Origin of the sequence: Megasphaera micronuciformis F0359 (assembly GCF_000165735.1) — a bacterium.
In the GTDB taxonomy this organism is placed as follows: Bacteria; Bacillota; Negativicutes; order Veillonellales; family Megasphaeraceae; genus Megasphaera; species Megasphaera micronuciformis.
In genome coordinates this window covers 403,368-461,038 of the sequence record NZ_GL538208.1, presented here as the reverse complement: position 1 = coordinate 461,038, position 57,671 = coordinate 403,368, and the positions used below count along the sequence as shown (strand labels likewise).

The window sequence follows — 57,671 nt, the reverse complement described above, 5'->3', positions numbered from 1 at the left end:
CCGAGTTCGATAAGGTCACAACGGTAGAAAAGCCGAAATATCCGGTGTTCTTCACGAAATCCGCTACATCTCTTATCGGTCCGGACGATACCATTGATCTTCACGAAAACGTAACTTCCGAAGTGGACTACGAAGGCGAATTGGCTGTCATTATCGGCAAGACCGGCACGGACATTCCCGAGCATGAGGCCATGGATTATGTTTACGGCTTTACAATTTTGAATGATGTGACTGCCCGCGACTTGCAACGCCGACACCAACAATGGTTTCACGGCAAAAGTTTGAACACCTTCTGCCCCGTAGGCCCGTATATCTTATTACGTGACGCCGCTCCCGACATATTTAATATTGTTACGAAGGTAAACGGCGAGGTGCGTCAAGATGCGAGTACGGACGATTTAATTTTTACCGTCCCCACGCTCATTTCTCAACTCTCCTCGGGTACAACATTATCGTGCGGCGACATTATAGCTACCGGTACACCGGCCGGCGTAGGGGTAGGATTTAATCCGCCTCGTTATTTAAAGTCGGGAGATAGTATTGAAATAACAATCTCTTCCATCGGTACATTAAAAAATACTGTCAAATAAAGGAAACGAAAAAAGAACCCTTAACGGAATAATACCGTTAAGGGTTCTTTTTATTCACCCTGCTTTGCATAAGCGTAAATACTTATATCATTGTCATCATACTCTGCCAAATATATATCATTTACCTTATACCCCTTTTCGGCAGCTCGTTCTTCAATCCATTCTTTATTCTTACCGATAAGTTCCAGAACGCTTTCATTAATGTTTCCGTCCGCAATGAGAGGATAGCGATTGTGTCTATCATCATATTTCATAATGGTCAACTGACCGTTTTGTTCCAAAATTCCGCGATAGACATCTTCAACACGCCATACATCGGCACTTCTCAATTTTAAATGAAGATCGCCGGCATTCAAACCCGCTCGCATACATACATCGGTTAAGATTTTTCCGTGGTCGATGACCAGAATGGGGTCTCCGTCAATCAGCTTATGAACAAAATTGCTGTTTCCCTTAGCATAGCGCAAAACCATAACAAGAATTGTCCAGGCGATGAGAATTAAGAGGAACTGCAGAATTCCGATGCTGTCATTATAAATAATACCGCCTATAATACCGCCGAGAACATAGTTTTGAACTTGATCCAAAGCCGACGTTGGGGCCAAGTTGCCCTTCCCCATAATATTGATTTGAAAAATAATAACCAACAAACCTATGCCCAGTTTAGCAAAAATCATTGAATATTCAATCATAGTTTACTCCTGTTCATTGATAATATGCACATCGGCATTAATCATATAAATTCGTTCAACCTTATACGCCGTTTCACGATCGCTGAAATCGACGGAATAGTACTCATTAGCTCCTGTCCTTACAACCATGCCGTTTTTAAGCCGCAATGAATTAACTGACAACCGGTCTTTCGGAACGTTTAAATTGTAACTGAAATTTTCTAAGAAGGCAGACATGCGGGACATATCCTCTGTAGACTGCCTGGTCCGCGAAAAACTCTGCCAATTAGCTCCGGCCAAAAAAATACCGATGAGTAAAAAAATAATCGTCAAATCACGATACTTGGTTTGCAACCGGTTACGCATATACTTAATGCCGGCTATGAGCCACGCCAAAGTCACGCCGAGCAGGACTGCATAGTGATAAAGATAGGTGGTATGTACCTGCCCGTCTATATAAGCATAGGTGTAAAAATCCATCTTTTTCTTCCTTTCTGTCGTTACTGATTTTTTTAATTATAAACGCTGTATCTCATTATGTACAACACCAAATAAAAAGGCCGTAACGAGAGATTTCGACCTCTTCGTTACGGCCTTTTAAATAAATATTACGCAACTTCCTTACCGTTGCGCAAACGGCTGTGTTTATGTCCGTAAACGGCATAGATGATACCGCCTAATATCGACCAACCTACAAAAAGAACCAACGTATGGGAAGATAAATGTGCAAAAATAAATGCACAGAAGATAAAGCCTAAAGGAGCGACGAGATAGACTGCCGGGCACTTAAAGCTTCGGGGAATATCAGGATATATACGACGCAAAACCATAATGCCGACGCAAGAACAAAGGAAGGCAAAAATTGTTCCGGCACTGCAAGCTTCCGCCACGATATGAATGGGCGTAAAGCCTGCTACCAGAGATACTATAATGCCGATAATAAGCAAAAGGCGATACGGCGTATGATATTTTTCATGAACCGTATATAAACTCTTGGGAATCAAGCCGTCACGACTCATAGAATACAAAGCGCGACTCTGTGCGAAAAGCATATTCAAAACAACGGTTGATAAACCGCAAAGTGCACCTGTACCGATAAGTGCCGAACCTGCTCGTAAGCCGATATATTCAAGTACGTATGAAGCCGGTGCCGCCGTATCCAATTCGGGATAAGGTACAACACCTGTCATAGCCGCACAAACAGCGATGTACAAGACCGTACAAATAGCTAAAGCCGAAATAATACCTATGGGCATGTTGCGTTCAGGATTCTTCGTTTCTTCAGCCGCCGTAGACAAGGCATCAAAGCCCAAATAAGCAAAGAACAGCACGGCCGTTCCGGCAACAACACCGTCTAAACCGAAAGGCAGGAAGGGTTGCCAGTTTACAGGGTCAATATGAGGGCCTGCGAAAAAGAGAAATGCAAAAATAGTCACGATTTTAATAACTACGAGAACTCTGTTAACCCTTGCTCCTTCTCTTACACCTAAAATAAGACAACCCGTGGCCAGCAAAACAATAACAAAGGCAGGTAAATTAATGATACCCCCGTCAGCCGGAACGGCTGTCAACACCTTGGGAAGTTCAATTCCGCAGGAATGCAAAATTCCCACAAAATATGCCGACCAGCCGCCTGCAACGGCACTGGCTCCGACAGAATATTCAAGGATAAGACTCCAGCCTACCCACCAGCCGAAGATTTCACCTAAAGACGCATAAGCATAAGTATAAGAGCTTCCTGATACGGGCAAAAAGGTAGCCAATTCCGAATAAGCCATACATACGAAGGCACAAGTAATAGCCGCCAGTACAAAAGACAACATCAGTCCGGGGCCTGCATATTTAGCGGCACCGATGCCGGTGAGGACGAAAATCCCCGTGCCGATAATAATCCCCAGCCCCATGATCGTAATATCAAAGGCCCCTAAGACGCGATTTAACTTTTTATCTTGAGAGTCATGCATGAACTCCTGATAAGGCTTACGTTCAAAAATATCCATATCAATCCACTCCTAAATCATTTAAAAAGAAAAACCTCCTTAGTAAAAGGAGGTTTCTCTTTACCATTCTAAGCTTCTTTAGTTGATGATGTTACCTGAGCCTGCACGAGGCCGATAATAAGACCGGCGACGGCAAAGCATACCCAACCCATGCCTAAAGAATGTAGAGGAACCGTAGAGTTAAAGAATACATCAATAGCTCCGAGAGAAATTTCAGCCGTTTCAAAACCTGTAACCAAAGCAGGAATCAAGGTAAGGCCGATAGTCCATCCGTATACGCACTGACGTCCCTTAAAGAACTTGTGTAAGAACGTAAGGACAACGAGAGCCACAACGATAGGATAAATAAACATCAAAACGGGAATTGCCGCCGAAATAATCGTCTTCAAGCCGAACATAGCTACGGCAAAGGAAATAACGGAGAACAATACGGCATATGCCTTATAGCTCATTCCGCCTATAAGTTGTTCAAAATAGGTAGCGCAAGACGTAACCAAGCCGATGGACGTTGACAGGCAGGCAAGTAACACGATGACTGCCAAAATCATGGCTCCTACGTTACCGAAAAGGATCTGAGCCGATTTTGTCAAAACGGGAGCGCCTGTGTCCTGCATACCAATAGCTACAACACTGTCTGCACCGATTTTAGCGACAAAGATATAAACAAAAGCCAAACAAGCCACGGCAATAACACCCGATTTAAATACATCCAACGTAATCTCGCCGGGCGTCGATGCACCTGCTTCCACAACGAATTCGACTACGAGAATAGCAAATACCAATGATGCAATAGCATCCATTGTATTATAACCGTCTAAAATCCCTTGAACTACTGCCAAGGCAGGCGTTCCGTAGGCAGCCGTCGCCGCACCGGGATCCCCCAAGGGCGAAATAAAGGACTTTGCAATCAAGGCTAAAATAGTAAGTAACAATACAGGAGTTAAAATCTTACCGATACGGTCAACCAACTTGGAAGGCGAAGCGGAAAGCCAATAGGTAATGACGAAGAAGATAACGAGGAAAATAGTCATATTCAAATCCGAACCGCCGTTTTCCAGGAAGGGGCGTACGGCAATTTCATACGATACGCTGCCGGTTCTCGGCGTTGCAAAGAAAGGCCCGATAGTTAAATAAGATACGACTGTAAACAAAAGGCCGAACTTAGGATGAACACGACCGGCCAATTCCTGTAAATTCTTACAGCCCGAATAGCCGATGGCAAGAACGCCGGCAAGAGGCAACCCTACACCCGTAATAATAAAGCCCAATACGGACCACCAAACATTTTCCCCTGCATGCTGTCCCATCGATGCCGGGAAAATCAAGTTCCCCGCTCCGAAAAAGAGAGCGAATAGCATGAGGCCTACGGCAATAAATCGCTTATTGTCTTTTTGCTCACTCATTAATACCACACTCCGTTCTCATAATAATAGGATCGTCATACCCATATAACGAACTTTACCCAAAAGTGCTATTCCTCATATTGAGAAAAAGCACACTTTAATGATGTCGTCATTATATCATAAGATTATTTAAAAATCACCTACTTAAACGTTTTTTTTTAATTTTATTCTTCTTTGATTATAAAAAGCGTTAAGCATTTACATTTTCTCATTATTAATATAATTTTTAATTATTCTAATAACGTGGTTATTTGTGATCCGGTCGCGAACGGCCAGACGAATAAATTCACCGTTCAAGCCTCTATAATTACGACAATTTCTAATCAGTATACCGTGACGTTTACAGTAGTCCGCAGCTTTTTCGGCCGTATGATAAGGCCGTAAGAGTTGTATGAGTATAAAGTTTACGCTCCCTCCCGTGACATGGACTTCCGTAATTTCTTGCAACCGTGTTTTCATATAAACCCGTTCAGCTTCACAGAGTCTGCGGCTTTCTCGTATATATTCTCCATCTGTCAAGGCCGCCGTGCCGGCAACTTGGGCCAAGCTGTTTACATTCCAACAATCCTTATGCCCTTCCATTTTTTTAATATCATGTTCACACGCCGTCCCAAAACCCAGACGCAATCCAGGCAAGGCAAAAAACTTGGTTAATGAACGAATAACTAAAAGATTTTTGTATATGCCGGTTAAGTTTTTGACGGAAAACCGCTCTTCATCATATCGAAAATCCAAAAAAGACTCATCGACTACAAAGCGAAGATTCTTTTTTATTCCCTCTTTGACAGCGGCCTCCATATCTTCTTTTTTTATCAGGCTACCTGTCGGATTGTTGGGGTTTCCCAAGATAATAACGGACCCTTCTCCGGCCGCTTCCGCCATCCGCATCAAGTTACTGTTAAAGTCATCCTGTTGCGTATATACATAAGTAATATGAGCACCTCCGGCTTTGGCCGCTTTTTCATACTCATCAAACGAGGGCACGGGTATAATAACTTTTTTCGGTTTGAATGTATGAAAGTAAATATACATCAATTCGGCTGCCCCGTTCGTACAAATCAGTCGTTCCTTCAAGATTCCGTAATGATTTGCCAACGCGTTTTTAAGGGCTCTTGCCTCCGGGTCCGGATAATGAACGAGCATATCGACAGACGTGATAATAGCTTCTTTTACAGGCTCCGACAAGCCGAGAGGATTAATATTGGCACTTACATCTACCCAATTTTTAAGCTTCCCTTCCTCATCGTATACATTTCCTCCGTGTGAAAAAGACATATTCATCTCTCCTCAAAAACGTATCCGCCGCCAATCGTTTCAAAAACACCTATAAAATTCAAATCTTTTAACGGGCTCTGCGACAGCACCTTTTTTATTTTCTGCCCGTACCCGCGACTGCTAAAGATCATGTTCAAAAGGGTCCCCGTATGAGCCGTTCCTATACCGTAGGCCCCTATTTTTTGTGCTGTCTCATAAAAATCGGGAAGTTCGCTTTTAAAAACCCTACTCTGATTGGCCAAGGCCGAAGTTGTGGCTACTCGGCACCACGTATCTATATCCCCGTTATTACGACATAAATCCTTGTACAGGTCTGTCACATCGGGCTCATCTTCTACTGTCCCCGTACTATAGAAGTCCTGCGTATTTATCATTCCGCCGCAGTCAAAAGTATAGTATACCAGGCGAGGTGCCGGGAAACGTCGTAAAAGTTGCCCGCTGTAGCGGTCCATGGCCACCACACCCCGGCAAAAAACAGGATCCGTAGGCTCAATAGAAACAGCTAAACGGCACAACTCTTCATCCGAAAAAAAACGCCCCTTATGACGGGCAACGGCAAGAGCACAAGCGCCTATATCCGCACTGCTGGATGCCATTCCCTTCCCTTTAGGGATATCCGACTGTATTTCCAGAACCTTGTCAAAAGGCCTGCCTCCGCAAATAGAGTCTGCCCGTTGTACAGCTTGACGCGACTTTTTACCCAACAGTTTTTCGTCATATATGCCGTCATTTACGATAGCCTTTACATAAGCATTGACCGGTGTCGAAATAATGACACTTCTATTGCCTACTCGGCCCTGTAAAAATTCGCCGCATCCGGCAGGAACGGTAACGGAAAATCCCATACTTACACCCACCAATAAACACAAGACATGAAAATGACTGCACAAGCAGTCGCAGTATACATCAAATGAACAGCCTGTCGTATTTTTTCAGCTTCCAACGGTTCATCATCATCTCCCATATAAGCACGGAAAGATGTTGTGCCGAAATATGAATTATATCCGCCCAAACGTATATGTAAGGCCCCGGCAACGGGGGCCTCTGCATACCCTCCGTTGGGACTGGGATGTTTACGTGCATCCCTAAGCATAATCTGAAAAGCCTTTTTGGAGTCACTTTCCCCTAAAGCGGCAGCTGCAACAAAAGAAATTCCCGTCAGACGTGCGGGAATATAGTTGAAAATATCGTCAATACGAGCGGCCACACGCCCGTAATATAAATATCTGTCATTCTTATACCCCATCATGGAATCAAGAGTATTGACAGCCTTATATACGGCGGCTCCGGGTAATCCGCCTATAAAATAATAAAATAACGGAGCTATGATACCGTCGCTCGTATTTTCCGCCACGGTCTCAATAACAGCTCGACAAACTTCGGCGGCACTCAAATTTTGTGTATCTCTGCCGACAATGTATCCTACTTTATGACGAGCTACCTCTAAATGTCGCTGTTGCAAATCTTTACGAATAGCCGTAGCTGCTTGAGCCAGACTTTTAGGGCAAATGAGAAAAGCCAGAACAATCCCCTTAAACACATCTGCAAATATACTTACCGCCAACAAATCAAAGATGCTAACAACTGCAAACATTACGGCATAGGTAAAGGATAAAATAAATAGGCATACCATTCCGCCGCCGACAACCTGCATTCTCTGAGAATACTTACGGTTATAAAAAAGCTTATCCAAAACAGCAATACATCTTCCCAAAAGAGCAATGGGATGAAACCTGGTTTGCGGATCCCCTATAAGACTGTCAACTATAAACGCCGTTATAAGAGTAATCATCGCTCACCTCTTATAATTTCCCTGATTTTATCCATATTCATATGGGTCTCTACAATGTTTGCCAAGCGATCATAGTTGTCCTCTTTTTGTGCCGAATAGGAGTTCCCTCTGGTCAAAGGACTCAACCCCTTATGCAAACGCACGGCATTAATAAAGGCGTGACGAAAATCGTCATTATCAAAAAGTCCGTGTACATAGGTCCCCCAGACATGGCCGTTCTCAGATACGGCTCCGTCTTCGAAGCTACAATCCAGCCCGTGTCGGGATGTAATCAAAAACGGACGAACTTGCTCCCTTTTCATTACCGTCTGACCTGCATGAATTTCATACCCTCGCATACCGGAACAGTCAATCACTACGTCCCCTACACGTAACTTTACACATCGACACTGTACCTGTGCCGTTAATTTAGTGTTTACCAGGGTTGTTTCCGCCTGCAAAAGGCCGAGGCCGTAAATCTCTTGAACACTCGATTCCACACCGTGGGGATCACAAAGACGCTCTCCTAACATCTGATAACCGCCGCAGATACCTACGATAAAGGCCCCTTTTTTTAAAGCCTTGAAGATTTCCGCTTCCATGCCGCTTTTTCGCACATATTGCAAGTCTTCAAGTGTATTCTTCGTACCCGGTAAAATAATGACATCCGCATCCTTTAATTTTTCGGGCGTATCCGCATAATATAAGCCGATGCCGTCTTCTTGTCCCAGACTGTCGAAATCTGTAAAATTAGAAATTTTCGGTGTCATGACAACGGCAATATTCACATCTTCGTGCGTCACCTGTTGCTTCATATCATGTAAGGACACGGAATCTTCCTCATCGATTCCCATATTTTCTATATAAGGAACGACGCCGATAACAGGCTTTCCCGTCTTTTCTTCCAAGAATCGGACTGCCGGTTCAAAAAGGCTGATATCCCCTCGAAACTTATTAATAACAAGCCCTTTGACAAGCTCCCGTTCTTCCGGCTCGAGCAATGCCAAGGTTCCGACAAGCGCCGCCAGAGATCCGCCCCGGTCTATGTCGGCAACGAGAAATACGGGAGCCTGTAAATACTTGGCTACACGCATATTCACAATATCCGTATCTCTCAGATTTACTTCCGCAGGACTGCCGGCCCCTTCGATAACCAGTATATCGTAAGTATCATCCATACGAGCCAAAGCCGATTTAACGGCATCAAAAGCCTTCATGCAATACGACAAGTGATATTCGCGAGCCGTCATATTCCCTACAGGAATCCCGTTAATGATGACCTGCGATCGACTGTTTCCTACCGGCTTTAACAAGACGGGATTCATGTCCGTTTCAGGAATAAGACCGGCCGCTTCCGCCTGAGCAACTTGGGCTCTACCCATCTCCTTGCCGTCCGGTGTAACATAGGAATTTAAAGCCATGTTTTGTGCTTTAAAAGGAGCTGTACGCATGCCTTCACGAGCAAAAATACGGCAAAGAGCTGTCGTTAAAATACTTTTCCCTACATGCGATCCTGTTCCCTGGAACATAATATATGACGCCATTACCGTATCTCCTTTTAAATCACTTTTGATAAATACTGGGACGTCCCTTTACATCGGCACACTTGGTCTTACAACCCGGATGATTGCAGAGCCAGTAAGGACCATAAGGACCGTCCATACGTACAAATCGACCCGTTTTACACCGCGGACAAGTATAATCGGTACTTTCATCTACAGCCTTCGGTATAATTTGTTCCGTATGCTTACATTTCGGATAAGACGTACAGCCGTAAAATTCGCCGTATTTGCCGGCTCTTTTTATCATAACCGAACCGCATCGGGGACACCGCTTTCCTTCCGCATGAGTTTTGACAACACCTTGCCCCGCCTTTTGTATGAGTGTACGCAAAAATTCTACTTGATCTTTCAAAAAAGACTGTAAATCGTCTTTGCCTATACTCATTAAATGAAGCCGTTCTTCCCAAATGGCAGTCTCATCGGGATAAGCCAATTCATCGGGCAACGCATCAATAAGAATATATGCCGAATCGGCCGGACACAAATACTTTTTCTTACCTTCTTCGTATAAAAACTTGCGACCGATTAATTCATTAATAATCGTCGCCCGCGTCGCTTCCGTACCGATTCCCTGGACTTCTTTGAGTTTCTTTTTCAGACCGTCATCCTTCACATATTTATAAATTTCTTTCATCGCCGCCAACAAGGTGGATGCCGTAAAGCGCTGAGGCGGCTTCGTTTCTTTCTCTTCTGTTATACCGGACTTATAAAAAACTGTCGTCCCTTTTTTCAGAACCGGCAATTGATCCTTGTCTTCTTCGTTGTCATCACTTTTATCCCGACTATACAGCTCTTTCCACCCGAGAGCGGTAACGGTTTTACCGCGAGCTACGAAATCTTCTTGAGCACAATTAATGATAATGCGCTGACTGTCGTATTCATGAACACCGTAAAACTGGGCAATATAAGCCTGTGCGATAAGAAAATATATATTTTTTTGTATGGGAGTCAAACTGTCATAAGGACAACGAACGGTAGTAGGAATAATGGCATGATGAGCCGTGATTTTGGAGTCGTTCCAAGCCCGGCTTTTTAGGCCCTTATCCGCACCTTTTACCCAATTTTCCAAATCCGCTTGTCCGGACGACGCCAAATTTTCCAAGATTTTAGGCACATCTCGGCGCTGGTTTAAAGGTAAATATTCACAATCCGAGCGGGGATAGGTTGTAAATTTTCGTTCATACAACTGCTGTGCCGTATCTAGTACTTGTTGCGGACTGTAGCCGTATTTCTTGCCTGCCGCGATCTGTAGGGACGAAAGAGAATGCGGCAACCGTTGATTCTCTTTCTTATGTGTCACCTTGCGTTCAGTTACTGTCCCACTAACGGCAGCCTCCGTCTTAGCAAGAATATTTTCCGCCGTCTGTTTATCAATACAGCGTCCTTCCGAATCAAGTCCACCCTGAGTATCTTTAGCCTGCCACTGAGCTGTTATAGTTCCCGAACCGTAATCAAAATCGGCCTTTACAACATAATAAGTGACGGGAACAAAGTGATCCAGTTCCCTCTGTCGTCTTACGACAAGCGCCAACGTCGGCGTCTTAACGCGGCCAACAGGATAAACGCCCTTATGCCCCTGTCTACGAGCCGCCAACGTATAAGCCCGGGAAAGATTCATCCCCATCAACCAATCGGCACGACTGCGGGCTAAGGCCGAATCCTTCAGCGGTTTAAAATCTCTGTTATCCCGTAAATCCGTCAAAGATTCATGAATACTCTTTTCATCGAGGGCATTTAGCAAAATACGCTCTACAGGCTTTGTATTTCCCACGTAATCGAGAATTTCATCTATCAAAAGCTGACCTTCTCTGTCGGGGTCACCGGCATTGACAATGGAATCGGCTTGCTCAATAAGCCCCTTTATAATTTCGAACTGGTCTTTGGCACTCGGAGATACAATGAGTTTCCACGTTTCGGGAATAATGGGTAAATCTTCTGTACGCCAGGTCTTATAAGATTCATTATAGGCATCCGGCTCGGCCTGTTGCAGTACATGCCCGTAAGCCCACGTAACAATACCACCGCCTGTACGAATATATCCGTTTTCTCTTTTTTTCGGGTCGGGAAGACATTTTGCCAGTTCCCGTGCCATGCTCGGCTTTTCCGCTATAAATACCTTCATAAACGAATCTCTCTCTTATCACGCTTTGTCGATTCCGAACGTCTTTACAATATCTTCATACGTAAGCAAGCGTACGGAAACGGGTAAATCCGACAACAAACGACGAGCCTCGACAGCCGTATCTTCCGTAGTACGCAAACAGGCGATTCCCTTCTTGCCGTCTAAGGCCGTTAACACTCCCAAGTGGTCAAGACCTTCCGTTATTCTGTTAACGAGCGTCATTTCGGACGGCTCTACTTGAAAATACACATACTCTTTATATAACACGATTACTTACTTTTCCTTCGCATCATAGCATACGGTTCCAAAGGCACCTCGGTTTTTAAATACACGGTTTCCTGTGCATGTCTGGCTGCCTCTACGGGTTTTCCGTCGCCATCCGTCAACTCCGTGACAGTCATATGCACAACCGGCCCGTGGGGCATTAAAAACTCGACATCCTGACCGACTTTAAAAAAGTTCCTCTGTTCAATACATGCTCGACCGGACTCTTCATCGTATGACTTTACGAGCCCGATAAAATCATGGGTCTGTACATTACTTGATTTAGCATATACTTGGTCATTTTCATCGGGACGACCGAAATAAAATCCCGTCGTATACGGACGATGAGATATTTTTTCCAACTCTTCCAACCATTCAGCACGGACCGAGAAATGTTCCGGATCGGCTTCATACGCATCCATAGCTTCTCTATACGTCTTAATAACGGTAGCTACATAATGCAGACTCTTCATTCGTCCTTCAACCTTTAAGCTTGAAAGTCCCGCTTCATACAAAGCCGGCAAGTGCCCGATAAGACACATGTCCTTTGAGTTCATAATATAGGTTCCCCGTTCGTCTTCCATTACGGGGAAATATTCGCCCGGCCGTTTTTCCTCCACAAGACTGTATTTAAAACGACAACACTGTACGCACTCACCATGATTGGAATCTCTGTCCTGTGTAAAATAATTACTCAAAAGACAACGTCCCGAATAGGAGATGCACATAGCCCCGTGAACAAAACCTTCCAGTTCCATATGCGTTTTTTCATAAATATCTTTAACATCCCTAAGCGGCACTTCCCGTGCCAGGACAACACGCTCCGCACCGCACTCTTTCCAAAAACGGACAGCAGACCAGTTCGTCGTATTGGCCTGTGTCGACACATGAATCGAAAGATTCGGAGCTACTTCCCGACACAATCTGAAAATTCCCGGGTCGGCAATTAAGACGGCATCGACATCAATAGACTCCAAATAGCGTAAATAATCCGGCAAATATTGAAAATCCTCATCTGACGGAAATATGTTGACCGTCACATAAATTTTCTTTCCCAAAGAGTGTGCATATTCTACAGCTTCTTTTATTTGCTCAGGCGTAAAATTATCACTAAAAGCTCGTAAACTGAAGGAAGTTCCTCCTAAGTATGCCGCATCGGCCCCGTATAGAAAAGCCAACTTTAATTTCTCCGGATTTCCCGCCGGTGCCAATAATTCCATTTTTTTCATAGTTACCCCTTCTTCCGTGATACGGTCAATCCGTCACCGTTTTCAAAAACAGCCGTAAAAAAAAGGCTTTCATCTTCGATAAGCCGTGTAAATTCTCGTAGTTTTCGTATAGCCGTACGGTGCTTATGAGGTAAGTATCCGTTCGTATATATCATATCATGGTAGCGTACATTATCAGCTACAATAACGGCTCCTGTAGTCAACCGCGGAAGCAACAACCTTGTCTGTCGGCCGTACTGACCTTTCGGACCGTCAAGAAATACAAAATCCCAGGGTCCTTCAGCATGTTCAATAAATTCCGTGCCGTCCCCGCAAATGCAATGAATACGGTCCTTATAAGGCGAGCGATTTACATACTCTTGTGCTGTTAAGCTCCGTTCTTTTGATAACTCAACAGTCGTAATCACAGCATCATCGTCAAGGCATTGCGCCGTCAGCAATGTCGAATAGCCTATACAAGTACCTATTTCCAGCACATTTTTAGGCTTAGCCATACGCAATATGCGCTGCAGCAAGGGTATTTCCGAATCTCTCAAAATCGGTAACCCCTGCTGAACGCCGTATTCTTTTATTTCATGAAGTAAATTTATCATTGCATGTATTTCCGGACATTTTTCATATGATCTTCATAGGTCATAGCAAAATAATTATGTCCTTCTTTATCGGCTACAAAATATAAATAGCTCGTCGCAGGAGCATTCAAAACAGCCTCCATACTCTTTATCCCGGGGTTACCGATAGGTCCGGGAGGCAAGCCCTCGTAAACATACGTGTTATACGGCGAATCATACATAATCTCATCAAGAGTATACTCATACTTGTGGTCTCCCGAAGCATAGGAAACGCTGGCATCCGATTGAAGCTTCATATGACGTTTCAGGCGATTTTGAAAAACCGAGGCGATTAAAGGTCTATCCTCATCATACTTCGCTTCCTTTTCCACCAGCGATGCCAAGGTGACAAATTGATAAATAGACAAATTTCCTTCATCGATTTTCTTACGCATAGACGAAGTCAAACGTGTATCGAAATTTTTCAGCATCATCTGTACCAGCTCCTTAGCCGTTACATCGTGATGAGCATAGTACGTGTCGGGAAACAAAAACCCTTCCATAACATACGTAACCTGACGATTCCCCTTCATATAAGGATACAGTAAGGATGCATCGGAGGCGGCCGCTAAAAATTCCTCTTCGGAAATATTGGTCTGTGCCGCAACTACTTTTGCAATTTTGCGAACCGTATATCCTTCGGGGATAACTATCCGATACGAATCGGAAGCACCGCTTGTCAATTTTGTCATGATTTGGTTCATGCTCATATGTGAATCGATTTCGTATTCACCAAGTTTCAGTTTCGATGATTGACCCGTAAGGACCATGGCTACACGAAAAACGGCGGCATTATATATAAGCTCCCGTTCAGACAACTCGTCGGCAATTTCAGTACCCGTCATATCCGCTTTTACTTCAATATAGGCATGTTTTTCAGGCTGCCACACGGTGGGAATAAAGTAAAAGCCCGCCAAAAAAACGACTACTGCCAGAACTGCCGAAATGACCATATAGACTTTACCCTTATTTGATTTACTTTTTCCTTTTGCTTCTACCGCAAGGAGCTGTGAAGCCGTCTTTTTGTCTTTTTCCATGTGCCCTATTATACATGAAAAACCTGTAGAATAAAAGAAATCCACTATTCTACAGGCTTTACAGGTATTTCTATTAAATTATTCAGTTCGACGGTGCCCAAGTTCGATTCCGTGCCGCAAGGGACTGGTTATTCCGATTGGCTTCTTGCGTTTTTACTTCCGTATCATACTTACCTTTAGCTTCATCAACAGCTTGCTTCAGGCGTGCATCCGTAATCGCGTCAAGCTTGCCCTTACCTTCTGTTTTAGCATTTTCATAGGCTTTTTCAGCTGCTTTTACTTGAGCCGATAAGTCTTCAAGTATTTCCTGATCTTTCGTATTCCGAATATCCGATTCAAGATGTACATTCGACTGCTTATGTACATCTACATACACTTCAAAAAGTCGATTCCACGGCAAGGTTACCTCTACAGTCTTGGGATCTACTTCAAGATAGGTCTGGGCATACCTCTGAAGTTCCAACTTGGCAAGACCTTGAAGTTCACCCATTTCAGTAGGATAATAACGGCGCAATCTACCGGCTTCCATCGATTTTTGCATGCGATACAGGTAGTTTCTCACATTGGCTTGATAAGCCCAATTATCGAGATAGTTTGTCGTCAGCATATCTTTATGAGCCGACTCACTCATATATCGTGACAAAATACCTTGAGACAACCCGTAGCCGACGGAATTGCTCGCCGTATTCCAACCGTTATAAGCCGCTACTTTATACATCATTTTATCTTGGTACAAGCCGTATACCAAGGTATTATCCGCACCGTTGGAAAAAGCCATGTCAACGATACTTACGGGAATGTCCGCTTTGACGGCAGATTCTATGTGTCCCAAGAATTCTTTCGTCGAATCCAACATAATCGGGAAATTTTCGAAGCTGTTCGATTCTGTCGTCGATGTCGTCAACGGTGTATTGACAGCCAATAACAAGTCGGGCTTTTCCGAATCGGTTACGGTTCCGCCTATAGCTTCAATATGTTCGGCTATAGTCTTACCGATGGCCTGTCCATCATAACTGGGAACCGTCTTTTCTCCCCCGCCCAGGGGGTAAATAACCGTCACCTTCGGGTGATAATTATTGAAATCATTATTGGCTCGTGTGATCAGTAATAATCCGAGCTGATCAGCTCCCGGGAAGGAACCGAAGGCTGTCTTAGGTACGTCTTTACCGCGCATTTCCAAATACTTGGCCTCCAAAGCCGACTGTGTATGTGCGGAGTTATCGTCATGACCCAAGCTGAAATAGGTAAATATACCGTTTTTCGCATCATCTATAAGTCTATAGTTAACAGCCATATTCTTCTTGCGACGATTATACCAATCCTGCAAATACTCAAGAGGTACACGACTCATAATTGCAAACCAGTCAGACCGTTCTTCAGGCGTTAACGTTCCCGTATCAGCCTTGTTCTGCAAGGCTGCCAACTGGTAAATATCATTGCCCGTCTGCAAATAATAGTCCGGTTCAACACCCTTTCCGCCGGCCCACGGGCTACGCATAACTGTGCTGAAAACATAAATAGGAGTATGGCCGTACTTGCCATGCAGGGATTCCACATTTTTCAGTCGATTCATAATTGTATTCATATCGAGATTATGCTTACGAGAGTCAACAAGGCCGCCGTAAACAAGAGAATCGACGGATAAGACCATGGCATCCGCTTCGGACGCATGTGTTTCTACCCAATTCATTAACTCATCGGGAGAACCGTGAAAGTTGGATCCCGACAAATATTGGCGAGGCGGGGTCAATACAGTATAACCGGCATCTTCTGCGGTCTTTACAGTATATGCATAATCAACAGGACGATCATCCTGCGGTACATACAAAATCGTTTTGGCATATGCCGAGGTCGACAAGCCCATTAAAACCATAGTGCAAAGAACTGCACTGAAAAACTTATTCAGTCGTTTCACAAAATCACTCCTTACTTACAGCCGAATACGTAGTTATTATACCAAAAAACTGTTACCGAACCAATGAATAGTCATGTCAGCTATATTACCGACTCTTGGAGGATTTTTACAACCACTGTCCCCTTCTCTTTCTCTTCACGTGCGGCATATCCAGTTTAGCTTTAATGGCCACGACACGTGACGAAACAGTTGTGAAGAATGAAATGAGTGCCGCCACGTCTACAGGCCAGTCAAAAATCACCAAAACATAAAGCGTAACCGACCCTAAGAGGGCCGCTGTAGCATAAATGTCATGTACCAATACGGATGGCACCTTACCGGCCAGAACATCGCGAATAACACCGCCGCCTACAGCCGTAATTACTCCCAGCATAATAATAAGAACCCACATATCAGGATTAAAATATAACCCCGACAAGGTTCCCGTAATCGTAAAAGAGGCCAGACCGATAGTATCTCCGGCCAAATAAATATAAGCCGAATGATGCATTACCTTGGAGCGAATATTGGCATCAAAGTACCGGATCATAGCCGTCGTCCCCAGCATGGCGGCAATGATTAAGAAGAAATACAGACTGCTCTGCAAGGCTATCGGAGGCGTATGTCCCAACATGAGGTCACGAATAATACCGCCGCCTATAGCCGTAGAAGCGGCGAGCACAAAAATACCGAACAAATCCATCCGCTTGGATACGGCTACCAGAACTCCTGAAACGGCAAAAGCCAAGGTGCCCATAATATCAAATATATACCACCAAATAGACTCCATTCTTTCGTGTAATCCTTTCACCTTTATACATATATTTCTGTAATGTGTGAAACCATTGTCATATATTATACAAAGATTCAACCTCTATGGCAAAAAAGTCGCTTCAGTTATTTAAAATTGCAATACACCTTCAAGTCTTGTAAAATAAAAAAAATACGCTTCGGAGGCAAGAGATGACACAAGACGAGTTTTATATGGGAAAGGCTATTGAAGAAGCGAAAAAAGCGGCGGCTATCGGTGAAATTCCTATCGGCGCCGTCATTATTTATAAGAAAAAAGCCATTGCCCGTGCCCATAATTTAAGAGAGACTCTCCCATCCGCCACCGCCCATGCGGAAATCCTGGCCATTGAAGAAGCCTGCCGAGTCTTAAGCCGCTGGCGTCTGACCGACTGTACACTGTATGTAACTGCCGAACCCTGTCCTATGTGTGCCGGAGCCGTTGTCAACAGCCGTCTCGATCGCATTGTCTACGGTTGTCCCGACCCGAAAGGCGGCGGCACACGCTCACTCTATACGATTGTAGAAGATGAACGCTTGAATCACAGGGCCCAAGTAACAGCCGGAGTCAGAGCGGACGAGTGTGCCGACTTATTAAAGAAGTTCTTTCAAAAACGGCGTGCCGATAATACAAAAACGGTTTCGGAATAAATTCCGAAACCGTTTTTCCGTTTGTAAAAGATTATGCCAGAATCATTTGGCCGAAATAGGTCACTAAGCCTAAGATAATAATACCGCCTATAAAGTACGGTAAGGCCATTTTCATAATTTCACTTTCCTTGCCTTCTACAGCCGCACCGACCGCCCCGATAGCAATGGCGATACTCTGAGGCGAAAGCATCTTACCTACACCGGCACCGGCAGAGTTGCACGCTGCCAACCAAGCGGCACTGGCTCCGGGAATATCCTGAGCTGCCGCCGTCTGCAAAGGTCCGAAAAGAACATTACTGTTCGTACCCGACCCGGTAATAAATGCCCCCAAGGCACCGGCAATGGGTGCAAAGGCGGGGTAAGCCGTTCCCGTCACGCTGACAAGCATTTTTGCAATACTCATAGTCATGCCGCTATAAGCCATAAGCTTAGCTGTAGCGACAACAGTAATAATCGTAAGGAACGTAAACCGAAGGTTGTAAATCGTATCCTTTAACTTACCGAAAATTTCTCCGAACGAAGCGCCCTGATATTTGCCGCCTATAATAGCCGCCAAGAGAATCATAATACCCGGTGTGGCTACCCACATAAAGGTATACGGTTTAGCCCCTGCCCCTGTATAAATAGGAACGGACGTTTTAATTGTGCTGAGAGGCCCGTTAATAAACGGAAAGAGCTTAGACGTAAGAATTAAGAAAACAAAAATCAAAATAAAAATCATAGCCGCTTTAACTCCGGCTCCGGACGAAACGGGTTTCGGTTCAATGTTAAGCGCATATTCGGGATTTTCCGTTTTGAAAATCTTTGCATACAAAACAACAACACCCATAATGATAATAGACGGAACCATTACAGCCAATTCAGGACCGACTGTTGAAGATATAATATATTCAGGAACAAAAAGAGCTAACCCGGACAAGAGGGTCACGCCGAAAACGCCCTTCAGTGCCTTAACGGAACCTCCGACAACGATAACCACGAAGAAGGGGCATAAAATATCAAGTATTCCGAGCTGCAACGTAATATCCGTAGCCAGGCCTACAGGATTCAAATCCGTCAAGCTGGCCAAGGTCGTGGTAGGAATCCCGATAGAACCGAAGGTTGTCGGTACCGTGTTGGCAATAAGGCATGCCAGAATGGATCGTAGCGGATTATATCCCAAACCGACCATAATGCTGGCCGGAATAGCTACGGCCGTACCGAAGCCGGCCATCCCTTCCATGAAGGCTCCGAACCCCCATGCGATTAACAGAGCCAGAATACGGCTATCCTTACTGACAGTCGTAAGCATTTGCTTAATAACGTCCATACTCTTCGTATAAACGGTGAGATTGTAGGCGAAAATAGCCGCTACAATAACCAATAAAATAGGCCATACGGCTAAAGCCACACCTTCCAGAAAGGCCGTAGCCGCATCCGTACCGGGCATGCCGAAGGCCGCCACGGCAACGACTGCCGAAATAATAACGGCAACGGGGCATGCTTTATAACCCGGCAGTTTTAAGAACCCCAATGCCACAATGAGCCAAATAATCGGCAATAACGCTAATAATACCATTCTTACATCTCCTTTTATTAATTCTCACAATGTTATGCGTTATTCACTCATAAGCCATTAAGCGAAAACCAAAATTTAATATTGTTTTATTTCAACACCGCCTTCAATCAGACCGTCTGTTGAAAGTATCCATATCAGGTAAACAATACCCAATCCATATTATAATTCAATAACCTTAATGAATAAAGCATTATACCGATTTCGGTTTGTTAATTTTCAAAGATGATAAAACATCATAACAAAACACCGCAGGACAAAGCCTGCGGTGTTTTTCTAGCCTTCAAGATTTTTTACAAGCAGTTCATTAACCGTTGCCGGATTGGCACGGCCTTTGGTTTCCTTCATAATCTGACCGACCAGGAACCCGATAGCCTTCTTCTTACCCGCCCGATAGTCTTCTACCGATTGCGGATTGGCTGCAATAATCTTTTGTACAATCCCTTCCAACTCGCCGGTATCGCTGATTTGCACCATTCCCTGTTCTTCAACAATAGCCTTGGCCGACTTATGCGAAGTCCACATTTCAGGCAAAACCTTCTTAGCGATTTTACCGGAAATAGTCCCCTTCTTAATCAACTCCAAGAGTTCCGCCAATTGTCGGGGAGAAATAGGCAAGTCCTTAGCGGATACGCCTTCTTCATTCATCTTCTTAGCCATATCGCCTAAAATCCAGTTCGACGCCGTTTTGGCATCGGCACCGGCTGCTACGACGGCTTCAAAATAATCGGCCGTAGCCTTTTCCAAGGTCAACAGGCCCGCATCGTACTCGGGAAGTTCCAACTTTTCAATAAAACGAGCTTGACGTGCATCGGGCATTTCAGGAAGTTCCTTGCGCACTTCTTCAATCCAGTCTTCGGAAATTTCTAAAGGAATTAAATCCGGTTCCGGGAAGTAACGATAATCATTCGATTCTTCTTTTACACGCTGACTGAAGGTGACACCCTTATTTTCGTCCCATCCGCGGGTTTCCTGAACAATCTTACCGCCTTCTTCCAAAATCTGAGCCTGCCGAACGGCTTCATATTCAATCCCCTTTTGTACACCCGTAAGTGAATTGATATTCTTGATTTCCGCCTTAGTCCCGAGCTTTTCTTCACCTACAGGGCGTACGGATATATTCGCATCACAACGCATACTGCCTTCTTCAAGACGGCAGTCGGATACTTCTAAATATTGAATAATAGAACGCAGTTTTTCCAAGTATGCCCGCGCCTCTTCACCGCTTCGGATATCCGGTTCCGAAACAATTTCCAGCAAGGGCACTCCGGTACGGTTATAGTCAACCTGAGAATAATCGGATGTGTTGATAGTCGCACCGCTATGTACGAGCTTACCTGCATCTTCTTCCATGTGAATACGCGTCAAATGAATACGGCGTTGCTGTCCGTTTACTTCAATATCCACATACCCGTTCAGACAAATAGGCATGTCAAACTGCGAGGTCTGGAAGTTCTTCGGCAGGTCGGGATAGTAATAATTCTTCCGATCGAACTTATTGTGCAGAAGAATATCACAATGCAAGGCCAAGCCGACTTTTATGGCAAAGTGAACCACTTCTTTATTCAAGACGGGTAAGCACCCGGGAAGACCTAAACATACCGGGCAAACATGAGTATTCGGGTCGCCGCCAAATTCCGTGCTGCAACCGCAGAAAATTTTCGTCTTTGTTTTTAATTCCGTATGTACTTCCAAACCGATGACGGCTTCGTATTTCATTATACTTCAACCTCCCCCATCGGTAACGGTAACTGTAAATCTGTCCGTTCCCGTTCAAATGTATAGGCTGCTCGCAATAACGTTTCTTCATCCAAAGCTTTACCGATTAGCTGCATCCCTACGGGCAAGCCGTTTTTAAAGCCGCACGGCAGACTGATAGCCGGAAGTCCCGCCAGATTAACCGTAACGGTACAAACGTCGCCTAAATACATGGCTAAAGGATCTTCACTATTCTGACCGATCTTAAAAGCCGTGTCGGGAGCCGTAGGTGTCAAGAGAACGTCACAAGACTCGAAAGCTTTATCATAGTCCTGACGAACCAGGGTTCTCACCTTCATAGCTCGCAAATAATAGGCGTCATAATAGCCGGCACTCAAAACATACGTCCCTAAAAGGATACGTCGTTTTACTTCGGGACCGAATCCTTCGGAACGAGTCTTAATGTACATATCGACAATATCTTTTCCCGGAACTCGCAACCCGAAACCTACGCCGTCATACCGACCCAAATTGGAGCTGGCTTCGGCCGGCGCAATAATGTAGTACGCAGCCAAACCGTACTTCATATTCGGCATTTTAACAGAAACGATGTGAGCACCCAATTTCTTATAGGTTTCAATAGCTTCATCCAATGCCTTGCGGCAATCGGCATCAAGTCCTTCGGCAAAAAATTCTTCGGGAATCCCGATGCGCAGTCCCTTAACGTCGGCAACCAAGGCTTTTCTATAATCCTTTTGAATCTGCGGTACAGACGTGGAGTCCTTCTTGTCATACCCTGCAATACCGTTTAAAACAATGGCGCAGTCTTCTACATCATTTGTAAATGTACCTATTTGGTCAAGAGATGACGAAAAAGCAATCAAGCCGTAACGAGAAACAAGTCCGTATGTAGGCTTTAATCCTATACGACCGCAATAAGCCGCCGGCTGTCGCACAGATCCGCCCGTGTCGGAGCCGAGAGCCCAAACAACTTCACCTGCTGCTACGGCTGCCGCCGAACCGCCCGATGAGCCGCCCGGAACGTAATCTTTATTCCACGGATTGTGCGTAATTTTAAAAGCCGAATTTTCCGTCGAACTGCCCATGGCAAATTCGTCCATATTCGTCTTCCCTAAGGATATGAAATCAAGGTCTTTAAGCTTTTCAATAACCGTAGCATCATAAGGAGATTGATATGATGCCAACATTTTGGACGCACACGTCGCCTGCTGCCCTTTTATGCAAATATTATCTTTAATAGCTCCAGGAATACCTGCCAAATCGGCAATGTCTTCGCCTGCCGCAATTTTTTTATCTACCTGAGCCGCTACAGCCAAAGCCGCTTCCCGACTATCGGAAAGGAAGGCTTGAATGTCGGACTCCGACTTATCTTTTCGGTCAATATATCGCTGTGTCAATTCAACAGCGGATATCTGCCCGTTTACAAGTTTCTTATGTAACTCATGTATCGTATTGACTCCCACAATATCCCTCCTTATTCCTGAATAACTTTCGGCACTTTGAAATATCCGCCTTCGGCTTCCGGCGCATTTCGCAAAGCATCTTCGTTGGGCAGAGATTCCTGAGGTACATCGTCACGCATAACATTACTCATGGACACGGCATGAGCCGTAGGTTCAACCTCGCTGATGTCAGCCTGTTCTATGAGTTCCATGTAAGAGAGAATATCGCTCAACTGCTGTTGAACCGCTTCTACACGATCTTCTTTAATCTCTAACCGAGATAAGAGCGCGATCTTCTTAACTTCTTCCGCACTGACTTTCATACGAACACTCCTTCTTACTGATTATCGTTATTAACGGTTTATTATACCATAATTTTTACTCATTCGGGAACGTTTTATCCCTTTGAATCCAAGCAATAAACTCTTCTTCCGAAATAATGGGGGTCCCCAACGATCGTGCTTTTTCATACTTGCTTCCCGGGTCGGCTCCGGCTACGACTAACGTGGTTTTTCCCGTAACGGATCCCGTACATTTACCGCCTCCGGCAACAACGGCTTCTTCCGCTTCTTTACGAGTCATAGTCTCCAACTTACCCGTAAGAACCACTATTTCACCTCTAAAGGCCGAACCTTTTGTTTGCCGCTTTTGTGCCGTCATATCGACTCCCGCCGCCTCAAGAGCCGCTACAAGTTTACGTGCCTCATCTGTACGTATCCACGTATGAACCGATTCGGCAATACGCGGTCCGATTTCATCAATGTCCGTCAATTCTTCCGTACTTGCTGCCGCCAATGCTTCGACGGAGCCGAAGTGTTCCGCCAAAATACGTGCCGCCTTAGCTCCTACAAAGCGAATTCCCAAAGCAAAGAGAACTCGTGCCAGACCGACCTTTTTACTGTCTTCAACGGCTTTTAAAAGATTATCTGCAGACTTATCTGCAAACCCTTCAAGACTGATCAAATCTTCTTTTTTCAGGTCATATATATCCGATACCCGATGAATCAGGCCCTGCTGCAAGAGCTGTGCCGTAATAGCATCGCCCAAGCCGTCTATATTCATGGCATTGCGCGATACGAAGTGTGCTACCTTCTGGCTCAAGATAGCCGGACATTCGGGATTTACGCAACGAGTTGCCGCTTCACCGTCCGGCCGTACAACTTCATGGCCGCAGCCCGGGCAGTGCGTCGGCATAACAAACACATTTTCCTGTCCCGTTCGCTCTTTCACTACGGGGCCTACAACTTCGGGAATGATTTCTCCCGCTTTTTGAATAATAACCGTATCACCGATGCGAATGTCCTTTTCTTTTATATAATCTTCATTATGTAAGGTAGCTCTCTTTACGGTCGTACCTGCCAGACGCACGGGCGTTAAGTCGGCGGCAGGCGTTAAAACCCCGGTCCGCCCTACTGTAACGGAAATCCCTTCAACCTTAGTTTTAGCTCGCTCAGGCGGAAACTTGTAAGCAATAGCCCAACGGGGAATCTTTACCGTATTTCCCAGCAATTCCTGTTGAGCAAAGGAGTTGACCTTAATAACCATACCATCTGTCGCATACGGAAGCTCATCACGGCGTTCATCCCACGAGTGAATAAAGGTAATAACATCTTCAATGGAGTCGAATACCCTATATTCCTTGTTTACATGAAAACGGAGCTTCTTCAAATCTTCCAGCAACTCTTCCTGACTGTGAATGGTCATTCCCACCGTACCGCCGATGGCATAGGCAAAGAACGACAGGTTGCGCTGTGCCGTGATCTGCGGGTCCAACTGACGTAATGACCCGGCTGCGGCATTGCGAGGGTTGGCAAACGGTTCCAATTCATCTTCACTGCGCTGAATATTCAAAGCGTCAAAAGCCCTGACAGGCATATAAACTTCACCGCGAATTTCAATGTGGGGAGAATGACTGTCAATCTTTAAGGGAATAGTTTTTATCGTTCGCACATTATTGGTTACATCTTCCCCTACTACGCCGTCACCGCGTGTAACGCCGCGTACAAACATGCCGTTTTCATAAATAAGGTTAATCGCCAAGCCGTCGATTTTTAATTCCACTACGTACTGAGGCACTTGTTCTCCCAAATCGGAACGAACACGTCGATCAAATTCGCGCAGTTCATTGTCGTTAAAGACATCTCCAAGACTGAGCATAGGCCTGTCATGCGTATATTTATTAAAGCCCCCTGAAATCTTGTGGCCTACCCGCTGCGTCGGCGAGTCGGCCGTAACCCATTCGGGGTGTGCGCCTTCAATGGTTTCCAACTCACGGTATAACATATCATAGTCATAGTCCGTAATAGTCGGCTTATCCAGCGTATAGTATTGATAACTGTAAAAATCGAGTTTCTCTCTTAGCTCCAAAAGTCTTGCATACGCCTTATCTTGTTCCATACCTTTTGTCCTTCCTACACCTTTTCCAACGGTGCATACTTAACAACGACTTGTCGTATTCCCTTGGACGGAAAAGAGATCTTCATTTGCATGGCGGCGCCTTCACCGATAACATCCAAAACAGTGCCTACTCCCCAAACCTTATGACGCACCTTATCGCCTGCCTGCCAATCCCCATCTACATGATGAGCTTTCGGCAATTGAGAGGTAACAGCCTTAGTCAGAATGGACACGCGTTGTTCCCCCGGCACCTGCCGTTCCCCTCGAGGCATTTCTGCACGCCGTCTGTACTCTTCCATCAATTCTTCCGGAATTTCATTTAAAAAACGACTGGGTAAGTAAGCACTCACGCGACCGTACATAGTGCGAGTCGACGCATTGGTTACATACAAATACTGTTCGGCTCGTGTAATACCCACATAGGCCAAACGACGTTCTTCTTCTATTTGTGCGCTGTCCATTAAAGTACGACTGTGCGGAAACAGTCCTTCATCAAGGCCGGCTAAAAAGACGACGGGAAATTCCAAACCCTTGGCAGCATGCAAAGTCATTAAGGTAACCTTTGAGTCGGAGCCTTCAAACTCGTCAACATCGCTTACAAGGGCTACATTTTCCAAAAAATCCTGTAAATTTCCGTCCGGATTGTCACGCATATATTCTTGAGCCGCATTAATCAGCTGGCCCACATTTTCTTTACGGCTTTCGCCTTGAGGATCCTGAGCCGCTTCTTTATCAAGCATATCCCCGTATCCCGTCTCCTTAACCACTCTTTCTATAAGAGTAGGCACGTCTGTCTTGCTCACTTCTCCTAGAAGAGAAAAAATCAGAGCCGCAAAGTCTTCCAGTGCGGTCTTTACCCGTTTGGTCACAGGCAAGTCTTCCGTCGTCGATAAGGCATCAAACAAGGATATACCGTTTTCTTCCGCATAGTCCGTCAAATGCTCGATAGATGTGGCTCCGATACTACGTTTGGGTACATTTAAAATACGCACTAGGCTGAGGCTGTCCTCAGGATTATAAAGAACTCGTAAATAGGCAATTACATCCTTTATTTCCTTGCGGTCATAGAATTTTGTACCGCCGACCATCGTATACGGAATACCGTATCGCATGAGCTTTTCTTCCAAAACACGCGATTGAGAATTCGTCCGGAATAAAATAGCCATATGCCCGTACGGTTCATTTTCAATAGAATGTCGATTATAAATGACTCCGGCAATATAATCAGCTTCATCGTGTTCCGTCTGTGCGTGATAATGAACGATTTTATGCCCCTGCGGATTTTCCGTCCACAAAGCTTTTTTCAATCTTGCTTCGTTATTATCGATGACGGCATTGGCCGCCTGCAAGACCGTTTTCGTCGACCGATAGTTTTGCTCGAGTTTTACATTCGTTCCGTCCGGATAATCACGCATAAAATCCATAATATTCTGAATATCCGCGCCGCGCCATGCATAAATACTTTGATCCGCATCACCGACAACACAAATATTTCGCCATTTGGCCGCCAATATTTGTGTCAACAAATATTGGGCCTTATTGGTATCCTGATATTCATCGACCAGAATATAGCGGAATCGTTCCTGATACTTCTCCCGAATATCCTGCCGCTCCTGCAATAGTTTGACAGCCAGCAATAACAAGTCGTCAAAATCGACGGCATTATTATCCTTCAGCTTTTTTTCATAAAGCGTATACGCTTCGGAAACTTTCAGTGTATAAAAGTCGTCGGCCGATTTGGCGAACTCATCAGCTCTGAGTAAAGCGTTCTTGGCAGATGATACGGTACCCAAAACGGTACGCGGCGGAAATTGTTTGTCATCCAAATTCAGCTCTTTTAAGCACGACTTCATCAGTGTCACCTGATCTGACGAGTCATATATAGTGAAATTCTTCGTATAGCCTAAAAATCCGTCTATTTCAAAACGCAACAGCTTGGCACAAAAGGAGTGAAACGTACTGAGCCAAATACGTTCAGCTGCTACGCCCACCAGGTTTTGTACACGCTCACGCATTTCTTTGGCTGCCTTATTGGTAAAGGTTATGGCCAAAATACGATACGGATCCGTCCCGATTTCCAACAAGCGGGCAATACGGCACGTAAGCACCTTGGTCTTGCCCGAACCGGCTCCGGCCGTAACCGATAGCGGACCTTCCGTATGCATAACCGCTTCCAGCTGCCGTTCATTCAGTGTGTCATAAATAGGGTTCATAACTGTCCTTTTCCTCATACAGTGGAAAAGGCCCACACCGTCATGATGCGGGCCTTACCGTGTTTACATATTACAGGGCCGATAAAATTTGCGGAATTACCTGTTTCTTACGGCTCATGACACCGGGCAGGTATACTTCACTGCTCAATACGTCTTTTTCAAAAGCCTTGCTGACAACGCCGTCCATATTTCCGGCATAAATCAGATTCGTCGCTTCATCGATAATGCTCGTAATCATTAAGAATGCCGCAATGTAGTCGTTATCGGCACGCAATTTTTCCAAAGCATTAATCAGAACCTGCTTCTGATCCAGTAAGTCCGTCGTATCCATAACCTGAACCTGTGCAACCGTAAAGGTCTTACCGTTACCGTTAAATTCCTTCATATCGTTGCGAACGATTTCGTCAGGCGTCAAGTCCGATACATTAGCACCGGCCTTCAACATTTCCATACCGTATTTTTCAATTTCAACGCCCGCTATTTCCGCTAACTGAGCGGCTGCCGCCTTGTCTTCTTCCGTGCACGTAGGCGACCGAAACAAAACCGTATCGGAAATAATAGCGGATAATAAAAGTCCTGCTATTTCTTTAGGTATTTCCGTACCGCTTTCATTATATAAAGACGTAACCATGGTAGCTGTGCAACCTACAGGACGGAAATGGATGAAAATCGGTCCGTCCGTAGCTAAGGTGCCGCCAATACGGTGATGATCGACAACCCCGACAATTTGTGCTTCATCAATACCGTCTATGATTTGTTTCTTTTCGTTATGGTCCACTAAGAAAACCTGTTTTTTAGGTGCGTGTGCCACACTGTCGGCACTGACGACACCTACATAGTCCGCTCCGTCCACAACTACGTAGCATCCTGTCTCGGGAACGTCATGACCGTTGTCGTTTACGGAAAAAGTCATTTGCGGTTCGTGAACCAAAGCTCTAACCGTATCCAATTCCGCACCGGTAACGGTTTTAATAAATTCTTCAGCCAAGGCACTGCGTTCAAGAACACCTACAAGCTTATTTCCCTTAACGACAGGTGCAAAAGCATGTTGATCATGTTCGTTAAACCATAAGGCCGCATCCTTTAAAGAGGCTTCTTCAGCAAGGGGTTTTAAGTTCCGATGAACCGCATCTTCTACCTTTACGTAAAAATCACTCATCAACTGTTGCGGCTTCACACCGAAATAATCAAGAGCAAACGCCGTTTCCTTATTAATTTCACCGGCCCGTACGGGTACGGCGTCAATACCTTGTAATTGTTTTAAACGAGCCATGCCGAAAGACGAACAGATAGAGTCCGTATCGGGACTTTTATGTCCTGTTACATAAATAGGTTCCATTGTAATCACCTCGTAAATTAACTTTAATAATATGTTATATAGTATAGCATAGCGCCCCTGCAAATTCCAGAATAAGACCTTATTCCTTCGCCTGTCTTTTTCATAAACAGACACAAAAAAAGACTCCCTGACGGGAGTCTTTTTCGGACCTTTTTATCGGCGTTCGCGAATACGGGCAGCTTTGCCTGTAAGTCCGCGCAAGTAATGAAGTTTCGCACGACGAACAATCCCGCGGCGAGATACTTCGATTTTTGCAAGACGGGGCGAATGTACAAGGAATGTACGTTCTACACCGATGCCGTAAGAAACACGACGAACCGTGAATGTTTCACGAACTCCGCCGTTTTGACGACCGATAACAACGCCTTCGAAGACCTGGACACGTTCACGGTTGCCTTCTACAACCTTTACATGAACTTTGACCGTGTCACCGGGGCGGAAATCGGGAATGTCCTTACGAAGTTGTTCTTGCTCAAGTACGCTGATAATGTTCATTTTTCTTTCCTCCTAATAGACATTCATGCCATCGTTATCGCCCACTTTCACGATAATCGTCCTTCCGACAGAGGAGTGCCTTAATTAACGTATTGATTCTACCATAAACAAATATGTTATGGCAAGCAAAATTACTTTACAGACCGTGACATTCAGGCATGACTTATTTCGTTTGTGTCATAACGCCGGTAGGCACAAAAGACCGTTTCATGTGTTCACAATAACCTTCATAGGTTGCTTTTTCCTTTACCGGATAAACGACGGAAAAGGATGAATATGTGCCGTTCGAATTGACGACAAGGACTTCATAAAACATTTTGTCCTTCTTTTGCCAACCGATGACATAACCGGTATCGCTTCTTTCCTGAATCGACAGCTGAGGCGAGCCGTTTACATTGAGGGCAATCCGATATAGCTGATCGGCCGTCATATTCATCATATTTCTCGTACCGTATGTAGAAATAACGGCCTGCGTCTTAGGATCCTCAAAATAACATCCGTCTCCTGACGGCGTTGCTTCCGATTCGGTAGCTACCGCAGGAATGTCGACAGAATATCCGTATCTCTGATTTATATATGTATTGTACCCCGTTGTTTGCGAGGCTTTAAGAACTACATCATCATTGGCCGTTCCTACACCGTATCCGGGCGTAGCCGCACCGACGCTGACGGAAGCTGCCACGGCAATTAATAAGCCGACAGCCAGAGTTTTTAAGTTAATCTTCATACACGCACCCTCCCTACTTTAGGATAACTTCTTAATGTCTCCTACAGGACTGATTAAGCCCAGCGTTCTGGTCAGTAAGTTCATACGATTATTCTTAACGGCTTCCTTTTCGTGCATGACTAATACATTATCCAGGAAGTTATTAATAGCACTTACGGCACGACCCAAAATTTCAACGGCACAACGGTAATCATAAACGGCGTAGGCCTGAGGCAATTCAGCTTCAACAGCCAAGCAGGCGGCATATAAAGCCTTTTCTTCTTCCGTTTCAAAAAGGGTATCGTCGACATCCGTATTCTGTGCATCTTTAACCATATTGGCAACACGAGTATACGCTTGCAGGAGTTCTTCCTGTGTCGAAAATTCGGAATCGCGCAAAGCCGTAGCCCGCTTTACGATTTCCGCCGCATTCATAGAGTCGCCCTGCAGAACGCAATCGATAATATGATAATCAAAGCCTGCATCTTGAAGGATATTTTTTAAGCGCAACGCGAAGTAATCATGAAGGCTTGCAATAACGTCTTCACGTTTATTCCTATCCGTTCCGAGCACTTCCAGAATGTAAGCAAAGACCTCATCGCAGTTAATATTCCAGCCCGCATCGATTAAAATGTTCAAAACGCCTATAGTTTGACGACGTAATGCAAAGGGGTCCTGAGACCCTGTAGGAATCAGCCCGAGGCTGAAAGAGCCGGTAATGGTATCGAATTTATCAGCCAGACTCAGCAAGAGACCCAAGGTCGTATGCGGCAATTCATCGCCGGCAAAACGGGGTAAATATTGTTCGAAGACGGCTTCCGCCGTTTCCGGTTCTTCTCCGTCAAGGAGTGCATATTCACGCCCCATAACCCCCTGAAGTTCCGTAAATTCTTGAACCATTTGTGTCAACAAGTCCGTCTTGGCCAAGTCAGCAAGATGTTTAATCTCGCCTTCTTCAACAGGCAAATCCAATTTAGCCGTCAAAAAGGTCATAATAGCGGCCAGGCGCTGAGACTTGTCAAATAACGTACCCAATCCGTCTTGGAAGACAATTCGCTTTAAGTCTTCCGTTCTGTCAGCCAAAGATTTCTTGCGATCTTCGGCAAAGAAAAACTTAGCATCGTCCAAACGAGCACGCAAAACACGTTCATTGCCGTGACGAACCGTATCCAAATGGTAATCGTCACCGTTGCGTACAGTCAGAAACATGTTCATCAACCGATCTTCCGAATCACGCAGGGGAAAATAGCGTTGATGGTCCTTCATAGGTGTAATAACTGCCGCTTCGGGAAGTTCCAAATAGTCCGTATCGAAACATCCGTACAAAGGCGTCGGATATTCAACAAGATAAACGACTTCTTCCAAGAGTTCCTCATCCATGACTACATGGCCGCCTTGCTTTTTTGCAACAGCATGCAACCCGTTGACAATCATATCACGACGTTCTTCAGGATCTACAATAATATAATGTTCTCTCAATAAGTCAACGTATTCGCCGGGTGCTTGAATATCGAAATCTCCCGTTCCGAGAAAACGATGACCGCGTGTAGTACGGCCCGACACAACATGAGCCATTTCAAAGGGTACCACCTCGGTACCGAACAACGCTACGAACCATCTCAGCGGGCGGACAAAACGCATGTCTTCATTACCCCAAGTCATACTTTTAGGGAAAGCAAGCGACGAAACGAGTCTCTTCATAATTTCGGGCAATAAGGCTTTCGTTTCTGAACCGGCAACAGTCACATCTGCATATACATAACCGTCTTCCGTAACCAATTCCGATACGTCAATATGCTGTCCTCGAGCAAATCCCATAGCTGCCTGAGTCGGGTTTCCGTCGGCATCAAAGGCGATTTTCACGGACGGACCTTTGTTCTTGGACGATACGTCGGCTTGTTTTTCAGCCAATCCGGTAACCAACAAAGCCAGGCGCCGCGGAGTTCCTACTGTACGAATGTCCTTATAGTCAAGATGATTTTTTGCAAATATATCGGCAGCTCCTTCATGCAACTGCTTCAATGCCGAAGGCATATAGTGTGCGGGAATTTCTTCAGTACCTATTTCCAGCAATAAATCTTTACTCATTATTTTCCCTCCTTCAACATGGGGAATCCCAATCTTTCCCGTTCTGCCAAATAAGCTTTAGCACAAGCTCGTGACATATTGCGAACGCGTCCGATAAAAGCCGCTCTTTCACTGACACTGATAGCTCCGCGTGCATCTAAGAGATTAAAGGCATGCGAGCACTTTAAAACATAGTCGTATGCAGGCAACACAAAGCCCTTTTCAATAGTACGTAATGCTTCTTTTTCATACATGTCGAACAAGGTGAACAACATATCCGAATCACTGATTTCAAAGGCATATGACGATTGTTCGAATTCATTTTGATGGAAAATGTCGCCGTAAGTTACGCCATCCGTCCATTCCAAGTCATATACATTTTCCACTCCTTGAATGTACATGGCCAGACGTTCCATGCCGTACGTAATTTCCGACGACACGGGTTTCACATCAATTCCGCCGACTTGCTGAAAATACGTAAACTGCGTAATTTCCATGCCGTCAAGCCACACTTCCCAACCGAGTCCCCAGGCGCCGAGCGTCGGCGATTCCCAGTTATCTTCAACGAAACGAATATCGTGTTCCTTCGGATTAATTCCCAGTACTTCCAAGCTTTGTAAATACAGTTCCTGAATATTATCCGGTGACGGCTTACAAATAACCTGAAATTGATGATGCTGATACAGGCGATTCGGATTGTCACCGTAACGACCGTCCGCCGGCCGACGTGACGGTTCTACGTAAGCAACATGCCACGGTTCGGGCCCCAAAGTCCGCAAAAACGTGGCCGGATTCATTGTCCCCGCGCCCTTTTCTACATCATACGGTTCCTGAATGATGCAGCCTTGCGAGGACCAGAATTTTTTCAATGCAAAAATCATATCCTGGAAATTCATCAATATCCCTCCTGAATACAAGAAGTCCCTGTAACACGCATGTGCTACAGGGACGAGTATACTTACCCGCGGTTCCACCCCGGTTGGTCATAAGACCCGCTTTATTAATCGGTCGGCCATACACATCGCACTGTCGCGACTTCCTGCCTCGGCCTTCAGAGCGCCTTCAATTCTTTGTAAGCTTCCACTGTCCTTACTCGCTGAATGAATCTACTTATTCTCCTGCATCGCCGTTATATTTATGATAACAAAGGCCTTGAACAAAGTCAAACAAAACAACTGTCAGCTAAGTCCTTCCCGGTGATTCGAATAAGGACCGAATAAAGAAACGAACAATTAAATACCCTAGGCACACACTTTAAAAAAGTCATCCGTTCAATCAAAAAGCCCGCCCTCTATGAAAGCGAGCTTTTTAAATTTATACGTCCTCTCCGTAATGAGAGTCGAAACGTTTGTTTAAATAGTTCGAATAAACGTATGCCAAGACGGCACCGGAAATATTATGCCAAGCACTGAATACGGCTCCGGGTACACCGGCTAAAGGCATGGATGCGAAGTGAACCTTGGCAAGGCCCGTTGCCAAGCCGGAATTCTGCATACCCACCTCAATGGATACGGCCACCATTTGTTTCCAGCTCATCCCCGTCAACTTACCGATAGCAAAGCCCAAAGCATAGCCCAATACGTTATGAAGAATAACGACAAGCAAAATAATAGCGGAACTGTTCAAAATAGCATTCCGACTTGCACCGATAATACCGGCAATGAGCAAGGAAATGGCAATGGATGACACGGCGGGAAGATAATCATTGGCCGTAGCTGCCAGTGCGGGTAAGAATTTTTTAACAGCCAACCCGAGAATAATGGGAATAATAACGATTTGAACAATGGAAATAAACATTCCCACAGGATCGAAGGCAATACTTTGTCCCAAAATAAGGTAGGTCAAAAGAGGCGTCATAATAGGCGAAATCAACGTTGATATACTCGTCATAGTAACCGAGAAGGCTACATCGCCCTTACTCATAAAGGTAATAACATTAGATGACGTACCACCCGGACAGGTACCGACGAGAACTACACCGACAGCCAAGGCCGGTTCAAGCTGAAAAGCATGGGACAATACGAACGCCAAAAAAGGCATAACGAAATACTGTGCCAAAATACCGAAAAAGATATTCTTCGGTTGCTTTAAAATAAGGGCAAAGTCCGACAAGTTAAGAGTCGTCCCCATGCCGAACATAATAATTCCTAAGAAAAGGCTGAGTACGGGAACTCCCAAAAACTTACCCATTACCCAGGAAAATGAGGTAGGCGTCGTTAAGCCCAAGATTAAGAAAATAATTGCAATAATACCGAAATACTTGCCGATAAGGGCACAAACATGTTTCATAAAGGCCATCCTTTCCATATAGCTTGTCCGCACAGGTAAAAAAAGTTACGACTCCCCGAACGAAGTCGTAACTAAATAGCACGAACAATATGAATTGATTATAGGCACAACGTTTATGCTTGTCAATAAGTTATAGGTTTGGTCCTACTATGATTTTAAAATATAACGTTTTACTCGTTAATTTTTTTATTCTTTATCAGGATAGCCTCTTATACCTGTCATTTCTCTTTATATAAATATATTAACCGATATTCTTATTTTTAATTACTTAATCTACATTCTTCAAATCATATGTATTTTTGTAAAACATTTTCCGCATAATTGTTTTTTATGTCACTTTATTGTGTATTGCAACTTTATTTGCTATGATTTTATAAAACCACTTCAGGTATAACTAGTATGTCTTATAATTGGTCAGTCAAAAGCGGTCTCTAATTACGTCTTGACATGAATAGTTTTATTACATTTTTTAAAGGAAGGTCTTTTCTATGCTATTTAAACGTACATTAGCATTTTTTATTCCGTTGCTATTTATAATTTTACCTATAAACGCTTCTTTTTTATCAGAGGAAGCTCATGCCGGTGAGCCTTATTGGAAATTTCATTCTGACTTAGAATCTACTGAATATTTTGACGCTGATTCTGTATCCATTGTTAGTGCAAAGTTCCCTTATTACTCTATCCGCGGCGCTGTATGGTCAGAATATCATGAAAATGGAAAACTAATTATATCAAAAAGTATTTATATTTTTTACTATAATGTAAATAATCATGTTATGAAAGGATGTGAAATATGGCGTGGATTCTATGCTATTGACGGCACTTTTCTATATTCTACATCCCCCAACAAATCTCTCATAACACTTCGGGCATCGTATATGAAGAGTTTCCCGCTTCTAACCGCAGTTGGTGAAATTTGTTTTCTTCGAGTGTATGATATCCCCTTCTCTGAGAGCGCTAAAACAAATTTAAACTAAATCCAGGAGAATACTAATGGACAAAAAAATTGCTGCAATACTTATATTTTCCTTTTAGTTATCATGGCACAAGGAGCTTATACCTATCATTTGATACAACAGGTTAGTGAACTTTCCCAAACAGTATCATCATTACACATTTCTAATGACGTAAAGCACTTAGGACATCGTATTGACTATATTGAGAGTAATGTCTCTTCTAATTCCGATAAATTAGATCAAATAAATAACGACATCAGTAGAAATACAAGGGATATTCAATCTACCACTTTTAAGATAAGAGAAATTATCGATCAGATAAATAATATAGTTCGTTATATTGATTATAACTTCTAACTCCAAACACCATTCAGATACAAATACTCGATAAACACTACAATATGTCTGTTTTCCTAAGTATTTTCATAAATAATTCCCATCTAAATACGTACTACCTAAAATCATTCTAATAAAGGCGGTGTATTATTTGAACAACAAGGAGTTTGCTATAATCTTAATTCTACTTATTATCATCATTCTCCAACAATATCAAATCCAAAAACTTACAAAAAAAGGGACTAATACTACTTTCTCCAACCTAAATTCTTCACCAACTATTCAGAAGTCTTCCCCAATTTTGCTGAAAAGCAAAAATTTTTTCATAAATCTCTTCACGTTTACTGGACGTATTAGTCGATGGAGATATTTTATGACCACAATATTAGCTAGCCCACTCCCAGTCATTTATATTTACTATCTCGAATCATCCCCTGTTACTATTTTTCTTGGCTGTAAAACTCTATTTGATTATATTCAAACTTTCCTTACACTATTACTTATTCTACTTCTCACAATCATAATTATTTCTGCAAAATGTAGACGCTGGCATGATTTAGGAAAAAGTAGTAATTATATTTTTGCAAACATATTTCTAAGCCATCTTTTTATTCCCTATGGTTTTTTATTCTCAGAATTCATTATGCTTATAGTTGCTGGAGATGATAAGACAAATAAGTACGGAGACCCTCCGGACTGGTAACTCGCCTGTTATCTATACAAATTAATTTATATAACTATATTTTTAATAACAGCTACTACTATACAATACTATAAATACATATCAGTATTTTTAAAGGACAGTTTCTAGAAATAACCTTATAAAAGTTCTAGAAATCTGTCCTTTTATTGTCTGTAAAAGTGCCCCTTAGAAGCATATACTAATATTTTCTGTCATCTATTATACGAATGACGACTATTTCCGGCGACGGTCCTGTACGAAAAAGAGCTCCCCATGAACCGTATCCCGATGAGACAACAGCTGTCATTTTTCCTATAAAACGAGTACCGTAGTCGAATAGGAACATGTGTCTTGTTCCCAAGCGATTGGGCCAAAATTGGCCTGCATGAGTATGCCCGCTCACGTATAAATCATAGTTTTGAAGAGCGGCCTGCTCAATACGCACAGGCTCATGTTCTACAAACACGTTAAATTGTCCCGGAGCGGCAATCGGAACATCGTCACCGTTTCCGAGCAAGTAATCGGCTGCCCCGGTTATGCTGATACCGACCCCCGTATCCTTACGCTCATCTATTAGACACTCAATGCCTCCCGCTTCCAAAACCTGCCGTTCTTTATCAACATTCATGCCGTAGTAATCGTGATTTCCCAAAACAGCCATATATCGCCCTTGGCCCCGCCCTAATTGCGCAAACCCGTTGAGAGAGCCGTCTTTTAAAACAAATGAAAGGTTCCCGTCTATAATATCTCCACCGAAAAGAACAATCTGTGCCCCTAACTGCTCCAATCGAACCTTAAGCTTTTGCACAAAAGGCTTACCCAAAACGGCGCCTAAATGTATATCACTTAAAAAAGCGATAGTTACCTCGCCGTCCACCTTGTCTGACTGTATATCCACATACCTGTATACGGGATGAGTAGCCTTATAGTACCCGTACAGTAAGATAAGGCCTAAAATAAAGACCCATCCCCTTCCGTACATCGACAATAGAACTGCTAAGGAATCGTTTTTCGAAAACACGGTTGCAATCTTTATAAAATAATACGGGATAAGGGCCAAAAGGCCATAGTAGGTCGCAACAAACCAATAACCGCCTATAGGTGTCAATATTTTTACAAGACGTAAAGGTAACGCAAGGGCTCCTACATAAGGAATGACAAATAATAGCGGCGACAAAGCAAAAATTATCATCCCCGTAAAATTGTCCAATATTGAAAAAGCGGCGGCATACATAGGCCATTGTGCCAAAGATACAAGAGCCCCTATGAAGCCTACGACAAGATAAAACAAATAACGTCTTTTTTCCATTATTACCTCAATATAAGAAAAGTCGGCCCGAAAAATGACGAGCCGACAAAATCTTTCGTTAATACCGATTACAAAGTTTTGTACAAAAGTCTTTCCATATTTTTGTACATAATCTTTTCCAAGGCTTCTTCGTCGTATCCGCGACGTTTCAGAATATCCGTAAAGTTTCGTACTTTTGTCGCATCTTCCAAGTCCTTTGTACTTACTTGTCCGGGCTCGGCGAAGGATAAGGCATTTTCATCCAAAAAATCGCAAAAGTCAAATCCGCAACCTACATGGTCAATCCCTACCAGATTTACCATATAATCAACATGATCCGCCAATTTTTCCGCCGACGGTGTTTTTTCATCAATAAAGGCCGGCCAGGCATTCATGCCGATAACGCCTCCCGTAGAAGCAATGATTTTAATCTGCTCATCCTTCAGATTACGCTTAGCCGGACAAAGGGCATATGCATTGGAATGAGATGCCAACAGGGGTTTTGTCGCTGTCTCCACTATGCCGTAAAAGGTCTTTTCACTGGCATGAGACACATCGACAATCATACCGAGTTTCTCCATTAAATGCACGGCAGCGATACCTGCCGGTTTCAAGCCGTAAATTCCCTGTGTATCACCGGCCCCGACGGCAAACTCATTTTCTTCATTCCACGTCAACATGGCATGACGAACCCCTAAATCATACAGGGCTTCCAAGAAAACAGTGCGTCCTTTGAGCCCGCTAAGGCCTTCCATCCCCCAGAGTATAGCGGTCTTCCCCGCATCTCTCAAGGCTTTTAAATCATCCGCTTTTTTTATAATCCCCAATACATCTTGATTCTCCCTGAATTCCTGAGAGGCATATCCCAAAATCTCCAACATTCGTTCCGTCGGTTCCTGTACATAATCCCGTTCAATCCAGACCGCAGCAATCATGGCTCCTATATTGCCTTCAGCCAGCCGCTGCGCATGATAGTTCTGAAAAATACGGGTTTCTCCTGCCGCTCTATGCTTAGCAACATGACATAATATATCCGAATGTCCGTCAAAAACATACGCCATCGGTCATCCCCCCTGTAATACCTTAAAGTCCGAGCATACTGCCTACAATAATTCCCAAATACGTACCGATAACATAGCCGAAAGTACCGACGAGCATACACGGCCCTACAAGACGATACCATCCTTGAGAAATCGCCATGCCGGCCGCCGTCGTCGGTCCGCCGATATTGGCATTGGACGCCAAGATAATGTCTTCCAAATCAAACTTGAAGAGTTTCCCGAAAACAAAGCAAAAAGCCATATTGACAAGGACAACAATAAGACAAAATACGAGCAACAAGGGAGCATTTTGAATAATTTCGGAAATTGATGCGGGAACGCCGATAACAAAGAAGAAAAGATAAATAAAGTACGTTCCGATTTCCTGTGATCCGTTCATAGAGGCTACCTGCTTGTGGCAGAAAGTAGCAAAACACATGGCAAGTAAGGTAATCCACACATACTGACTACCGAAAAAGGTGTTACACATCTGCAAAAGGCCCGTATCCTTGGGAACAACCGTACCGAAGAAGGCCGCAATAGCCTTGGAGACAGCTACGACAATGACGGCATACATAAGATTTAAAGCAATATCTTTTAAAGAAATCTCTTTTCTGCCCCAATATTTAGCTGCCAATGTTTCTCCGTCTTCAGACTTGCCGTTTGCGGCAACGTCATCAATATGAGGGTGCGTATAATACTTTCTGAAAAAAGCATTCCCTGCAACGGCAATGAGGATTAAAAAGTAAATAGCCATATTCAGATTGTCGGCCACAACAGTAGCGGAAATAACGGTCCCTTTAACCTTAAATGCATCTGCCAAAGCCGTGAAATTAACACCGCCGCCAATGTATGAACCTGTGATCATGGCAGCTACACTGTTTAGATCCGGTATATAGGAACCGAGTACGGCATATCCGAGCAAAGCTCCGGCTACCGTGCCGACGGAACCGATAAGGAAGATAAAAAACATCCGTCCCGTCTCTTTCCAGATTTTACGCATATTAGCTTGCAGCAAAAGCAAAGGAATGGCAATGGGAACGGCAAATCCCCAGACAACATCGTCGAACAAGGGAGCCGACGTCGGAATAATCTGCAAATTAACCAGTACCAATGCAAAAACTAAGGCTATAATAGCTCCCGAAAGTTTCGAGGCCCATGCATAATGTTGCTCTAAGTAAATAGATATTCCGGCAGCCGAACACATGATAGCGAGCAATACCCATGTGTTTTCAGGCGATACCAAAGTATTCATATATATTCCTCCTCTGTAATCATTTATTATTATCATACGGATGGAGCTTCTGCCTGTCAATTACTCAAACTCATGTATACATTATTTTTTCATCTTCTCGTATTGGACAAAGTGTGTTTTGAAAGGTACAATGAATTTACGCCTTTTTTCCGTAAAGGAGATGATTACATGAAGGCCATTATATTATACTGTTCCCGTTCGGGAAACACAGAGGCTCTTGCCCATCGAGTTTGTCAAACTATTCCTTGCGATACTTTAAAAGTAGAACCGAAAGAACCGTATGGAAACTATTTACAATCGATTTTACGCGTACGTAAAGAACGTAAAAAAGATATAGTCCCCGAAACGGCTACTCCCGTTCCGGACCTTTCGTCATATGATACGGTTTTTGTAGGCTTTCCCGTATGGTTTTCCGATATACCCGCCTTTTTCTCCGAATTTTTAAGTCGTTGCGACTTAAAGGAAAAAACCGTCATTCCTTTTTCTACGGCTACGAACAGTAATATTTTAAAAAGTTTGACAACCTTAAAAAAGGTCTGTCCCCAAAGTATTATTAAATATCCTTTCGATCACATTCGCTTAAAACGATGCGATACGGCCGGCTGGCTCGGCCTTATAAAAGCGGATAAAAGTTTATAAAATTCTACACCAAAAAAGAACGGCATGGAAAATGAATCTTCCATACCGTTCTTTCTTTATATCTGCATCTACTTTATATTTCTTTTAACATCTTGCCTGCGTTATACGCAGCCCGTACGTTGGGGAATACTTTTTCAATCATACCGTCTTCATCAATAATATAGGTTGTACGAATAAGCCCTGTTACGGTCTTACCGTACAGCTTCTTTTCACCCCATACACCGTACATATTGATAACTTTTTTATCCGGATCCGCCAAGATGGTAAAGGGCAGACTATATTTCTCGGCAAAATTCTTATGAGACTCTGCCGTATCCTTACTGATGCCGACAATGACAGCATTCTTGTCTGCAAACTCCGGCTGTAATTCCGCAAAGCGTTGGGCTTGATTGGTACACCCCTTTGTATCGTCTTCAGCGTAAAAATACAGAACGACCTTCTTACCTTTAAAATCGGATAAGCTGACTGCTTTTCCCCTTTGATCAGCCAGTGTAAAATCAGGAGCTTTCGTCCCCGTTGCAAGCATCATATATATCTCTCCTATTCTTCATCTACAAGGGCAATAACTTCCGATCTGTTATTGTGCGACTTCATAACCAGGTCATAAGTCTTAATAGCTGCAATGGCAATAGGTATACCGATACAAAACCCGATAATAGCTCCGTTTTGTGTCGACGTTCCGAAAGCCTGCGGGCCTATATAGGCACCGGCAACGGCACACAACAAAATAAGAAGCAACGGTAATCCGAAACACAACAGCGCTCCCGATACCATATGTTCATCGGGAATCGTAAATTCCACATATTCGCCTTTTTTTGCACCGATCTTATTGACTGCATCTATAACCACATTGTCGGCACAAAGGGATGCACTGCACGGCGAATACAAGCTGTTACGATTGGTCTGTATACGTACCATACCGTTGGGCAACACTTCTTCTATCGTACCCGTATTGGTTCTCATATTAAAACACCTCTGTTACTTAGTAATCTATGACTTCGACTAGATTATAACACGTCGTCAAGACCCTTTACAACACTACTGCAGTATACTTTAAGCTCCGCAGCCCCCTTTAAGTTGTCCTGTCAAACGATGCATATACCACCTATATAATGCAAATAACAGTACAGTCGTAATGCCCCAGCTGATAGGATAGATCATCATAAGAACGGAAAATCCGGGATTGGCGGCAAAAACCGTATATACCCAAATAATCCGCACCGCACAAATACCGATGAGTGTCACAATAGCCGGCGGCAAGGAAAAGCCGTAGCCGCGCATGGCACCGGAAAGCACTTCCATACAAATATTCAAAATCTCCAATTCGACAACATAGTGTATGCGAATCAACCCCAACTCTATGACAGCCGGATCACTCGTAAAGATATGCAACACGGCTTCCCCTTTAACATAAACAAAGGCGGCCATAACGACAAATACAGCTACACTCATTTTCATACATAACGTCGTGACCTGCCGACAGCGATGAATCTGCCGTGCTCCGAAATTTTGTCCTACAAAGGTTGTAGTCGCTTGCCCAAAGGACATAAGAATAACATAAACATTAATTTCCAAGATAAAAGAAGCAGCCGATGCGGCCATGGCATCGGGCCCCAAGCTGTTAATGGCCGTTTGAATGATAAGATTGGCTACGGAAAAAACCATCCCTTGAATTCCTGCCGGCATTCCGATAGACAACATTCTCTTTAGATGTTCCTTATGAAAGGTCAGGTCCTTAATTCGAACAGACAGAACATCGTTCCTTTTATATAGAGCAAAGAATAAAATACCCGATGCCGTCATATTGGCAATAACCGTACCCCCCGCCACTCCGGCCAGTCCCAAATCAAAGACGGTTACACTTATTAAATCCAAAACTATATTCAACATACTGGCTACAAATAAAGCAGCCAAAGGTATGGTAACTTCTCCGCGACTGCGAAATAAAGCCGCCTGAAAGTTATAAAGGCTGACAAAGGGTACTCCGGAAAAATAAATACGCATGTATAATTCCGCTTCCGGTAGTATTTCTTTGGGAACGCCCAGAAGATGTAAGGCCGGAACGGCAAATACCTGACCTACAACGAGAAGAAGAATGCCTATAATCAGAGACAAGGCAAAGGCGGTATGAACAGCCTTTGAGGCTTCTTTATACTTACCGCCGCCCAAAAGCTGGGCAACGACTACGTTACCGCCCAAGGATAAGCCGAGCAAGAGGGATAAAAAAAGCCCTACTACGGGAATGTCGTTGCCTACGGCCGCCATGGCCTGTTTGCCCACAAATTGTCCCAACACGGTCAAATCCGCACCATTGTATAATTGTTGCAACAAAGCCGTTGCCACCAATGGCAAGGTAAAGGCCAAAACCTTATCCCATAACGAGCCGTGCAACATATCGATAGGACCGCCGAACTTCATCTATCTCTCCCCTCCTTCCTTAAACAACAGGAGAACTGCGAAACATAATGTTTACGCAGTTCTCTTGGGTCAATACTTATTACCCCTGACACGTATGATTGGGGTCATCATCAAATTCGTGACACCCTACCTCGGGGTCATATGCAAGATTATTTGATAAAAATGCGTTAACCGCATCATCGGCACGAGCAATAACACCCGCATACAGCTCCATCCCGCTTTCACGTACGGCCTTCTGCGCACAACCGCCGATATTGCCGCAAATAACGATATTGACACCCAATTCTTTCAAAAGTCGAGTCACCGCTCCGTGACCTTCCGCTTCATTGGCAACGAGGTGAGCTGCCGTTACGGCACCGTTTTCGACCGTATACAACTTGATTTCTCTCGCCCTGCCAAAATGCTGAAATACCTTTCCGTCTTCATACGGTACTGCTATTTTCATGAGCATAAGCCTCCTTTAAATATCTTCTATATACTTGCTTGATAATAGTAATATAGTCCCAACCCGTCGTCAATCATTTTTCCTATACCGTATGCAAGGTATGAATCGTAATTTCTCTGGAACAACCGATGCGCAAAGGCAACCAATGACCTGTTCCCCGATTAACATAGCAATAGGTATCACCTTGCCGATACAGTCCCCTTAAATAAGCATATTTAAGAGACGCTACGGGAGCTGCGAAAACCAGCTGTCCGCCGTGCGTATGGCCTGACAAGACCAAAGATACGCCGGCTACGGCGGCCGGATCGAAAAAATCGGGATGATGAGCCAATAAAACGGCAAACATGTCCTGCGGCCTGCCTCGAAGAGCCTGCTTCGTAAATTCCTTAGCTTGCCGTTCAAAGGCTTCCCTCGTCTTGGCAAAGCTGTAATCCGTAGCTGCCAGAAAAAAAGCTTGACCGGGAAAACGCTGCGGCCGAACAACAACCCCTTCATTACGTAAAATATGCACTCCCGCATTTTTCAACATAGTCGTCACATATTGTACGTCATGAAAATATTCATGGTTACCGTAGCAAAAATATATGCCGTCGCGAAAACGGGATACCTTTCCGGCCAATACGTCTCCGCACTCGGGTACCAGACACATTTCATCAGCCAAATCACCCGTAATAACGAGTATATCCGCATTATTTTCGGCTACCTTGTCAATAGCTCGGCCTAAATCATCCGGCCCTAAGAAAACACCTACGTGCATATCCGATATGTGGCCTATAATATAGCCGTCCAATTCGGCAGGCAGCGACTTGAAAGTGAGAGTCTGTCGCTCTGTAACAACACACGCATTCCCGTCCGTCAGTCCGAAGGTCGTAACAAGTCCCGCCCCGACGGGGACTAAGACGGCCCTCTTCAAAAACCTCCGTCGCCCTGTGTCGACACTATGGACCTTATGAACTCCGCCCCTTTTCCCGTGTCTTTTTATAAAGGCGACAGCCGTCCCTACGATGACCAAAGGAAGGAGCGCAAACCAGGTGATCAGCCAATCCAATCCGGCCATAGCCGCATACTGCAGCCCCTTAATGTAAGACATATCATAAAAGCTGTAGTACGTTTCTTCGTAAAAGCGTACACCTATAGCAATGACAAGGGTACAAAGGGCAAAAACAAGAATCTTTACGAACTTGGATTGAGATTTTGCAATATAAAAAAAAGCTGCTGCCGACAAAACGGATCCGCCGGCAGTAATGATTAGAAAGAGAACTAAAAACCAACCTTTCATGATAGTAAAGCCGTGATTTTACCGTGCGGCCCTGCCCATGGCAAAGACGTGTACTCACAAACCGGCAACCACTGCCACTTCTCCTTTTCTGTCAAATTTCCGCCCGTATATTGGCCTTCATATACGGAAAGATGCCATTTTTTATGAGAAAAAACATGTTTAATCTTCATGACAATCTCAGGTTCTATGAAAACGGATATTCCTACGGACGCCATTAAATCCTTCAGCTTTTCTTCTGCCCGTCCTTCTTCGCCGCGTACGGCCGGAAACTCCCACATAGATGCCAGAAGTCCGCGATCCGGCCGCTGCCGGACCAGAACGGACTTATTTCTGCGACATACTAATACGGCATATTTCTCTTCAGTCTGTTTTTTAGAAGCAAGGCGCACGGGCAAGACCGTCTCCATACCCGCAGCCTTGGCTTCGCAAAAATCTGCTAAAGGGCAATCCGAGCACCGCGGATACTTGGGAATGCAAATAACGGCACCGAATTCCATAAGTGCTTCGTTGAAATCTCCGGCTCTACCCGGCGGAATCTGCGACTCCACAAGTCGTGTAACCTCTTTTTTTACATTTGTCGACAAAATATTTTCTTCAATCTTGTATAACCTTGCCAGAACACGCAAAACATTGCCGTCTACAGCCGCTACGGGACGATTATAGGCAAGACTTGAAATAGCTCCTGCCGTATAGTCGCCTACACCTTTCAAGGTAAGCAGTTCCGCTTTTTCACTGGGAATAACGCCACCGTATTTATTTTGAACTTCCCGTACGGCAGTCAGCAAGTTTTTAGCTCGCGAATAATATCCCAATCCTTGCCACTGACGCAAGACATCCTGCTCATCCGCAGCAGCCAGTTCCGCTACGGAAGGGAACTGCTCCATCCAACTTTCATAATACGGTTTTACAGTCTCCACCTTGGTTTGCTGCGACATGACTTCCGACACCCATACGGCATAAGGATCTCGCTTACCTTCACTGCGCCAGGGCAGTGGTCGGCGGTTTTTACTAAACCACTCCAACAATAAAAGTGGCCACTTATCTGAATTTTTCACCGGTATATTTCCTTTTCACTCAATATGTTTAATTATATCACACGATTTAAAAACCATATTCAGTATGCTACAATATATACTACACGGAAGGAGCGATACGATGACAAACAGGGACTACGATAAGCCGTTAGAGTTCGATTTGGCCATAGGTAAACAAAAACCGAATACGGTACGGCGACACGAAAAGTATTGTCCCTTTTGTGATGTTCCTCATTTAAAAGGGATTTTAGATAAAAAGGGTCCTATGATCTGGCTTAAAAATGCCTTTCCCGTTTTAAAAAATACAGATCCGACCTTAATCATAGAAACGGACAACGACGACGGCGAGTTTACCCATTACACGCCTGAATATGCTGAAAGCTTACTGCATTTTGCCGTGTCGAAGTGGATGATTATGAGACAGAACAGGCAATTTAAGTCCGTTCTCTTTTACCGCAACTACGGGCGTCTTTCCGGCGGGACTATCCACCATCCGCACATGCAGGTCATCGGTTTGAAAGAGTATGACTACCATTGCGACGTACGTATTGAGCACTTAAAGGGTCAAGTCGTCTTGGCTACACCCGATTTGGAAGTAAATCTTTCCGATCATCCCCTTATAGGTTTCAACGAATTCAACCTGATTCTTCATCATGACCGCGGCTTTAGCGATTTTTCCCGGTACTTACAGTTGACAGCCGGATACATAACTGAACGTTACGCTCAATTTACGGACAGTTATAATCTTTACTTTTACTATTTCCCCGAAAAACCGGGAATCTTTGCCAAAGCGGTTCCCCGCTTTTTGACCAATCCGTTGTACGTAGGATATAGAATCCCTCAAATTACGGACGAAAATTCTCGCCTGGAAACAGTCCGAGCTTTAAAAAATAAACTTTTATCAATAAAGGATTAATCTATGCGTTTATTTGCAATAGGAGATTTACACTTATCCGGAACGCCTGCGAAAAAACCGATGGACGTCTTCGGCCCGCGTTGGACAAATCATTGGCAACGAATTCAAGAAGACTGGCGTTCGCGTGTCAGTGATGACGATACGGTTCTCATTGCCGGCGATACCTCTTGGGCTATGCACCTTAAAGAAGCTCAAGAGGACTTGGACGAAATCAGAGCCTTGCCGGGTAAAAAAATCATTATTCGCGGCAACCACGATTACTGGTGGGAAAGTGCCGGTAAGCTTAATCGTCTGGATAACGAAAATAATATGTACTACCTCTACGGTACGGTTATGGAAACGGAAAACAAAGAATTTGCCGTCTGCGGAACCCATGGATGGATCAGCCCCGGCGACATTCACTATCGTTCCCCTCAAGACGACAAGCCGTACAGACGCGAACTCTTACGTGTGGAGAGAACGCTTCAGGAAGCGGAAAAGCTCGGTTGTCGCCATACCGTCTTGCTACTTCACTATCCGCCTGTCTGCGACTTGACCAAACCGAGCGGGTTTACGGAATTATTGGAAAAGTACAAAGTTCCTCTCTGTGTGTTCGGCCATTTACACGGCATGCAACCGAATACCATGTTCCCCCGTATCTTTAACGGCACGCTGTTGCACCTCGTGTCGGCGGACTACAGAGACTGCAAGCTCTTGGATATAAGCGAAATTATGAATAAGGACCATTAAGATGAGCCAAATTGCTAAAAAACACCTACTGGCCGGTATTATCTTCGGCGATACGAAAACACAGGAATATATTTACTTGCCCGGCGGCGAAGTCGGCACAGAATCCCCCGTCTGTGTTTTTGAGCACGACGGAAAAAAAGAGGATATTGATTTGGAGGAAGCGGGACATCTCATTGACAGGCTGACTTTAAAAAAATGCTCTCATCCCTCTTTGGGGACAAGAGCATTTTAAAAACAATATAATATTATTTTTCTTTTGCGACGGTGAACCAGAAGGTAACACCGTCTTTTTCATTGCGTACACCATACCGCTGTTCGTGCAAGGTAAGTAATGACGCTACAATGCCGAGACCTAGGCCGTGTCCGCCGAACTTACGCTGAGCATCTCGCGTATGTGACGAGTCAACCTTGAAAAAAGGTTCCCATATACGTGTATGGAACTCTTCCGGTATAGTCTCACCTTCGTTAAACACTTCTATCAAATAGTCCGATTCTTCCACCGTAACGGTTACTTTAATACAACCGTTTACAGGCGTATAATCGATAGCATTGGATAAGAAGTTGTTGAGAATAATATCATAGCGTCCCGGGTCGCCGTAACAAGGCATTTCGTCAGGCAAGGCCCAGAACAGGTGAATGCCCTTTTCTTTAGCCGGCTCTTTAAAGCGTATCTTCGATTCTTCCATCAAAGCGGCAAAATCAAAATCCGTCAATTCCAGTTGCAAGCGTCCTGCTTCCAATCGCGATAAGTTGAGCAGGTCACGAACCAGACCGTCCATCTTCCTCGTTTCCGAACAAATGACCGAGCAATAGTGTTCCTGCGTCTCTACAGGAAGATTTTGCAAATCTTCCAAGGCCTCCGCATAGCCTTGAATGATGGCTAAGGGAGTCTTTAATTCATGAGATACTGCGGATATGAAGGATTTGCGCATGTACTCGATTTCAGTAGCCTTGTCTAGCTGAACCTGCAAGGCCGTATTACTCTGCTGCAAATCTTCCAGTGCCTGATTCAGCTTAGACGACAGGGTGTTCAGAGTCTCACCGACCATACTGATTTCTTCACTCGTACCGGTTCGCTCCCATTTGCGCGAAAAATCAAGATGAGCCATGTGCATAGCAATCCCTTTTAATTCATACAAAGGGTCGGTCAATTTCTTTGAATAATGGAAAGCCCCCCACAAGGCCAAGGCTATCCAAATAAGTCCTAACATCAGGATAAATCGCTGAACAATTTTCACATTTTCCCGCAACGGGGCCAATGGCTGACTTATAGTTACATACGCATGGTCACTAATGCGGGAAACAAGACTGTAAAATCGAATGCTGTCACTATTATTATCCGTATAGTACATGATCTTGTTCAAATCTTCTTCCGGCGGATCATATCCGCGCAGCAAAGATACGATAATACGAATATGCTGAGGCACATTCGCCCTGGCCGACTGTATTAATCGGCGTCCCTGCGATGCCGTCTCTTCTTCGGTTGAATCACTCAAAACCCTAGTACGATCCGCACCCGATAAGTATACCAGCACGCCTTGATCAATGACGAAGACATCGGCACTTGTCGAGTCGGTAAGTTCATTGATTTTCTGAATCCCCGTAGACCCTTCGGCCTTATAGATACGGCCGACGTCTTCAGCCAAGGTCGCCATATTATGCCGCTGAATTCCGTAATAAATGGGCTCAAAGGCAAAACCGATGACTAAAATCAGGGTCAATACAAAGGTAAGGGTAAAGCCCACAAGGCCGAACCCGACTTTTTGGCGAAGCGAAACGTTTCTCATTGTTGTTTATCGTAACGATACCCGTAACCGCGGACGGTTTGAATATAAGAACCGCGATTCCCCAATTTAATACGCAATCGGTTAATATGAGTATCAACCGTTCGAAGATCCCCGTAATACTCATAGTTCCAAACTTTATTCAAAATCTGGCGACGACTCAAAGCCTTTCCGGCATTCGTCATCAAATAATTGAGTAATTTATATTCCGTCGGACTGAGATCCGTACTCTTACCGTCAATAAGAACCTGATGCGCTTCACGGTCAATGGCCACACCTTCCGCCGGTACGGCATCGGCGCCGTTTTCTTCCCCTTCACCGTGTAATCTGCGTAACAACGCCTTCATTTTAGCTACCAAAAGTTTCGGGCTGAAAGGCTTTGTAATATAATCGTCCACACCTAAATCATAGGCAAAGAGTTGGTCGATTTCTTCATCTTTCGCCGTAATCATGATAATAGGAACCGTCGATGTGCGGCGAATTTCTCTGCACACCGTCCAACCGTCATAACCGGGCATCATAACATCCAGCAGGACCAAGTCCGGCTTCTGTTCATTAAAAATGTCCAAAGCCTGTTTTCCGTCTACAGCTTCCAGGACTTCATATCCTTCGGGACGTAAAAAATCGGCAACAAGCTGTCTCATTAACGCTTCATCATCGGCAATTAAAATTCTTTCCATTGCAAATACCCCCTCACAGGCCGTTTTACTTCCTTGATTTCATTCACATTCGTCAGCCGGCTCAACCAGTCACCCAGCGGTTTCCCTTGTATCTCGCAATTACCTGCAACTTGCATTAATGGCACCAGTACGAAAGCTCGTTGTGTTAAATACGGATGAGGCATTTCCAAAAACTCCGTATGACACTCTTCCCGTTCCGAAAAAAGCAAATCCAGATCAATTGTCCTGGCGCCCCACTTGCAGTGGCGAACTCTGCCTAACTCCGCTTCTATAGTACGGCAACGTTGCAACAAAGCTTCTCCTTTTAAATCCGTGTCGATGGCGACGACGGCATTTAAAAAGGGCCGTTGATTCGTAACCCCCCACGGCGGCGTTTCATAAAGGGAAGAAAAACCTTGTACCTTTATGTCCTTATCCGCTCCCAAGCTTTGTAGAGCACGAGTCATATACTCGTCTCTGTCCCCACTGTTGGACCCCAGTCCGATATAAAACCTATTCATGTCTGAATCTCTCTGTCCGCACGGCTACATCCGTGAAGGAGCAACCGATAGGCGCTTCTGGTTTGTGCAATGTAACTGCAACGGAAACCAAAAGAGAAAACTGTTCCAACAATCTGTCTCCAATGGCATAAGCCAAAGATTCGATTAAGTTGAACGGCTTTCCTTCAACAATGGCGACTACAGTGTTACAGACTTCACCGTAATCAATCGTACGTTGTAAGTCATCTGTCAAACCGGCATCCTTCAAATCCAGTCGTAAGGCCAAATCTACAATAAAAGGCTGCCCTTTTACTCGTTCTTCCGGAAGGCACCCGTGATAGCCTTTACAGGCAATTCCGGTAATGATTATTTCATCCATTAGTCCTTCCTCCGTTATTGTACACTAAAATTCTCGTTCCCGCACAATACATCCGCTACACGACACATGCGGGCAATCTCTTTGACATCATGAACGCGCACAATGTTACAACCTGCAGCTATACCCAAAACGCAAGTAGCTCCGGTCCCTTCAACACGCTCCGTTACGGGCATATCGAGGATTTTCCCCAAAAAGCCCTTGCGCGAGGTTCCCAAAAGAAAGGGATAGGGAAGCGACATAAATTTATTTAAATTTTGTAACACATATATGTTTTGCTCAAAGGTTTTGCCGAAGCCGATACCCGGGTCAAGGATAATATGCTCCTTCGGGATACCCGCTATTTCCGCTATATTAAGGGATTTGTTAAAAAACTCTTTCATGTTTTTAATTATGTCGGAATAATGTGTATTGTTACAGTTATGCATAACCACGACCGGAAGGCCGTATTTGGCAGCCACTGCCGCCATTTCTCCCGGTTCCTTTTCATACTGCAATCCCCAGATATCGTTAAGCAGATGTACACCTTCTTTGGCTGCATATTCCGCCGTTTCCGCTTTAAACGTATCTACCGAAACGGGAACAGGGCATTTTTTAACAATATGCGGTAAAAATTGTGATAAAATTGAGATTTCCTCTTTTGCTCCGACAGGAACAAAGCCGGGGCGAGAGGATTCGGCACCTATATCTATAATATCGGCTCCATCATTTACCATCTCTTCCATATGTGCTAAAGCCTTGTCTACCGTATTCCACTTGCCTCCGTCCGAAAAAGAATCACTCGTTACGTTCAAAATCCCCATGACCAAGGTTTTCTTACCGATGATCAATTCTTTTCCGTCCGACCATTGATAACGACGTTCTTTCTCATTCATCTCCGTGTTCCTCCAGTAGCTTTAAAGCTCTCTCATATAAGGAACTCCCGGCTTCCAGAGCTCCTCGTGCGGCAACCGTCATAATCTCCGACTTTCCTGCTAGAGGATTGCGCATAGAAAGGCATAAATGTCTGCCCCGGACCATGACCAGAACCCCTGCCGTATCAAGGCCTTTTTCTATACTCCGGCATAGCTCCTCCGTCATCCGTTCCTGTAATTGCGGACGCCGGGCATAAACGGCCACGGCATCGGCAAAACGGCCGAAGCCGGCTATTTTTCCGTTTTTCGGCAAATAAGCAATACTTACGGTTCCGAAGAAAGGCAATAAATGATGTTCACACAAAGAATAATATTCTAAATTACGAAGAGCGACAATTCCTGTCGTGTCCGTTTGAATAGGGTTCTTCCAAAGGTCTTCATCCGTACGGTTAAGTCCGGAAAAGAATTCGCCGTACGCTTCAACAACCCGCATAGGGGTATCCGCCATCCCGGTCTTTTCTAAATCTATTCCCCAGGCATTTAAAAACTGTCGTATACCGTCAGTTGCGGCTTGTACATCGACCTGTCTTTCTTCCGTCACGACCTTCACCTCGCCTTAGAGAAAATACGAATATGTCCAAACAAAGATAAGCCCGCCTATAATAATACATAGCGATGATAAATACTGTTTCCACAGGGGTAATGAATGATATAAATAAATTTCTTCAGGATTCTCCGCATTATAACGAAGTGTAGCCTTATCTCCCGCCTTGAATTCCCATTCGGAAGCCCCGAATTTATACTCTGCCCGAATTTTTTTATGCTCAACTGAAAACTCGATAACCGGATAGTACATAACCCCACTGCGAGTTTTAACTTCATGAAATCCCGCTACGACTCCGTCCGCATAAACGGTACACCGCCGTACGACGCTACGCAATTTCCAACCGTGAAAAACACCGATAGCTATAAACAAAACCCCCATAATCAGGGGAATCTGACGCAATAAATCCATCTTTGACGACTCCTAACAATTTATTTTTTCGTCACTTCCGCCAACCGTTTTTGTGCATATAAGGCAATACCGATGCCGATAAGACCCGTTACGATTTGCGGCCAACTCATGACAAAAAGGATACCGGCTCCGATACGGTTCGGAACTTCAACAACTTGTAAAAGCACAAAAAAAGCACTGTACAATACGAAGGCTTTGACAAAAGCCGCACCGTAAATTCCTCGTCCCCTTGCCGCATTGACGAGAAGTACGAAAACAATATTTCCGACCATAACGGGAAAGATGAAAAACCACAAGGGCAACATTCCCTCCAACCAAGCAAAAACGGGCAACAATACGGCTGCCGTTACACCCTGCGTACGCCCTGTCGTACGAGCAATAAGAACCAGGCAGGCATTGACGGCCGAACCGATTAAAAACATACTTATCGGTGTCGGCACGGGTATTATCAAACGCATTCCCTGCAATACAACTGCCAAAGCCAAAAGTATAGCTCCTCGCACTAAGTTATGCAATCTGCCGTCATTCATGGAAATCACCTCTACCGAAAAGCCGTTCGCATTGCTATAATAACACATATATATTGTGTATTGTATGTCATAGAGGTGCTTATGTCAAAACGATTCATCCGCTCTATTAACTATATGCGCGGCCTTTGCATGCTCGGTGTTATCGGCATTCACGTAGGCTCCGCCGCACTTTCAAATCCTACTCCCAATCTGGCCCTTATCGGTCTCTTGGAAATCCTCTCACGCTTTTCCGTGCCGGCCTTCTTTTTTCTCTCCGCCTTCGGCATGTTCTGCAGTCAACCGCTGTCAGCTCCTTTTGACTACGGTGCTTACTTAAAAAGACGCCTTAAGACCGTATTGCTCCCCTATATAACCTGGTCTTTTTTTTATATGTTGTATACAGCCGTTCTCAGCCGCAATTTCGGTATTTTCAGTCCTTCTGCCGTATTCAAAACACTGACATACGGGCTAGCCATGTATCACATATATTTTCTCGTCATTCTCCTTTGGTTTTACCTTCTCATGCCCTTGTGGCGCAGGCTGTTAGCTTACATGTTAAAGGCCCCCTTCTTTTCCTTCACCGTGCTCTTTTTGGCGAATCTGGCCTTTAATTTCTGGTCATCCTATCTGTTTACCTATACGGGTACGAACGACTGGCTGAAAGACGCCGCTTCTTATCGACTAAACTGGGTAGTATTCCACTATATATTTATTTTCATGTTCGGGGCTTTCACTGCTGAGAAATTTGAAGCCGTTACGGCCTTCTTATCTCACCATGGCAAGGGGATCATCCTTTTCCAAGTCTTCTCCGCCGCCGCCATGGTTGCCTCCTACATCGGTGTCATGCACGTGCTTCACTATGATGCACTCGGTGCGGTGTATACTGTTCACCAACTGAGTCCCGTCGGTATGATCTACACCTTGTCATCTATTCTCTTTTTTCTTTACCTGTGGCAATGTCGCCCCGTCTCCGTCAATACGGATAGGCTATTCTCCTTCTTAGGCGATAAATCCTATCTTGTCTACTTGGTACATCCTGTATTTCTCAGTCTTTGTACGGGAACGGCAGCCCACTTCGGCATCGTTTTAAGTGCTCTGCCGATTATCCTTATTTATATATTCGTTACCGTTGCTGCGGCAACCTGTGCCGCCTTTTTACAGAACCTTCCCTTACCCCGTTTTCTGGCAGTCTGCCTGCGCGGAAAATAATATCTTATCCCCTTCAGGATTCATTCTTGAAGGGGATATTTTTATACAGATTGTTTTTATATACATGCCTTACCGTCTATGATTTAAAAGTATAATTGAAATAATTTAAAGTTATTTATCATCCCTTCTTTTTAATTTTATAATTTTATCTAACATTATCTTAAATAATTACAGATTGTTACTCTTTTAACCTTCTCTAATTAAGCGACGTTAAACCTTGTACTGTTCACAAGTAATTATAAAAATGCTATAGTAAAAACAGGTAAGCGAGGAAAACAAATCTATGAGATGACTTACAAAGTTATCTGCCATCTTGCCTCGCAAAAGATTAACGTATCATTCCAATTAAACCAAAGGTGTAAAAGGAGGATTTTTTAATGAACAAGTATCTCGCATCGGTAATTGAAAACGTGAAGAAGAAACATGCCAATGAACCGGAATTCGTACAAACGGTTGAAGAAGTATTATCTTCTCTCGAACCGGTTATCGAAAAACATCCCGAGTATGAAAAGCTCGATATCTTGAACCGTATTGTTGAACCGGAAAGAATGTTTACCTTCCGCGTTGTCTGGGAAGACGACAAGGGAGAAATCCACACGAATATCGGTTATCGCTGTCAGTTCAACGGAGCAATCGGGCCCTACAAAGGCGGCCTTCGTTTCCAGCCGAACGTATATCCCGGTATCATTAAGTTCCTCGGTTTCGAACAGATTTTCAAAAATGCTTTGACAGGTCTTCCTATCGGCGGCGGCAAGGGTGGCTCCGACTTCGATCCTTCCGGCAAATCGGATGCCGAAATCATGCGTTTCTGCCAAAGCTTCATGCAGGCTCTGTATCGCTATATCAGCCCGGACATTGACGTACCTGCCGGTGACATGGGCGTAGGCGGTCGTGAAATCGGTTTCCTCTACGGTGAATATCGCCGCTTAAAAGGTACTTTCGAAAACGGCGTCCTCACAGGTAAAGGCTTCAGCTACGGCGGCTCCCTTATCCGTCCGGAAGCAACGGGTTACGGTGCTGTTTACTACTTGGAAAACGTACTCAAACATGATAATGTCGACATTAAAGGCAAAACGATTGCCGCTTCCGGTTTCGGTAACGTTTGCTGGGGTATTTGTAAAAAAGCTGCCGAATTGGGTGCTAAAGTTGTTACCCTCTCCGGTCCGGACGGATATGTATACGATCCCGAAGGTGTCGTAACACCCGAAAAGATTGATTACCTCATTGAAATGCGTACGAGCGGCCGCAACCGCGTTCAGGATTATGCTGATAAATTCGGCGTAGAATTCCATGCCGGTCAGAAGCCTTGGGGCGTTAAAGCCGACATCATCATGCCTTCGGCTATGCAAAACGACGTTCACATGGAAGAAGCTAAACAAATCGTTGCTAACGGCGTTCGTTACTACATCGAAGTTGCCAACATGCCGACAACGAACGAAGCCTTGAAATATCTCTTGGAACAAAAAGATATGGTTGTCGCTCCGTCCAAGGCAGTTAACGCCGGCGGCGTATCCGTTTCCGCTCTGGAAATGAGCCAGAACAGCGAACGTCTCGTATGGACTGAAGAAGAAGTCGACGCTCGCTTGAAGAACATTATGGACACGATTTACAAGAATTCCGTCGATGCTGCAGAACGCAACGGCCTCGGTTATAACCTGGTGGCAGGTGCTAACATTGCCGGCTTCGAACGCGTAGCTACAGCTATGGTTGAACAGGGCGTATTCTAATAGCCCCCTTCGGGCCGCAAACCCCCGTCTTCTTTTCAGAAGGCCTTTCACCCAAAACAGCAAGATTATCGTTTCGGCCCTTAAAGAAAAGGGTGCAACGGGAGTATCTCTCCTATTGCACCCTTTTCTTTTTACTTGTACTTGTTTTCAATCTACTCCATCGGCATTTCGTAAAAACGAGAATGGCTTCACTAAGCCATTTTTATGGTATCATTTTTTCAAAATTAGCCTCATTTGGGCCGTTTTTAAAAAAATAGTATCATTTTAGTATCACGCCCCGGTATTCTTTACGATCCGTCAGCATGTTTTTTTGCCATTCAATCAACGACTTAGTTCTGATAAAGCTATTCCCGATTTATTTTCATCGTCGATAGCCAAATTCAGATTTGCAGATGACCCACAGCTTTAAGTTTTTTCAAAATGTATCTAGTCGATTTTCACCTTCCTTCCAAATCTTTCGGGTTAAAAGATTCCCAACTGATTCAGCGCGTGATTCGTATCATGATAAAGCTGAGCCTGCATTTCTTTTCCAACAACTTTAATAATACCGTCTCATATTTTTCCTCCTAGAATCCGGCATCCACACCGCTGATGGCCTCGCCGGTAATCGTCATCCCAAGTGAAGATTCTTGGCTATTCTTTTAGGATTACAACCATCTTTTGCATCTCCAATAAACTTTTAGATTTTTATTCTTTACTCATATTTATCGAACACACCTCTCCCACAATGTTCTACCTTTCAATAGTTTAATTGATCAGATAGTATTTAATAATCAATACAATAGACATAATAGTATCATATATAGCTAGTTTTTTAGTGCTACAAGGCAATTTTCTATATTCTTCTTTTTTATGCTCGCATTTAGCTAAAACACTTTTACTATAAAAGAGCAACGTAAATCCTACACAGCCTATCACAAATAACCAAATCGAATATCGTTTAGCACAATAAGAAGAAAATACTAAAACCAATTAAATTTATATATAATATCACACCTCCTGCAATAAGAGAAATACTATATCTATAAATACGCAAAAACTCTTTTCGAAAAATTTTATGAATAATATAAACCCCACCATAGGAAAACACTAATATTATTCCGATCGTAGCAAGAACCCCTTTAATATCTTGAATTGAAATCATTGACATTACCTCATTTATTTATATTCATTTTTTGTTTTTCATTATCGGCCTGATCACTATAAGTATCTGCGCCTGCCGCAAATAATCCTGACGTGATTTCTGGTTTCAGATTTAGACCTCCACCAATTGTTTATCCTACTTTACCAGCCATTCCAGTAAGTATTGCATTTAATAAAATATCTTCAGCACTTTTACCTTGTAGATAATCAGTCACAACACCACTGCCAGTAATAGCGGCCGTCCCCAAATGCGATGCGCCATATTTCCCGCCTATACGGTCCAAGACCTGTTCTAACAGGGCTCTACTTACATTCTTTGCATACAGATATAACGTATCATTCGAATAATCTGGCTGATCATTATTATGTTGCTGTTGGCTCTGTAACAGTAAGTCGGCTAAATCGGACGGGTCTGGCGTATTATTCGGCGGCATCATTGCAGCTTCTGTCACTCCAGAAGAAATACCCGGATTCTTTATTTGCGCCGTCGTGTATTCACCGATACCGTCTGTGACAATAACTTCTCCCGTTTTCTGATTCACTCTGTCATACCATGCATGGATACCACCCGGCAATACCCAATCATTTAGTTTTACAGCTTCCCGTATCATTGGCAATGCCAATAAGGTGTCCAAATTCATCACGCTTTCCGGTAGAAGTAGCGGTTCGATCGCCTCCTATATTATATTGTTTGTCTAAATACGCCGTATTTCCGTTTGCATCAACACCATAAATCCGATTATATTGATCGATACCGGCAATAGTATAAATGTCTCCTCCCGCTTCA

The 57,671-nt window shown here is 44.2% G+C and carries 55 protein-coding genes (1 of these 55 only partly in view); 10 read left to right on the top strand and 45 right to left on the bottom strand.

Translation table 11 applies throughout. The features are described from left to right. On the top strand, positions 1-590 hold the 3' portion of the coding sequence (locus HMPREF9429_RS05905; RefSeq protein ID WP_006942379.1) for a fumarylacetoacetate hydrolase family protein. 313 nt of this gene lie to the left of the window's left edge; only the last 590 of its 903 coding nucleotides appear in the window; its start codon lies off the left edge, out of view; its stop codon occupies positions 588-590. Positions 591-640: 50 nt separating this feature from the next. Here HMPREF9429_RS05905 and HMPREF9429_RS05900 read toward each other — a convergent pair whose 3' ends face one another. The 15 genes from HMPREF9429_RS05900 to HMPREF9429_RS05830 all read right to left on the bottom strand — a co-directional run bounded on the left by HMPREF9429_RS05900 (position 641) and on the right by HMPREF9429_RS05830 (position 17,219). Then, positions 641-1,282: a DUF421 domain-containing protein gene (locus tag HMPREF9429_RS05900; protein WP_006942378.1), complete on the bottom strand. Its 642-nt coding sequence runs from the start codon at positions 1,280-1,282 to the stop codon at positions 641-643. A gap of 3 nt (positions 1,283-1,285) precedes the next feature. Continuing rightward, complete coding sequence (locus HMPREF9429_RS05895) at positions 1,286-1,741, bottom strand: DUF3290 domain-containing protein (RefSeq protein ID WP_006942376.1); 456 nt, start codon at positions 1,739-1,741, stop codon at positions 1,286-1,288. 128 nt (positions 1,742-1,869) lie between these two features. Then, positions 1,870-3,261: an amino acid permease gene (locus HMPREF9429_RS05890; RefSeq protein WP_006942375.1), complete on the bottom strand. Its 1,392-nt coding sequence runs from the start codon at positions 3,259-3,261 to the stop codon at positions 1,870-1,872. Positions 3,262-3,329: 68 nt separating this feature from the next. Then, positions 3,330-4,664 (bottom strand): branched-chain amino acid transport system II carrier protein, encoded by a 1,335-nt coding sequence (gene brnQ, locus HMPREF9429_RS05885; protein ID WP_006942374.1) that lies wholly within the window; start codon positions 4,662-4,664, stop codon positions 3,330-3,332. 198 nt (positions 4,665-4,862) lie between these two features. Next, the gene (locus tag HMPREF9429_RS05880) at positions 4,863-5,939 is read right to left on the bottom strand and encodes a pyridoxal phosphate-dependent aminotransferase (protein WP_050777771.1); all 1,077 of its coding nucleotides are present in this window, start codon (positions 5,937-5,939) and stop codon (positions 4,863-4,865) included. Positions 5,940-5,941: 2 nt separating this feature from the next. Next, positions 5,942-6,784 carry a GHMP family kinase ATP-binding protein gene (locus HMPREF9429_RS05875; RefSeq protein WP_006942372.1) on the bottom strand — a complete coding sequence of 281 codons (843 nt, stop codon included), beginning with the start codon at positions 6,782-6,784 and terminating at the stop codon, positions 5,942-5,944. Between the two features lie 2 nt (positions 6,785-6,786). Then, on the bottom strand, positions 6,787-7,731 hold the full coding sequence (cbiB, locus tag HMPREF9429_RS05870) for an adenosylcobinamide-phosphate synthase CbiB (protein ID WP_006942371.1): 945 nt from the start codon (positions 7,729-7,731) through the stop codon (positions 6,787-6,789). Beyond that, positions 7,728-9,254, bottom strand: a complete 1,527-nt coding sequence (locus HMPREF9429_RS05865; RefSeq protein ID WP_006942370.1) for a cobyric acid synthase — start codon at positions 9,252-9,254, stop codon at positions 7,728-7,730. Before HMPREF9429_RS05865 ends, cbiB begins: the two co-directional genes overlap by 4 nt. A 19-nt stretch (positions 9,255-9,273) precedes the next feature. Next, positions 9,274-11,394: a DNA topoisomerase III gene (locus HMPREF9429_RS05860; RefSeq protein WP_006942369.1), complete on the bottom strand. Its 2,121-nt coding sequence runs from the start codon at positions 11,392-11,394 to the stop codon at positions 9,274-9,276. 18 nt (positions 11,395-11,412) lie between these two features. After that, positions 11,413-11,643, bottom strand: coding sequence for a DUF4911 domain-containing protein (locus HMPREF9429_RS05855; RefSeq protein ID WP_232216651.1), 231 nt, complete (start codon positions 11,641-11,643; stop codon positions 11,413-11,415). A gap of 20 nt (positions 11,644-11,663) precedes the next feature. Continuing rightward, positions 11,664-12,887: a peptidase U32 family protein gene (locus HMPREF9429_RS05850; protein ID WP_006942367.1), complete on the bottom strand. Its 1,224-nt coding sequence runs from the start codon at positions 12,885-12,887 to the stop codon at positions 11,664-11,666. Positions 12,888-12,889: 2 nt separating this feature from the next. Beyond that, the gene (locus HMPREF9429_RS05845; RefSeq protein ID WP_006942366.1) at positions 12,890-13,480 is read right to left on the bottom strand and encodes an O-methyltransferase; all 591 of its coding nucleotides are present in this window, start codon (positions 13,478-13,480) and stop codon (positions 12,890-12,892) included. Next, positions 13,477-14,535 (bottom strand): endolytic transglycosylase MltG, encoded by a 1,059-nt coding sequence (gene mltG / locus HMPREF9429_RS05840; protein ID WP_006942365.1) that lies wholly within the window; start codon positions 14,533-14,535, stop codon positions 13,477-13,479. Before mltG ends, HMPREF9429_RS05845 begins: the two co-directional genes overlap by 4 nt. Before the next feature lie 82 nt (positions 14,536-14,617). Then, entirely contained in the window at positions 14,618-16,408 is a 1,791-nt protein-coding gene (locus HMPREF9429_RS05835) for a DUF4127 family protein (RefSeq protein WP_006942364.1), read from the bottom strand. A gap of 148 nt (positions 16,409-16,556) precedes the next feature. Beyond that, positions 16,557-17,219, bottom strand: a complete 663-nt coding sequence (locus HMPREF9429_RS05830) for a trimeric intracellular cation channel family protein (RefSeq protein ID WP_006942363.1) — start codon at positions 17,217-17,219, stop codon at positions 16,557-16,559. 173 nt (positions 17,220-17,392) lie between these two features. On the opposite strand from HMPREF9429_RS05830, the gene tadA reads away from it, so the two are divergent. Further along, positions 17,393-17,869, top strand: a complete 477-nt coding sequence (gene tadA, locus HMPREF9429_RS05825; protein WP_006942362.1) for a tRNA adenosine(34) deaminase TadA — start codon at positions 17,393-17,395, stop codon at positions 17,867-17,869. Between the two features lie 31 nt (positions 17,870-17,900). Here tadA and HMPREF9429_RS05820 read toward each other — a convergent pair whose 3' ends face one another. From HMPREF9429_RS05820 to HMPREF9429_RS05765, 12 genes are all read right to left on the bottom strand, one after another. Beyond that, positions 17,901-19,427 carry an L-lactate permease gene (locus HMPREF9429_RS05820; RefSeq protein ID WP_006942361.1) on the bottom strand — a complete coding sequence of 509 codons (1,527 nt, stop codon included), beginning with the start codon at positions 19,425-19,427 and terminating at the stop codon, positions 17,901-17,903. Positions 19,428-19,700: 273 nt separating this feature from the next. Then, on the bottom strand, positions 19,701-21,143 hold the full coding sequence (gatB, locus tag HMPREF9429_RS05815) for an Asp-tRNA(Asn)/Glu-tRNA(Gln) amidotransferase subunit GatB (protein ID WP_006942360.1): 1,443 nt from the start codon (positions 21,141-21,143) through the stop codon (positions 19,701-19,703). After that, positions 21,143-22,606 (bottom strand): Asp-tRNA(Asn)/Glu-tRNA(Gln) amidotransferase subunit GatA, encoded by a 1,464-nt coding sequence (gene gatA, locus HMPREF9429_RS05810; protein WP_006942359.1) that lies wholly within the window; start codon positions 22,604-22,606, stop codon positions 21,143-21,145. Before gatA ends, gatB begins: the two co-directional genes overlap by 1 nt. An 11-nt stretch (positions 22,607-22,617) precedes the next feature. Beyond that, a complete protein-coding gene (gene gatC / locus HMPREF9429_RS05805) occupies positions 22,618-22,908 on the bottom strand; it encodes an Asp-tRNA(Asn)/Glu-tRNA(Gln) amidotransferase subunit GatC (RefSeq protein WP_006942358.1) in 291 nt (96 codons plus the stop codon). Between the two features lie 55 nt (positions 22,909-22,963). Then, positions 22,964-24,982: an NAD-dependent DNA ligase LigA gene (gene ligA / locus HMPREF9429_RS05800; RefSeq protein WP_006942357.1), complete on the bottom strand. Its 2,019-nt coding sequence runs from the start codon at positions 24,980-24,982 to the stop codon at positions 22,964-22,966. Positions 24,983-24,996: 14 nt separating this feature from the next. Then, complete coding sequence (gene pcrA, locus HMPREF9429_RS05795; RefSeq protein ID WP_040773966.1) at positions 24,997-27,195, bottom strand: DNA helicase PcrA; 2,199 nt, start codon at positions 27,193-27,195, stop codon at positions 24,997-24,999. Between the two features lie 70 nt (positions 27,196-27,265). Further along, positions 27,266-28,534 carry a manganese-dependent inorganic pyrophosphatase gene (locus HMPREF9429_RS05790; RefSeq protein ID WP_040773964.1) on the bottom strand — a complete coding sequence of 423 codons (1,269 nt, stop codon included), beginning with the start codon at positions 28,532-28,534 and terminating at the stop codon, positions 27,266-27,268. Positions 28,535-28,687: 153 nt separating this feature from the next. Beyond that, entirely contained in the window at positions 28,688-29,029 is a 342-nt protein-coding gene (gene rplS / locus HMPREF9429_RS05785; protein WP_006942354.1) for a 50S ribosomal protein L19, read from the bottom strand. Between the two features lie 163 nt (positions 29,030-29,192). Beyond that, positions 29,193-29,756, bottom strand: coding sequence for a hypothetical protein (locus HMPREF9429_RS05780; protein ID WP_006942353.1), 564 nt, complete (start codon positions 29,754-29,756; stop codon positions 29,193-29,195). 18 nt (positions 29,757-29,774) lie between these two features. After that, positions 29,775-31,823, bottom strand: coding sequence for a glycine--tRNA ligase subunit beta (glyS, locus tag HMPREF9429_RS05775; protein ID WP_006942352.1), 2,049 nt, complete (start codon positions 31,821-31,823; stop codon positions 29,775-29,777). Continuing rightward, positions 31,823-32,698, bottom strand: coding sequence for a glycine--tRNA ligase subunit alpha (gene glyQ, locus HMPREF9429_RS05770; protein ID WP_006942351.1), 876 nt, complete (start codon positions 32,696-32,698; stop codon positions 31,823-31,825). The genes glyS and glyQ overlap by 1 nt, the downstream gene beginning before the upstream one ends. 418 nt (positions 32,699-33,116) lie before the next feature. Continuing rightward, positions 33,117-34,091 carry a bile acid:sodium symporter family protein gene (locus HMPREF9429_RS05765; RefSeq protein WP_040773959.1) on the bottom strand — a complete coding sequence of 325 codons (975 nt, stop codon included), beginning with the start codon at positions 34,089-34,091 and terminating at the stop codon, positions 33,117-33,119. Positions 34,092-34,579: 488 nt separating this feature from the next. On the opposite strand from HMPREF9429_RS05765, the gene HMPREF9429_RS05760 reads away from it, so the two are divergent. Both HMPREF9429_RS05760 and HMPREF9429_RS09435 read left to right on the top strand, forming a co-directional pair. Further along, positions 34,580-35,068, top strand: coding sequence for a hypothetical protein (locus HMPREF9429_RS05760; protein WP_006942349.1), 489 nt, complete (start codon positions 34,580-34,582; stop codon positions 35,066-35,068). A gap of 457 nt (positions 35,069-35,525) precedes the next feature. Beyond that, complete coding sequence (locus HMPREF9429_RS09435; protein WP_006942347.1) at positions 35,526-36,086, top strand: DUF805 domain-containing protein; 561 nt, start codon at positions 35,526-35,528, stop codon at positions 36,084-36,086. A gap of 178 nt (positions 36,087-36,264) precedes the next feature. Here HMPREF9429_RS09435 and HMPREF9429_RS05750 read toward each other — a convergent pair whose 3' ends face one another. From HMPREF9429_RS05750 to HMPREF9429_RS05740, 3 genes are all read right to left on the bottom strand, one after another. Further along, the gene (locus HMPREF9429_RS05750; RefSeq protein ID WP_006942346.1) at positions 36,265-37,374 is read right to left on the bottom strand and encodes a metallophosphoesterase; all 1,110 of its coding nucleotides are present in this window, start codon (positions 37,372-37,374) and stop codon (positions 36,265-36,267) included. Between the two features lie 68 nt (positions 37,375-37,442). Next, positions 37,443-38,414, bottom strand: a complete 972-nt coding sequence (locus HMPREF9429_RS05745; protein ID WP_006942335.1) for a dipeptidase — start codon at positions 38,412-38,414, stop codon at positions 37,443-37,445. A gap of 22 nt (positions 38,415-38,436) precedes the next feature. After that, on the bottom strand, positions 38,437-39,648 hold the full coding sequence (locus HMPREF9429_RS05740; RefSeq protein WP_040773952.1) for a DUF819 family protein: 1,212 nt from the start codon (positions 39,646-39,648) through the stop codon (positions 38,437-38,439). Positions 39,649-39,816: 168 nt separating this feature from the next. Here HMPREF9429_RS05740 and HMPREF9429_RS05735 point away from each other — a divergent pair, with 168 nt between their 5' ends. Then, complete coding sequence (locus tag HMPREF9429_RS05735; RefSeq protein ID WP_040773949.1) at positions 39,817-40,287, top strand: flavodoxin; 471 nt, start codon at positions 39,817-39,819, stop codon at positions 40,285-40,287. Positions 40,288-40,360: 73 nt separating this feature from the next. On the opposite strand, the gene bcp is transcribed toward HMPREF9429_RS05735, so the two are convergent. From bcp to mutY, 6 genes are all read right to left on the bottom strand, one after another. Further along, a complete protein-coding gene (gene bcp / locus HMPREF9429_RS05730; protein ID WP_006942330.1) occupies positions 40,361-40,816 on the bottom strand; it encodes a thioredoxin-dependent thiol peroxidase in 456 nt (151 codons plus the stop codon). Positions 40,817-40,827: 11 nt separating this feature from the next. After that, positions 40,828-41,250, bottom strand: coding sequence for a SoxR reducing system RseC family protein (locus HMPREF9429_RS05725; RefSeq protein ID WP_006942329.1), 423 nt, complete (start codon positions 41,248-41,250; stop codon positions 40,828-40,830). Positions 41,251-41,340: 90 nt separating this feature from the next. Then, positions 41,341-42,705, bottom strand: coding sequence for an MATE family efflux transporter (locus HMPREF9429_RS05720; protein ID WP_006942328.1), 1,365 nt, complete (start codon positions 42,703-42,705; stop codon positions 41,341-41,343). A gap of 79 nt (positions 42,706-42,784) precedes the next feature. Then, positions 42,785-43,150 (bottom strand): NifB/NifX family molybdenum-iron cluster-binding protein, encoded by a 366-nt coding sequence (locus HMPREF9429_RS05715; RefSeq protein WP_040773946.1) that lies wholly within the window; start codon positions 43,148-43,150, stop codon positions 42,785-42,787. An 82-nt stretch (positions 43,151-43,232) separates the two neighbouring features. Then, positions 43,233-44,429, bottom strand: coding sequence for a metallophosphoesterase (locus HMPREF9429_RS05710; protein ID WP_006942326.1), 1,197 nt, complete (start codon positions 44,427-44,429; stop codon positions 43,233-43,235). Then, complete coding sequence (gene mutY, locus HMPREF9429_RS05705) at positions 44,426-45,484, bottom strand: A/G-specific adenine glycosylase (RefSeq protein WP_006942325.1); 1,059 nt, start codon at positions 45,482-45,484, stop codon at positions 44,426-44,428. The genes HMPREF9429_RS05710 and mutY overlap by 4 nt, the downstream gene beginning before the upstream one ends. 100 nt (positions 45,485-45,584) lie before the next feature. Between mutY and HMPREF9429_RS05700 the strand changes: the two genes are divergently transcribed. The 3 genes from HMPREF9429_RS05700 to HMPREF9429_RS05690 are packed head-to-tail and all read left to right on the top strand — an operon-like array spanning position 45,585 to position 47,340. Further along, complete coding sequence (locus HMPREF9429_RS05700) at positions 45,585-46,379, top strand: DUF4931 domain-containing protein (protein WP_040773942.1); 795 nt, start codon at positions 45,585-45,587, stop codon at positions 46,377-46,379. A 3-nt stretch (positions 46,380-46,382) separates the two neighbouring features. Then, positions 46,383-47,108, top strand: a complete 726-nt coding sequence (locus tag HMPREF9429_RS05695; RefSeq protein WP_006942323.1) for a metallophosphoesterase — start codon at positions 46,383-46,385, stop codon at positions 47,106-47,108. Between the two features lies 1 nt (position 47,109). Then, entirely contained in the window at positions 47,110-47,340 is a 231-nt protein-coding gene (locus HMPREF9429_RS05690) for a hypothetical protein (protein WP_006942322.1), read from the top strand. A 13-nt stretch (positions 47,341-47,353) separates the two neighbouring features. Here the strand turns inward: HMPREF9429_RS05690 and HMPREF9429_RS05685 are convergent, their stop codons facing one another. Genes HMPREF9429_RS05685 through HMPREF9429_RS05650 form a run of 8 tightly spaced genes read right to left on the bottom strand, consistent with a single transcriptional unit; the run spans position 47,354 to position 52,826 of the window. Then, positions 47,354-48,895: a sensor histidine kinase gene (locus tag HMPREF9429_RS05685; RefSeq protein WP_006942321.1), complete on the bottom strand. Its 1,542-nt coding sequence runs from the start codon at positions 48,893-48,895 to the stop codon at positions 47,354-47,356. Further along, complete coding sequence (locus tag HMPREF9429_RS05680) at positions 48,892-49,572, bottom strand: response regulator transcription factor (protein ID WP_006942320.1); 681 nt, start codon at positions 49,570-49,572, stop codon at positions 48,892-48,894. The genes HMPREF9429_RS05685 and HMPREF9429_RS05680 overlap by 4 nt, the downstream gene beginning before the upstream one ends. Then, positions 49,557-50,072, bottom strand: a complete 516-nt coding sequence (gene folK / locus HMPREF9429_RS05675; RefSeq protein WP_006942319.1) for a 2-amino-4-hydroxy-6-hydroxymethyldihydropteridine diphosphokinase — start codon at positions 50,070-50,072, stop codon at positions 49,557-49,559. The genes HMPREF9429_RS05680 and folK overlap by 16 nt, the downstream gene beginning before the upstream one ends. Beyond that, complete coding sequence (gene folB / locus HMPREF9429_RS05670) at positions 50,065-50,430, bottom strand: dihydroneopterin aldolase (protein ID WP_006942318.1); 366 nt, start codon at positions 50,428-50,430, stop codon at positions 50,065-50,067. Before folB ends, folK begins: the two co-directional genes overlap by 8 nt. Positions 50,431-50,444: 14 nt before the next feature. Further along, entirely contained in the window at positions 50,445-51,302 is an 858-nt protein-coding gene (folP, locus tag HMPREF9429_RS05665) for a dihydropteroate synthase (protein ID WP_006942317.1), read from the bottom strand. Further along, complete coding sequence (gene folE / locus HMPREF9429_RS05660) at positions 51,295-51,882, bottom strand: GTP cyclohydrolase I (RefSeq protein ID WP_156780720.1); 588 nt, start codon at positions 51,880-51,882, stop codon at positions 51,295-51,297. The genes folP and folE overlap by 8 nt, the downstream gene beginning before the upstream one ends. A gap of 15 nt (positions 51,883-51,897) precedes the next feature. Continuing rightward, positions 51,898-52,296, bottom strand: a complete 399-nt coding sequence (locus HMPREF9429_RS05655; RefSeq protein WP_006942315.1) for a DUF3592 domain-containing protein — start codon at positions 52,294-52,296, stop codon at positions 51,898-51,900. A gap of 20 nt (positions 52,297-52,316) precedes the next feature. Continuing rightward, positions 52,317-52,826, bottom strand: a complete 510-nt coding sequence (locus HMPREF9429_RS05650) for a hypothetical protein (protein ID WP_040773939.1) — start codon at positions 52,824-52,826, stop codon at positions 52,317-52,319. An 81-nt stretch (positions 52,827-52,907) separates the two neighbouring features. On the opposite strand from HMPREF9429_RS05650, the gene HMPREF9429_RS05645 reads away from it, so the two are divergent. Next, positions 52,908-54,014: an acyltransferase gene (locus tag HMPREF9429_RS05645; RefSeq protein ID WP_040773936.1), complete on the top strand. Its 1,107-nt coding sequence runs from the start codon at positions 52,908-52,910 to the stop codon at positions 54,012-54,014. A 377-nt stretch (positions 54,015-54,391) separates the two neighbouring features. Further along, the gene (gdhA, locus tag HMPREF9429_RS05640; protein WP_006942309.1) at positions 54,392-55,741 is read left to right on the top strand and encodes an NADP-specific glutamate dehydrogenase; all 1,350 of its coding nucleotides are present in this window, start codon (positions 54,392-54,394) and stop codon (positions 55,739-55,741) included. A 1,274-nt stretch (positions 55,742-57,015) separates the two neighbouring features. Here gdhA and HMPREF9429_RS05630 read toward each other — a convergent pair. Beyond that, positions 57,016-57,525 (bottom strand): hypothetical protein, encoded by a 510-nt coding sequence (locus HMPREF9429_RS05630; RefSeq protein ID WP_006942307.1) that lies wholly within the window; start codon positions 57,523-57,525, stop codon positions 57,016-57,018. Positions 57,526-57,671 lie beyond the last annotated feature (146 nt).

Bases quoted from the DNA above. Each gene is read 5' to 3' on its own strand.
- HMPREF9429_RS05650 (WP_040773939.1), bottom strand. From the start codon at position 52,826: ATGAATGACGGCAGATTGCATAACTTAGTGCGAGGAGCTATACTTTTG.
- HMPREF9429_RS05820 (WP_006942361.1), bottom strand. From the start codon at position 19,427: ATGGTATTATTAGCGTTATTGCCGATTATTTGGCTCATTGTGGCATTG.
- folB (WP_006942318.1), bottom strand. From the start codon at position 50,430: ATGGATGAAATAATCATTACCGGAATTGCCTGTAAAGGCTATCACGGG.
- folP (WP_006942317.1), bottom strand. From the start codon at position 51,302: ATGAATGAGAAAGAACGTCGTTATCAATGGTCGGACGGAAAAGAATTG.
- HMPREF9429_RS05890 (WP_006942375.1), bottom strand. From the start codon at position 3,261: ATGGATATTTTTGAACGTAAGCCTTATCAGGAGTTCATGCATGACTCT.
- HMPREF9429_RS05655 (WP_006942315.1), bottom strand. From the start codon at position 52,296: ATGGATTTATTGCGTCAGATTCCCCTGATTATGGGGGTTTTGTTTATA.
- HMPREF9429_RS05735 (WP_040773949.1), top strand. From the start codon at position 39,817: ATGAAGGCCATTATATTATACTGTTCCCGTTCGGGAAACACAGAGGCT.
- HMPREF9429_RS05750 (WP_006942346.1), bottom strand. From the start codon at position 37,374: ATGGAAAAAAGACGTTATTTGTTTTATCTTGTCGTAGGCTTCATAGGG.
- HMPREF9429_RS05830 (WP_006942363.1), bottom strand. From the start codon at position 17,219: ATGGAGTCTATTTGGTGGTATATATTTGATATTATGGGCACCTTGGCT.
- HMPREF9429_RS05685 (WP_006942321.1), bottom strand. From the start codon at position 48,895: ATGAGAAACGTTTCGCTTCGCCAAAAAGTCGGGTTCGGCCTTGTGGGC.
- HMPREF9429_RS05895 (WP_006942376.1), bottom strand. From the start codon at position 1,741: ATGGATTTTTACACCTATGCTTATATAGACGGGCAGGTACATACCACC.
- HMPREF9429_RS05760 (WP_006942349.1), top strand. From the start codon at position 34,580: ATGCTATTTAAACGTACATTAGCATTTTTTATTCCGTTGCTATTTATA.
- glyS (WP_006942352.1), bottom strand. From the start codon at position 31,823: ATGAGTAAAGATTTATTGCTGGAAATAGGTACTGAAGAAATTCCCGCA.
- rplS (WP_006942354.1), bottom strand. From the start codon at position 29,029: ATGAACATTATCAGCGTACTTGAGCAAGAACAACTTCGTAAGGACATT.
- HMPREF9429_RS05690 (WP_006942322.1), top strand. From the start codon at position 47,110: ATGAGCCAAATTGCTAAAAAACACCTACTGGCCGGTATTATCTTCGGC.
- HMPREF9429_RS05845 (WP_006942366.1), bottom strand. From the start codon at position 13,480: ATGATAAATTTACTTCATGAAATAAAAGAATACGGCGTTCAGCAGGGG.
- brnQ (WP_006942374.1), bottom strand. From the start codon at position 4,664: ATGAGTGAGCAAAAAGACAATAAGCGATTTATTGCCGTAGGCCTCATG.
- HMPREF9429_RS05860 (WP_006942369.1), bottom strand. From the start codon at position 11,394: ATGAAGGTATTTATAGCGGAAAAGCCGAGCATGGCACGGGAACTGGCA.
- gatB (WP_006942360.1), bottom strand. From the start codon at position 21,143: ATGAAATACGAAGCCGTCATCGGTTTGGAAGTACATACGGAATTAAAA.
- HMPREF9429_RS05720 (WP_006942328.1), bottom strand. From the start codon at position 42,705: ATGAAGTTCGGCGGTCCTATCGATATGTTGCACGGCTCGTTATGGGAT.
- HMPREF9429_RS05700 (WP_040773942.1), top strand. From the start codon at position 45,585: ATGACAAACAGGGACTACGATAAGCCGTTAGAGTTCGATTTGGCCATA.
- HMPREF9429_RS05725 (WP_006942329.1), bottom strand. From the start codon at position 41,250: ATGAGAACCAATACGGGTACGATAGAAGAAGTGTTGCCCAACGGTATG.
- cbiB (WP_006942371.1), bottom strand. From the start codon at position 7,731: ATGATTACTCTTATAACGGCGTTTATAGTTGACAGTCTTATAGGGGAT.
- HMPREF9429_RS05790 (WP_040773964.1), bottom strand. From the start codon at position 28,534: ATGGAACCTATTTATGTAACAGGACATAAAAGTCCCGATACGGACTCT.
- gdhA (WP_006942309.1), top strand. From the start codon at position 54,392: ATGAACAAGTATCTCGCATCGGTAATTGAAAACGTGAAGAAGAAACAT.
- HMPREF9429_RS05900 (WP_006942378.1), bottom strand. From the start codon at position 1,282: ATGATTGAATATTCAATGATTTTTGCTAAACTGGGCATAGGTTTGTTG.
- HMPREF9429_RS05880 (WP_050777771.1), bottom strand. From the start codon at position 5,939: ATGTCTTTTTCACACGGAGGAAATGTATACGATGAGGAAGGGAAGCTT.
- HMPREF9429_RS05865 (WP_006942370.1), bottom strand. From the start codon at position 9,254: ATGGCGTCATATATTATGTTCCAGGGAACAGGATCGCATGTAGGGAAA.
- HMPREF9429_RS05780 (WP_006942353.1), bottom strand. From the start codon at position 29,756: ATGAAGATTAACTTAAAAACTCTGGCTGTCGGCTTATTAATTGCCGTG.
- HMPREF9429_RS05745 (WP_006942335.1), bottom strand. From the start codon at position 38,414: ATGGCGTATGTTTTTGACGGACATTCGGATATATTATGTCATGTTGCT.
- tadA (WP_006942362.1), top strand. From the start codon at position 17,393: ATGACACAAGACGAGTTTTATATGGGAAAGGCTATTGAAGAAGCGAAA.
- HMPREF9429_RS05710 (WP_006942326.1), bottom strand. From the start codon at position 44,429: ATGAAAGGTTGGTTTTTAGTTCTCTTTCTAATCATTACTGCCGGCGGA.
- glyQ (WP_006942351.1), bottom strand. From the start codon at position 32,698: ATGAATTTCCAGGATATGATTTTTGCATTGAAAAAATTCTGGTCCTCG.
- HMPREF9429_RS05835 (WP_006942364.1), bottom strand. From the start codon at position 16,408: ATGGTTTTAATGGGCTTGTCGACCTCGGCATATGCCAAAACGATTTTG.
- HMPREF9429_RS05850 (WP_006942367.1), bottom strand. From the start codon at position 12,887: ATGAAAAAAATGGAATTATTGGCACCGGCGGGAAATCCGGAGAAATTA.
- gatC (WP_006942358.1), bottom strand. From the start codon at position 22,908: ATGAAAGTCAGTGCGGAAGAAGTTAAGAAGATCGCGCTCTTATCTCGG.
- folK (WP_006942319.1), bottom strand. From the start codon at position 50,072: ATGAATAGGTTTTATATCGGACTGGGGTCCAACAGTGGGGACAGAGAC.
- HMPREF9429_RS05875 (WP_006942372.1), bottom strand. From the start codon at position 6,784: ATGGGATTTTCCGTTACCGTTCCTGCCGGATGCGGCGAATTTTTACAG.
- HMPREF9429_RS05680 (WP_006942320.1), bottom strand. From the start codon at position 49,572: ATGGAAAGAATTTTAATTGCCGATGATGAAGCGTTAATGAGACAGCTT.
- HMPREF9429_RS05630 (WP_006942307.1), bottom strand. From the start codon at position 57,525: ATGAATTTGGACACCTTATTGGCATTGCCAATGATACGGGAAGCTGTA.
- HMPREF9429_RS05765 (WP_040773959.1), bottom strand. From the start codon at position 34,091: ATGAAACATGTTTGTGCCCTTATCGGCAAGTATTTCGGTATTATTGCA.
- bcp (WP_006942330.1), bottom strand. From the start codon at position 40,816: ATGATGCTTGCAACGGGGACGAAAGCTCCTGATTTTACACTGGCTGAT.
- ligA (WP_006942357.1), bottom strand. From the start codon at position 24,982: ATGGAACAAGATAAGGCGTATGCAAGACTTTTGGAGCTAAGAGAGAAA.
- HMPREF9429_RS05695 (WP_006942323.1), top strand. From the start codon at position 46,383: ATGCGTTTATTTGCAATAGGAGATTTACACTTATCCGGAACGCCTGCG.
- HMPREF9429_RS05715 (WP_040773946.1), bottom strand. From the start codon at position 43,150: ATGAAAATAGCAGTACCGTATGAAGACGGAAAGGTATTTCAGCATTTT.
- pcrA (WP_040773966.1), bottom strand. From the start codon at position 27,195: ATGAACCCTATTTATGACACACTGAATGAACGGCAGCTGGAAGCGGTT.
- HMPREF9429_RS05645 (WP_040773936.1), top strand. From the start codon at position 52,908: ATGTCAAAACGATTCATCCGCTCTATTAACTATATGCGCGGCCTTTGC.
- mltG (WP_006942365.1), bottom strand. From the start codon at position 14,535: ATGGAAAAAGACAAAAAGACGGCTTCACAGCTCCTTGCGGTAGAAGCA.
- HMPREF9429_RS05740 (WP_040773952.1), bottom strand. From the start codon at position 39,648: ATGAATACTTTGGTATCGCCTGAAAACACATGGGTATTGCTCGCTATC.